This window comes from Mesorhizobium sp. LNHC209A00 (assembly GCF_000502915.1).
Classification (GTDB): domain Bacteria; phylum Pseudomonadota; class Alphaproteobacteria; order Rhizobiales; family Rhizobiaceae; genus Mesorhizobium.
On the sequence record NZ_AYWT01000003.1, the window covers coordinates 854,121 to 901,401 of the forward strand.

Genomic DNA, 47,281 nt, shown 5'->3' on the forward strand with positions numbered 1-47,281 from the left:
TCGGACCGAAGAGTCCAAATTCAGAGGATTCCGACAAGTTGCTGTCCTGGCTGTTATATCGATGTTGCACAAATGGTTGACCCTGGGTTAGCATCCTCTTGTTGACGCCGATCGGAGGAATTTAGGCGGCTGTCAGCTGGAGCGGCATGCGTTCTTGGCGCAAGGAGGATGCTCCAACACTTTAACCGGCGCATGATCCTTCCTGAAACCGGTCCCGGTTTTTAGGGGCCGTGCGCTTCTGTGGAGGAGGAACCCATGAACAGACGCGAATTCCTGATGACGTCCGTGGCCGCGGGCGCCATGATGCTCGCCGCACGCTCGGCTTTCGCCGAGGACAAACTCACCATTCTCGGCTCGGTGCCAAGTCTCGGCTTTCCGTTCTTCGTGCACATGCTGAACGAGATCAAGGCCGAAGCGCAGGCGCAAGGCGTCAACCTGACCGAGAGCGACGGCCAGAACTCGGCCACGAAGCAGACCGCCGACATCGAGGCGGCGCTGGTGCAGAAGGTCAACGCCATCGTCATCTCGCCGCTCGACGTCAACGCGCTGGCGCCAGCCATCGAGGAAGCGGTCAAGGCCGGCGTTCCCGTGGTGACGATCGACCGCCGCGTCGACGGTGTCCAGGGCATTCTGGCCCATGTCGGCGCCGACAATGTCAAGGGCGGCGAGGCGGAAGCCCAGGCCATGGTGGCCGCATTCCCCAAGGGCGCCAAGCTGTTCCACCTGCAGGGCCAGCCGGGCGCGGGTCCCGCGATCGACCGCAACAAGGGCGTGCACAATGTGCTCGATCCGCTGAAGGACAAGTACCAGATCGTCTACGAGCAGACAGCCAACTTCGCCCGCGCCGAGGCGCTGACGGTGACGGAAGCCGGCCTTGCCGCCAACGGCAAGCCGGACGCCATCATCTGCGCCAATGACGACATGGCGCTGGGCGCGCTCGAAGCGTGTGCCGCGCGCAATTTCAGCGACGTCAAGATCTACGGCTTCGATGCATTGCCGGAAGCGCTGGTCGCGGTGCGCGACGGCAAGCTCGCCGGCACGGTCGAACAGTTCCCCGGCAAGCAGTCGCGCACCGCCGTGCAGATCGCGGTCGCCTACGCCAAGGACAAGACCGAGCCGAAGGAGAAGCTGGTGCTGCTGACGCCGATCGTCATCGGTAAGGACAATCTCGACAAGGCGGAGAGATTGAACGAGACGAAGTAGGCTGATTGAATGAGGCCGGCGGGACAGCATCCCCCTCTGTCCCGCCAACTGTCCGGCAGGACAGAGGGGGTGTTCAAGCGCGGCTTGGCGCACAGCATCCGAACAGCATCGAGGAGGACTGCTTGCCGCCAGCTGAAGCCGCACCCGCCCTGCTTTCCGTCGAAGGCCTGACCAAGCATTTTGCCGGGGTGACCGCGCTGAGCGATGTCTCGCTCGATGTCCGCGCCGGCGAAATCCTTGGCCTGCTTGGCGAAAACGGCGCGGGAAAATCGACGCTTCTGAAAATCCTGTCGGGCGTCATGCCGCCTTCCGGCGGCCGCATCACCTTCGACGGCGCCGACTACCAGCCGGCGAGCCCGCAGGAGGCCAAGCGGCTGGGCATCGTCACCATCTACCAGGAGCTCAGCCTGATCCCGACGCTGATGGTGGCGGAGAACATCTTTATTGGCCGCGCGCCGATCGGCCGGCTTGGGCTGGTGAGCTGGCGCAAGATGGAACAGGATTCCCGCGCCATCATTGCCCGCGTCGGCCTTACCATCGACCCGATGACGCCGGTTTCGGCGCTGTCGGTGGCCGAGCAGCAGCTGGTCGAGATCGCCCGTGCGTTGTCCTTGAAAAGCCGGCTGATCATCATGGACGAGCCGACCTCGGCGCTGACCGAGACCGAGGTGCGGAGGCTGCTGTCAATCATGGACCGGCTGCGCAAGGATCATGTCGCGATCATGTTCGTCACCCACCGGCTGGAAGAGGCATCCGCCATCTGCGACCGCATGACGGTGCTGCGCGACGGCAGGCTGGCGGGGCATCTCGAGCGTCAGGGGGGACCGATCAAATTGCCCGCTATCATCGAAAAGATGGTCGGCCGCGCCGCTTCCGAACTTTACGCCCGTCCGGCGCAACGCGCGGCGGCCGGCGATGTGGTGCTGTCGGTTCGGGGCTTGCGCACCGTGCGCGATCCCGAAGCGCCGCACGCCATCGTGCTCGACGGGGTCGATATCGACCTCAAGGCGGGCGAGATCCTCGGCGTCGCCGGTCTCGTCGGCTCCGGCCGCACGGAGTTGGCGCGCGCCGTTTTCGGCGCCGACCGCATCGCGGCGGGAACGATCACGCTCGACGGCAAACAGATCGCGCCCGCATCGCCGGCCGACGCCATTGCGCTCGGCATTGGGTTGGTGCCGGAAGACCGCAAGCACCAGGCGATCTTTGCAGCACTTGGTATCCTGCCGAATTTTTCCGTCGCCTCGCTTGGGCGTTTCAGCAACGGCTTCGGCTTCATGGCCGAGCGGCGCGAGCGCGACGCGCTGTCGGGGTTCAGGAAGATGCTGTCGATCCGTATGGCTTCGGCCGAGCAGGCGATCGAGGGGCTGTCGGGCGGCAACCAGCAGAAGGTTATCCTGGCGCGCTGGCTGGCGCGCGACCCGAAAGTGCTGATCGTCGACGAGCCGACGCGCGGCGTCGATGTCGGCGCCAAGGCAGAGGTGCATCAGATCCTGGTGCAACTCGCGGCGCGCGGCATCGCGGTGATGATGATCTCGTCCGAACTGCCCGAGGTGCTGGCGGTGTCGGACCGCATCGTCACCATGCGCAAGGGACGCATCACCGGTGAAATGCCGGGCGTCGAGGCAAACGAGGAAAGATTGATGGAACTGATGGCGCTCGACAGGCAGGATATGCCGGCACAGGATGCGGAGGGGCAGGCACGATGAGCATCGCCGAGGAACAGAGCCAGCGCGGCGGCGTGACGATCGCGCGGCTTTTGATGAGCTTTGGGCCGCTGCTCTTCCTGGCGGCGCTGGTCGTCGTCTTCACCGTGCTGAAGCCGAGCTTCATCGATCCGATCAACCTGTTCAACATCACCAGGCAGATCTCGATCACCGGGCTGATCGCGCTCGGCATGACCTTCGTCATCCTCACCGCCGGCATCGACCTTTCGGTCGGCTCACTGCTCGCCTTCTGTGGCATGGTCGCGGCCGTGGTCGCCAAGGGCGGCACCGCCAACACGCTGTCGCTGTCGACGTCAGGCACGCAGGGTTTTGGCTGGTTCGCGGCGTTGCTCGCCGCTGTCGTGGTCGGTGCGCTCGCCGGCGGCGTGCAGGGGTTCGCCATCACAAGGCTGAAAGTGCCGCCCTTCGTCGTCACGCTGGGTGGGCTGACGGTGTTCCGCGGGCTGACGCTGACCATTTCCAATGGCGGCCCGATCTCCGGTTTCGACGCCTCGATGCGCTGGTTCGGCACGGGGCTGATCGGTCCGGTGCCGGTGCCGGCGATCATCTTCGCCATCGCCGCCATCCTGTGCCACATCGTGCTGCGCTACACCCGCTATGGCCGCGCCGTCTATGCCGTCGGCGGCAATGCCGAGGCCGCGCGGCTGTCGGGCCTGCGCGTCGACCGCATACTGGTCTCGGTCTATGTCATCGTCGGCTTCTTCGCCGGGCTCGCCGCCTTCGTGCTGTCGGCCAGGCTGAATTCTTCCGAAGCGGTCGCCGGCATCGGCTACGAATTGACGGTGATCTCCGCCGTCGTCATCGGCGGCACCTCGCTGTTCGGCGGCATCGGCTCGGTCGGCGGCACGGTGGTGGGCGCGGCCCTGATCGGCGTGCTGCAGAACGGCCTGCAGTTCAACAACGTCTCGTCCTATACGCAAAGCATCGTCATTGGGCTGATCCTGATCCTGGCGGTGGCGTTCGACCGCTGGCTGAAGTCGCGGGTGAGGCGATAGGAACGAGGGCTCTGCGCTCACCCGCCTCTGTCGGGCTGGACAGAGGGGGCATCTCACCCGGCCATTTGCCAGGAAAGCTGTCCCATTTCTTGCAAGAAACGCGATATCGTGCGCCAATATTCGCGCGCCTCGCTCGGCCAAGCCGGTTTCGGCCTGAGCGGCAATGTGCGCGTGACCAGCCGCGTCGAGCGGTTCGGCCGGCGCTGCCGTCTGGCGGCAATTGTGGTGGACCATGGGCGGGCAGGGCGCCGAATGCCCCCATCAGGCCAGCGACGGACAAGGCGGCAATGGTTCCCGCCCCCCGCCGTTATCCAGGTCTGGACTCTTGAGCGGGCAGTCTTGAACATTCCAAATTAAGCGCGTCGAACGAACAGCCATCCCAGGCGCAATCTAGAAACCAAAATCGGGGATTGGAACCCGCGAATGGCTCGGTCCAGCCGTACTCGGGCCTCAGGCTGCCTCAAGTGCCCAAAGACGATGGCCGAAACGGCGGAAGAAGCGCGCCACAAGCCGCTGCTGCTTCGCCCTGGCGAGATCGGCCAGCCGTCGTTCCTGGCGCCAGCGCGGCATGTTGCGCCAGCCGGCGATGAAACGGGCTGCATCCTCGACGGCTTCGTGCGCCGACAGCGCCGGGCCGATCATGGCCAGGAACAGCGGCTCCGCCTGCTTCAACTCGTCGATGACGGCCTTGCGCCTGAAATGATGCAGGCGGGCCTGCGCGATGCCGGTGCGTCGGATCGCCTCGAAGGCTAAGAGCAAGGCGGGGCTGTCGCCGGTGTAACCGCAGGCGCGGGCGAAATTGGCGGCATCCATCCTTGCTCCCGGATCTGGCGCGAGGTGATCCGGCGCCGACTCATGTTTGCAAGTGATATGTAAGCATAACTCTTACAGACATAGAAGGGAAACTTTTGGAAGAGTTTGGAAACCGCGACTCGACTCCTGCTTCGAAACACGGGAAGATATGAACAAATCAGGAACAAAAGGACGGAAAAGTGATGGCGTTGCCAGGCAGGGAAGCAGTGATCGCGCAGGTTGCCTCGCTGTCGGTCGAGTGCGCCGATTGCGGCCGCAACAGGTGGTGGCGGCCCGATCAGTTGAAGCGCTTCGGGGTGAACGGGAGCACGCCGCTGGCCGCGCTGTCGGGCCGCATCGTCTGCTCGGCCTGCCGGGCCGACGGGTTGCCTGGCACGGCGATCTCGATCCAGGCCGCTTTCATCGACGAGCGCCAGCGCGTGCGCTCGGAAGCCCGCATGCTGAGCGGCCGCGACGTGCCGCTGGAGGGGTCGAGGCGAGCTTGAGGGGCGGCGGCTGGCGAAGTCGTCAGCAGACGTTGTCTTCGTCGGAGAGGGCAACGTCTCGCCCTCCGCGAAAGACTTGCAAGATCGGCACGGTGTTGTCCCTGAGGCTGAATGTATCGTGGCTCGCCGGCGATAGCCCACGGCACGCAGGCCCGGTCTAGTATCCCAGCAGTTCCTTCAGCGGAATCACCCGCCAGACGTGCTTGATGGCGTAGCGGTTGAAGGTCAGCGTCTTGGGCGGATTGTACTGCTCGACCACCAGCTCGCCCGCGGTGCGCCGGACCAGCTTCTTGATGAAGGCCTTGCCGTTCTTCTCGTTCTCGTCCGGAAAGGTCTCGATCACCACATGGTCGCCCGGCACCGCGTCGCGGCCGCCGCAATAGATCATGTCGCCGGGTTCGTAGCGCGGCACCATGGAATCCGAGAGGACATGGAGCGCGAATACTCTCGGCAGGTTGCGGACCCCTGGCGGACGCTGCACGTATCCTGCCGGCTCGCCGTTCAAGGTGAAGTCGCCGTCGTCGCCGCCGACGGCGGCGCCCAGCACCGGAATGTCCATCGCTCCGGCCGACAGCGGGCCGGCGTCGGTGACGATCTCGGCGTCCGCCACCGGGCCGACATCGTCGAGGAAGACGACCTGTCCTTGGCCCAGCGCCACGGGGTCGACGCGCAGGAAGGCGGCGGTCTTCAGCAAGTTCTCGGTCTTAGGCAGGTTGCGCCCGGTTTCCCAGTTGCCTACGGCGGCCACATCGGTCTCGTTGTGTTCGGCGATGTGGCGCATGACCAGGCCACGCTGCTTGCGTGCCTGGCGGATCGCGGCCCCGACCCTGATCGACAGTTGCGTTTTCACCATGGCCTCATGTGACCGGCAAGTCCTGCTTTCGTCCATGAAAGAATGGCTTGCATCAATTTTTGAGTTATGCTTATATCAACTCATGCGAAAGCTCAACCCTCTCAGAGTCGACAGCGCCTCCAGGCCGGCATGCCGGACTGCCCTTTCCATTCCGCCCCGGCCGCCTCCTCCCCGGCCGGGGCGAAGCGCGAAGCCGATTGCCTTGGTGCATCGGCCTTGCGTCCGGTCCGCCCGTTCCCGGCGGCCGGAACGGCCGGAGCCGCTCCCTGCGGCTCCGGCTCCCCTTTCGACCCGGCCGAGGGTGTTGCCTGTCGCACGCAGGACGGCACCGTATATCCTGTACGAGCCGATGACCGGCAGGGCGGGTTCGGCCCCCCGATAGGGACGTGGCGGGCGCGGCTTTGCGCGCTTCGCCGCCGCGTCGGTCGGCCGGCGGGGCTGAGCGGCCGGTTCCGAAGCAATCCCAGCGGCCGACAGGCCAGACCAGCCCGACAGCGCCCATGGGGCCGCGGGGCAAACCAGACGCTTGCCTGACGGCGCCGTCCACGGCGGCCGCTGGCCGCGCAATGGAGACGGACATGGCAAGCTACAGTGACAGCGAATTGCAGGCGATTGCCGCCTGGCTCGGGGATGGGCTTTCGGCCTCCAGGATCGCGGCGGCGTTCAGCGCACAGCGCGGCAGCCCAGTATCGCGCAACGCCATTATCGGCGTCGTCCATCGCAACGCCATGCTGGGCGCGATCGGCTTCTCCAATGGCAGGGGCTCGTCGGCAGCCGGCACGGCGATGGCCAAGGCNGCCATGCTGGGCGCGATCGGCTTCTCCAATGGCAGGGGCTCGTCGGCAGCCGGCACGGCGATGGCCAAGGCGGCGAGCCGAGCCGCCAAGGCGGAACCCCCAACGGGCCGTGCCGGCGCCATCCCGCAGCCGGGGAGCACACCGGCCGTGCGGCCGAAGCGGGCTCCTTCGCCCGTGCGGCCACGGCTTTTCCAGCGCGAGGCTGGCGTGCTCACTGCTGATGGGCAAACCTACCGCTTCAAGGTGCCGGCGTCGCCGCGCGGTCCTATCGGCCGGCAGCCGCATGGCGTGGCCATGCGCTTCATCGACTGCCTGTTCACCCGCTGCCGCGCGCCGCTCGACCTGGCGCTGGAGGAAGATGCCAAAAATGTTGCGCCCGCGGGACGGCCCGGCCAGGACATGCTGTGCTGCGGCATGCGCACCACGACGATGAAAAGCTACTGCAGCTACCATCAGGCACGCTTTCACCGGCCTGTTTGCGAAGCCGGGTGAAGCTCGGTCCCTTCTCCCCGTTGAATGGAGAGAAAGGCGCTTCTAACGCCGCCGTCACCAGTTTCGATCGCCGCCAATTCGGGAGAATCACTGTGAACGCCCATCGCGCCGCACCGCTATTTCGGCATCTGGCGCCCTTGTTTAGGCTGCTGCGCCGCCCGTTGCTCCAGCATCGTCGCCGGGCCGCCGCCCGCAACCAGAATGCCGGCAACGCGGGCAAAGCCGGTGAACACTTTCATCGCATCGGATTGCGAGATCTGCGCCGCGATGGCGGCGCTGCAGGCGTTGAGGGCGCTGCGATAGACGTGGCCCCGCCGCTCGATCGGCCAGCGCTGCAGGAAATCGGCGGCCTCGCTGACAGTCTCGATCTCCTCGACATGGCCGTCCAGGGAGACTTTGAGCGGCACTCCGGTCTTCATCGTACCCACGGCATTCACCTTCGGTCCAAGCCCGGCTTTCAAGCCGACGCTCATAAACGCAAAAGGCCTGCCGCCGGTTGCATCGCGGCCGTCTCAGGGGCTCGCCGCCGCGTCGAGCCACTCATGCGCGCGGCTTCTTGGCTTGGCCACCAATATGCCTTGTTGCCTGGCCGCCTCGCGGAAGGCCTCGAAGGCGGGGCGCGGACAGCAAGTACCCTCGACCGCGAGCCGGACGAGCCGTGCCGCCTCGAGGTAGCCCGGCGCGGTTTTGTCGGGCCATTGGTGACGAAGCGCCGTCGCCGCCTCGGCCACCGAGCCGACCAGCATGGTCTTGTTGTCGCAGAAACGCAGGGTCACCGGCATGAAAGCCGTCATGGGCAATCCTCCCTTGGGCATGGACGCGTCACAACGTCCGGACCGGCGGCGGGTTCCATTAGCGCGGCTGTAGGAACAAGGTGGTGCGCGGCATGAGCGAACGGCCCTTCATGCAGCTCTACGTCTCCGATTTCGTCGGCGACACGCTGCAACTCTCGACCGAGCAGATCGGCGCCTACATGCTGCTGCTGATGGCGATGTGGAACGCCGGGGGAAGCCTGCCCGAGGACGACGCCAGGCTGGCGCGCGTGGCCCGCCTGCCATTGAAGCGATGGCGGGCGATCAGCGCCGAGCTGCTCGCCTTCTTCGAGCGCGAGGGCGACGAGATCGGACACAAGAGACTGACGAAGGAGCTGTGCAAGGCGCGGCTCAAGTGCGAGGCGAGAGCGGCCGCCGGCGCGCGCGGCGGAGCCGCCACCGCCTTGAAAACAAAGGCGCGTGTCCAAGCAAATGCCGATGTTTTGACGCGGCATTCTCCAGAGTCCAGAAACCAGATGGAAAAAGCTTCCGCTTTTTCAGCGCGCGAGGGGCGCGAAAGACCGGGGATTTCGATTGGGGGCCGCGAGGCGGCTTCGAGATCGCAGGGCCAGGGCCGGCCCAAAATGCCGCTGGGCTGGACCAGGCCGAAAACCCACGGAGACGCCGCCAACGCCATCATCGAGGAGATCCGCGGATATGACCACGGCCGAACTGCAGCAGGCAACGAAGGCGCTGGCGGCAATGTTCTCCTGCTTCCCGCAATCCGCCCTGACTGACGTCGAGATGCAACTGCGCGGCTACCTCGGCGCGATCAGGGATGCAGAGCTGGGCGACCTGCAGGCCGCCATCCAGCGCTTCGTGCGCGGCGAGGTGAGGAGCGGCAACGCGCAGTTCTGCCCTTCGAGCGCGCAGCTCTGCATAGAAGTGCGCGAGCGGCGGGTGATGCGGGAGTTGCTGGCGCGGAGGGGCGCCGGCCTGGTTTCCTCGCCTCCGCGAAGCGGGGGAGAGGTGGCCCGGCGAAGCCGGGACGGAGAGGAGGCCACGCCAGAGCCGACTGAGAATGAGCATCGCAATGCGCACCCCTGAAGAGGCAACTTTCGACTGTCGGCGCTGCCCCGCTCGGTCCGCTTCGCGGCCACCTCTCCCACGCTTTGCCAGGCGAGGAATCCAGGTTCTGCAAGGCCACCACTCGAACACAACCAAGGAGCCACCCATGCCCAAGAAAACCAAGGCCGCCAGGCCGCAAGCGCCGAAACTGCCGAGAGGCGAGGCCGAGCAGGTGCGCATCCGCCGCGAGGTCGGCCATGATTTCGCGCTGAAGGACGATGCCTTCGGCCGCAAGCGGCTGACATCGGGAACGGCCGAGGCACGGCGCGTCTACGAGGTGTCGAATGACGGCCACACTTCCACCGGCGGCATCGTGCGGGTGCGCAATGTCGACCCGCTGCTGGGCATCACCTCGCTGACCCGCCAGCAGCGCGAGGCCGGCATGCGCTACCGCGAGCACTTCCGGTGCAGCCAGCAGGCCGATATCAAGCCGATGCGCTGGACGGAGCGCGTCGACGGTGGGCGCCTCGGCGGCGGCATCGCCGACAGCGTGCTCAACGCCGGCCGCGCGCACGCCGCCGCGACACGGGCGCTCGGGCATTGGGACGTGGCGGCAATCGTGCGGAATGTCGTGTGCCTGGAACAGCCGGTGAAGACCGTGGCCGAACAGGATGGCGAAGGGCGCGACGTGGTGACGAAGCTGTTGAAGGTAGGGCTCGATCTGCTGGCCGTGCATTATGGGATGATGATGGGGCGCTAGGGCAGCTCCATTCTAAACGGCAAATCACCGGGGAAGAGCTACGGTACAGCCCGTCGTCTCGGTCTTCCGCCGAGCGGGTCGATAGCACTGATCTACGCTTCGTCCGCGCTCTCCTCGGTTTCTTTCGTTTCTTCGTCCTGCTGGTCGGCGATCACCTTTGGCAATCTAGCCAGTGGGCGGCCCGCTAGGTAGTCCGCTACGCGTTGCTCCAGGAATTCTGTTGTCATTCCGCCATCACCTAATTTGTCGGCGAAGCGTCGCCCGGGATGAAGCACATCCCAAGGAGACTTGTATTGGTTGGCTCGTCTACGGCCCGGGTCCTTGTTCCCGAAACCATCGATTGCACGATTCCAGGTCGGCTGAAACGTCTCAATGAGCATGTTTTCGCCTAAAGGAATCCAAATGTCGTCCACCACAAGATGACGGAGGGAAAAATCAGCGAGGTTGAGATTGATCGCTTCGTCGATCGACGCTGCATGCTGACGGAGACGACTTGCGAGTGCGTTGCCAGTTGGCGAGAAGTCTCTCCGAAGGCCACCTTTTCTTCCGCCTTTGGGAATAGCCTTGCCTACATAGATCGGCCGGCTAAAGGTGCCGCCTTTATTGCCTTCGGCAATCGGGGCATAAATAGGCAAGCTGCCGGAATAATAGATGACGTACACACCCGCACCAGGAATATGATCGACCGAAGACAGCGGTCCAGGCTCGCGCGTTAGCAGTTCAAATTCGATGCTACGGGCAAGGTTCAGTTTATCCAGCGGATTATAAACATCTTCAGTCACGCTGCCCCCAACACATAAGCCTTCATTTCAGGAAGTCCGATCCCCCCAACGTAAGATGGCGTTTCACGCTGCGCGCGATGATGTTCGCCAGTTCCACCGGGACGGCATTGCCGAGCTGACGCATGGTTTCGGACCATGCGCCGTGGAAGCGGAAATTATCCGGGAATGTCTGCAAGCGAGCGCTTTCGCGCACGGTAAAGTATCGCACGCTACCATCCGGCCGCAGCAGCATGTTCTCGCCGCCCGGAACGCCATGGACACCTGCTTTCAAGGTCTTGGCCGGTTCGTCGAGCGGGCTCCCAGTATGTCCGGGGTAGGATCGCGCCCCAGGTTGGAACCGGTGATTGTTATGGTTCGCGGCTTTTCGCGACTCGTGCTCGGGATCGGGCAGATCGCCAATCGCATCTCGCGTTGTCCGCCATGGTGCGGTTTTTGGTTTGACGTCGAGCCGCGCCGCGCGCTCGGAATGCCTGTCCCCAACCTTGCGATCAGCATTGCGGACTTTATGTCGGTCCCAGTAGTCCCCGTTTTCCTGATCCCACAGCAAGGCCTCCAGAGAGTGCGTTTCCAATGGAAAAGCCCATTTGATGTCGAGGTCGGCTCGAAAGCCCACGAAAATGACGCGCTCCCGACGCTGCGGAATCCCGTAATTCGCCGCGTTCAACGAACGTGGAACGACCCGATATTCGAGGCCTCTTGGTCCGCGACGGCCAGTATGATGCTTCTCGAGCCGCCGCAGGTGGCTTTCCCAACCCTCGTCGGATTCGGCGACCAACTCGGGGTACGTCATTTGCAGTACGATGTGCGAAAAATACGTCGCGAAGGTTTCGCGGGTCAGCCCTTTTACATTCTCGAAGATGAAGGCGCGTGGCTTGGTTTCGCGGACCGCGCGGACTGCTTCCGGCCACATATCACGCGAATCCAGATGGGCGCGATGCTTGCCGCCCAGCGAGAATGGCTGGCAGGGCGGGCCGCCTGTCACCAGATCGATCTTGCCCTCGTGCGCCCGAAAATCGACGCTGCGGACATCGCCCTCGATGGGCTCCGGCCAGTCGCCGACCAGGCCGAGGCCATCAGTCCGGTTTTCTCGAATGGTATCGCAGCACCATCGGTCCCACTCAATTACGGCTTCCGGCGTGAAGCCGGCACGGCTCACACCCATGCCAAGCCCGCCGGCGCCTGCGAACAGCTCGATCGACTTCATGCTATTCCCCCACGAATTGACGCAGCTTGTTCTCTAATTGTTCACCCTGCCGCAATTCGCATTCCCAGACAACCAGTACGTTCCAGCCGAGCCGCTTCAGTGCATCCTGTTTGAGAGCGTCGCGCTTCGCGTTTGCCGACAATTTTGGTCCCCAGAAGTCCAACCGGGACTTTGGAAGACGGGCGAGCGTGCACGCCGGATCGTCGTGACGATGCCAAAAGCAGCCATGAATGAAAATCGCTTTTTTGCGTTTTCCAAAAACAATGTCCGGTTTTCCAGGCAGGTCGCCACGGTGGAGCCGGTAACGATAGCCCATCCCGTGGAGTAGCCGGCGCACGACCATCTCCGGCTTCGTATCCCTGCCATGGATACGCGCCATCCGTTCGCTTCGTTCGGTGGTAGAGAGGGTGTCCACTTTTCATCGTCTCATGATTCGGGAAGATGGTGTTGCGTTTTGCCGCGAAAGTGAAGGGCCAGAGGCGCAAGCATTGATGGAGGGAGTCATCTCGCCCGAAGCTTGAAAGCTCGCTAAGCCCAATACCAAGCAGTGCCTGGGAATCGTGAAAGCCGTTTCGACGTTGAGCCTGGCAAGCGGCCCGAAACGTTGTCGGCGATTGGGTGCTCTTTACGTGAGCCGCAGCGCAATGGCGGCCGAGCCTATATTGCCTAAGCGCGTGTGACCATGTCGTACCGGATCCTGAACGGTCTGACACCATTATGCCTACGCGGCCGACTATCTCGAATTTCCGGCGCCGGGCCTTTCATCACCAATGGCCGCTACGCGGAGGCGTTGTTGCGCGGCGATTGATGCCACATCCGGCGTTCTATGCTCACCACGGAAAGCGGTTCGCGGCGTGCACTGATCTTGAAGCACGCTCTTTTATCCGTCCGTTAGCAAGCCACCGGCCGGCTTACGCCGGCCGGGATATATCCCAAGGTCAATAGCCGCAGACGCGCACTGTCTCGATGACACGGTGGTGGTGACGCCAATGCTTCACCAACTCGGTGTGGCAGCGGCGATGGTACATGCCGTAGTAGCGCGGCCGGTAACCGTCGTCGTAGACGCCATAACGATAGTGGTGACGGCGGTAATAGGCGCCATCGTCGGAGTAGCCACCGTAATAGGCGCCATCGTCGGAGTAGTGACGGTAATAGTCGCGATGTCTGGGAACGTAGTAGTCGTCATCATAGCCGTTCCCGATGCCGAGCGTAATACTGGCGGCACTTGCCGGAGCGATCACCGCCACCGCCGAAGCGATCGCGATCACGGATGCAATCAAGAGCTTTTTCATGACAACCTCCTTCTTAAGGTGTGTCTAATAAACGCTGCAGCCACGGCCCTGTTCCCATAAATCGATGAATCGATCGTTCGAGCTGGTTGCCGTGGCGCCAAAGGACCTGCCGGGCGATGCCGCCCTGGCCATACCTGTCAGCATGGCGAGGGGCGTTTTGAACCTTGGTCGCCGCCGTCCATTTCCCCTGGATGCAACCAGCAAGGGAGATTGGACCATGCACATCATTCTTGGCGGCACCGGGCATGTCGGCTCGGCAGCGACGGTAGCGCTCCTGCGGCAAGGCGAGCCGGTCACGGTGGTGACGCGCGACAAGGCCAAGGCGGCGCCTCTGGCCGCGCAGGGCGCGGAGGTGGCGGTGGCTGATGTGCTCGATGTCGAGGCGCTGCGCGGGGTGTTCAGGCGTGGCACACGGGCGTTCGTGCTCAATCCGCCGGCCGATCCTTCGACCGACACGGATGCCGAGGAGCGCAGGACTGTGGACGCCATCATTGCGGCGCTGGACAGTTCGGGACTGGAGAAGGTCGTGGCGGAATCGGCCTATGGCGCGCATGCGGGCGAACGGGCCGGCGACCTCACCGTACTGCATGGGCTGGAAGAAAAACTGCATAGCCAGGCCATTCCGGCCAGCATCATCCGCGCGGCCTATTACATGAGCAATTGGGATGCCTCCCTGGAGACCGCCAGGCGTGAGGGCATCGTCAACACGCTGTTCCCGGCGGATTTCGAACTGCCGATGGTGGCGCCACGCGACCTCGGCGAAGCGGCGGCGCGCTTGCTTACGGAGCCGCCGGAAAAGAACGGCCTGCATCACGTCGAAGGGCCGTCGCGCTACACGGCCAGGGATGTCGCCGCCGCTTTTGGCGGGGCGCTCGGCAAGGAGGTGCGCGTGGTCTCGGTGCCTCGCGAACATTGGGCTGAGACGTTCGAGAGCATGGGGTTTTCGCCGAAAGCGGCACAATCCTACGCGCGCATGACGGAGGTGACGGTTGATGACACCTATGATCCGCCGACCAGGCCGGAGCGTGGGAAGGTCACGTTGGAGCGGTATATGGCGGAACTGGCGGGGGCAGGGTAAGCGAGCGTTTCTTCCTTCTCCCACAAGGGCAAGGAAAGTCTAACTCCCTCTAAACAGCGCCTTTTCCAGCGGTCCTGCCAGTGTCTCGGCAAAGGCCGTCGCCAGATGATGCCTGTCGCGGAAGGCGAGTTTGCCGTCGATGAAGACGTGGCATTCGGTCGGGCCGCAGAAGCGGTCGGTGAGGTCGATATAGAGCGTGTCTGGGATGCTTTTCACCACCGCGCGCTCGGCGGCGGCCACGTCGTCATTGGCGGCCTCGGCCCTCGGTGTGTCGCACAGCGACGGCGCCTCGCGCCACCACAGCGCGCGGGCGACGCAGGCGTCCGCGAAGCTGTCGCCGATCGGCGTGTCGCGGATCACGGCGGTCTCGACGCCGGCCTGGCTGAAGGCCTCCAAGGTAGAGCGCAGGCCGGCCTGCCAGCGAGCTATCTCGGCGTCGCGGCTGGCGGCGGACATGTCGCGCGTCAGATTGCCGATCGAGAATTCCGAGATCACCACCAGGCGCGGCTTGCCGCGGATAATGTCTGAAATCGCCTGTTCGCGCCAGGCGTCGCATTCGGTGTAGTCGCGTTTGAGCACGGCATTGAAGGTCGACAGCCGCGAAGCGCGGCACGAGGATTTGAGGTAGGTGACCACTTTGGTGTCGTTGCGTTTTGCCGCCTCGACCAGCGGCGTCGACCAGTGGTCGGCATGCGAATCGCCGAACAGCACGATGGTGTGGGCGGCGTCGGCCGGCCCGAAGGTGCAAGGTTTCGGCTCCACAGTGTGAAAATCGAGCAGGCAGTCCTTGTCGACGGCGCGCGCGATGGACGGCTGTTCGGCGGCCTCTTCGATGCCGCGCTGGGTCGGGTCGATGTTGCGGGTGGCCAGATGCGCGTTGGCGTAGGCCGCAGCCACGCCGGCGGCGGTCAGCACGAGGGCCGGGGCGAGGGCAAGCCCCGGTAATAGCCGAAGCGGTCTTGCGGCCGGGCTGGCGTCGAAGCGAAAGGCCCTGGCTGTCGCCGCCAGCCAGTCGCCGCGCCGCGCGGGGTTTTCGATCAGCCGGTAGGTGGCCGCCGACAGCGCCAACGCCAGCACGGCGCAGCCGATACGCTGCGCCACGCCGAGGTCGGGGTGCAGCATGGCGGCATAGACGATGACGGGCCAATGCCAGAGATAGAGCGAATAGGAGAGCGTGCCGACCCACTGCAAGGGCGCCAGCGAGAGCATGGCGGCGGGCGCCAAGGCCTGCCAGCGAGTCTTGGCCGGGGCATCGCCCTGCTCGCCGGCGCCGCTCAACAGCACCAGCACGGAGCCGGCAACCGGCAGCAGCGCGTACCAGCCGGGGAAAGGCAGGTTTTCGCTCAAACAGAGATAGGCGACGGCGATCAGCGCCAGGCCCAGCCACCCCTGTGCCGCCCGCAGCCAGAACTGATGCCGCCACAAGATTGGCGTGGCAAAGGTCGCCAGGCCGCCGGCGGCGAATTCCCAGGCCCGCAGCGGCGAGAAGTAGAAGGCCCAGGCCGGCGAGAGGCTGGTGAACCACAGACAAGCCGCGAAGGAGGCGAGGCCGACGGCGCCGATCACGACCACCGTCATGCGCCGGCCCCGATGCAGCCAGGCGGCGAAGACAAGCAGTGCCGGCCAGACGAGATAGAACTGCTCCTCCACCGACAGCGACCAGAAGTGGATGAAGGGATTGCTCAAGGAATCGGCGGCGAAATAGTCGAACGACCAGCGCAGCAGCCACAGATTGATGGTGTAGGCCGCGGCATACATGGCGCCGCGCGAATAGAGCGCCTGTTCCCGCGGCGCCATGATGAAGGTGCCGACGGCGAGCGTGGCCAGGATGACGAAGATGGCGGCCGGCAGAAGGCGCCGTGCTCGCCTGGCATAGAAGCGCCAGAGGTCGAGCCGGCCGGTCTCGGTGATCTCCTGCATCAGATGCGTGGTGATCAGCCAGCCGGAGATGACAAAGAAGATGTCGACCCCGGCAAAGCCGCCGGGCAGTGCCGTGACGCCAAAATGGTAGGCGACGACGCCGCCAACCGCCAGCGCGCGCAAGCCCTGTATGTCAGGCCGAAACGATGCCGCCACGACACCTCCTTCGTTTGCGCCCAGCCGTCATCGTCCGCCGGGTAGCCGATATTGCAATGCAGCATATATTCCGCAGTGCAACATGGCCAGAGCAAGGACGCTGTTTTTTCCTCTTCATGAAGCCGCGGGAAATGTGTCGGTCGACGATAAGGACTGGCGGCAGGCGCCTGGAGTCGAGGCAGAATGAGCAGTTGTGTCGGGGCCAAAGCGGCGGTGACGGCAAGGCAAAGCACGGCAGTCACGAAAACAGCCCCGCGAACGGGGCTGTTCCATGCCTACGGCGCCAACGCCTTATCAACTGCCGCCGTTCAATTTCACGCTACTGCAGAATTCCGGATGCGTGTTGGTTGGGTTGGCGTTCTTGGACTCGTCGGCGCAAGCGGTCTTCATGGCGGTCTGGTCTTCAGGCGTGAGGGCCTTCCAGGCTTTCACGAACTCATCATTGCCGACCATCGTCTTCATGCCGGAGTCCGTGTAGAACGGCTTCATCTTGGCAGGATCGTCGAGAGCGGATGTTCCCGTGTTGGATCCCGCGAGAGCCGAACCGGTGGCCATCGAAAGCGCCATGGCGCCAAGGCAAATCATCTTGATGTTCATGACTGGGTCCTTCCCTGTTGCTTTGTGACCGTCGAAGCAACGATCAAGATTTAAACGAAACGGTTTGCCCGAAAGTTCCGGTTTATCAGACCAAAATTCCAAACTTCGCCCAAATATGTTCCGGAGAACCTTGAAACCTTTGCGGTATTGAGCGGTAGCCACGGCGTACAGGCGGTTGCTTGGTTTTTGGCAGCCTTCTCCGTCGCGGCGCATCGCCGGTACCGCTGGACGGCCAGGCGCCTGGCCCTCTGGATAACTTCGCGGTTCGCGGATGGTGCCGGTTCCCGCAGGACGGGTCTCGTCGCCGCACAAAAGGCCTCGCGGGCGCAGCCAGCGAGGCATTGATTGGAGGGTCTTGTCATCGCCTCGGGAGGCGATTGCGCAGCAACGAGGCCCGCTTGCGGAAAGTTTCAGTGCCCGAGCGAGGAAGCCTCGTTATCCCCCTGGATCAGCGTGCGTGCCGCGCTTGCCCCTGCCGCCAGGATGCGTCCCGAGAGGTCCGTTCCGTCCACGGCGCGGGCCATCTGAAGGGTGCCGATAAGGGTCGCAAAGATGCCCAGCGCAACGCTTTCCGGGTTCCGGGTCCGCGGCGGCAGTTCCGCCGCTACCTGGCGCACCAGGGTCAGCAAGCGCTCGGTATAGAGTTGGCGTGTTTCGGAAGGCTCGCGTGCGATCTCCGGCAACAATGCGGCAGACGCGCAGCCCTGTCCCGGATTGTCCCGGTGTGCCGTCGACAGATAGGCGTCGATGGCCATATCCAGGCCGCCGGCAGCCAAAGCTTCGCGGATCTGGTCCGACTGATCCTCCAGGGCCGCTGCCACGGTTTCACGGACAAGCGCCGCCTTGGATTGAAAGTGCGGGTAGAAGGCCCCGTTGGTCAAGCCGGCGTCTTTCATGATGGTTGCCAGCCCCGACGCAGCGATACCGTCACCGCGAAAACGGTTGGCGGCCACCTCAATGATCCGGCCGCGCGAGGCGTCCTTCCGGCCTTTTTCATAGCGCATGGCTGCGGTTCCTTTCTTCTATTGCATTATGGATGTAATATGATAGTACGATCATAATTCTAATGGAGCGAAAAAGATAGCCCCTCATGATTTTGGAGCCCCAAATGAACAGGAATTCGGGAAAGACGGCGCTCGTCACGGGAGCCTCCTCGGGTATCGGCCGCGCCAGCGCGGAAGCGTTGGCGCGAGCGGGATTTACCGTGTTCGGCACAAGCCGCCGCAAGCTCGGCGACAGCCCGAAAGGAGTGACCATGCTGGTTTGCGATGTGACCGACGATATGGCCATCGATGCACTCGTTTCAACCATCCACGCGCAGACCGGCCGCATCGATCTGCTGGTCAACAATGCCGGCGTCGGCATGCTTGGAGGAGCCGAAGAATCCTCGGTTTCCCAGGTGCAGGCGCTGTTCGACGTCAATCTGTTCGGCGTCATGCGCGTGACCAATGCGGTGTTGCCGTCGATGCGGCGGCAGGGCGTAGGACGCATCATAAATATCGGCTCGATCCTGGGAGTGGTACCCGCGCCATATTCGGCGCATTACTCCGCGGTCAAGCACGCGCTCGAAGGTTATTCGGAATCGCTCGATCATGAGATCCGTGCCTTCAATATTCGCGTCTCGGTCATCGCGCCGGCATTCGTGCGCACCGTTTTCGACCAGAATGGGTTCGAGCCCGATTCGGTCATGAAGGAATATGATCAGGCGCGAGCCGGGGTAGACGCATTGCTTCGCGACGTGATGCGCAAGGCGGACCCGCCGGAAGTGGTGGCAAATGTGGTTCTCAAGGCGGCGACCAACAAACATCAGCGCCGGCGCTACACCGCCGGCAAGACGGCGCGGCTGGTCAACCTGTTGCGTCGCTTCGCGCCCGCCGGGATGTTCGACAAGACGTTGCGCAAGCAGTTCCGCTTGCCTGCCTAAACAAACGATTTTCAGAAAGCGAACATGATGAAAGCCTTCGTCGTCGACAAATATCAAAAGAAGGGAGCGTTGCGGCTCGCCGAGATGCCGCAGCCTGATGTGGGGGACAACGATGTCCTGATCGAGGTCCACGCCTCCGGAGTGAACCTTTTTGATTCCAAGCTACGGGACGGGGAGTTCAAGCTGATATTGCCCTATCGCCCGCCCTTCATCCTGGGCCATGACGTGGCAGGGGTCGTCATGCGGGTCGGATCCAAGGTCCGCAAATTCAAGGCTGGTGACGAGGTCTTTTCGCGGCCGCGCGACGGCCGCATCGGGACATTCGCCGAGTTCATCGCCGTGGACGAAGCCGACGTGGCGTTGAAGCCGGACAATCTCAGCATGGAGGAGGCCGCTTCCATTCCGCTGGTCGCTCTTACCGCCTGGCAGGTGCTTGTCGAAAGGGCAGGGCTGACGAAGGGCCAGAAGGTGTTCATCCAGGCCGGTTCCGGCGGCGTCGGGACCGCCGCCATCCAATTGGCAAAGCATCTCGGCGCCACCGTCGCAACGACGGCCGGCGCCGCGAGCGCCGATCTGTTGAGAGGCCTCGGCGCCGATATCGTCATCGACTACAAGAAGGACGATTTCGAAAAGATCCTGCACGGCTACGACCTCGTCCTGAACAGCCAGGACGCCAAGACGCTGGAAAAATCCCTGCATGTGCTGAAGCCGGGCGGTAAACTCATCTCCATCTCCGGTCCGCCGGATCCCGAATTTGCCAGGGACAAAGGTCTCAACATCGTCCTGAAGCTGGTGCTGCGCCTGCTGAGCCGCGGCATACGCCGCAAGGCCAGACGCGCCGGTGTCGAATATTCGTTCCTGTTCATGTGGGCGCAGGGCGAGCAACTGAGCAGGATCGCATCGCTCATCCAATCCGGTGTCATACGCCCCGTCGTGGATCAGGTTTTCCCGTTCGAGAAAACCAACGAGGCGCTGGCTTATGTCGAGACGGGGCGCGCCAAGGGCAAGGTGGTCGTGAAGGTCAGATAGTATCGCCGGGCCGAGCCCGAATCTCTTCGCCGCTTCAGGGGAGCGGCGGGTTGCGCGTCTCAGCCGGCGTCGCGGCCCACCGGGCCCACCTCGACCTCCCTGAGATAAAACGCCTTGCTTGGCTGCAGGTGATCGACGCAGAGCTGCGCCAGCACCCAATTGTCGCTGCGCTTCAGCGCCTCGATCATCATCAGATGATGCTGGCGCGAGATTTCGAGCTTGTCGCGGTCGGCCAGCGAATTCGCCCGTACCGGCAGGCTGAGGCGCATGTAGTGCTCGATGGAGGACACCAGATAGGCGTTGCCGCAGGCCGAGAACATGGTGAGGTGGAAGCGGTCGTTGGCCTCATGGATGCCTCTGAGGTAGCCGGCGTCGACATGGGCGCTGTAGACGCGGTGGATCTCAGCCAACTCGGCGATCAGCGCCTCGCTCGCCGGCAGCCGGATCATCAGCGCGGCCTGGCGCTGCAGCATCTCGCGCACCTCGTAGATCTGGCGGACTTCCTCGGGGGCGAGCCGGCGCACCGTGGCACCCTTGTTGCGCTCGCGCGTGGCGATGCCAAGCCTTTCGAGTTGATAGAGGGCCTGGCGGATGGTGTGGCGCGAGACCGGGAAGCGGGCCAGCAGCACGTCCTCGACCAGGCGCGTGCCGGGCGCCAGCCGGCCAAAGATGATGTCTTCCTCCAGCGCATGGACAATATCGGCTTCCTTGCCGCCATAGTCGACCGTGTTGAGCATCGCGATCCTCTTGCTGGCCCGGCCAAATCGTCATTGGCCTCGACCACTCTAGCGTTCGCGCGCTAGGCTGGCCACAAGCTGGTCGAGGCGCGTATCGTCGAGGCTGACGACGCCGCACATCCGCATCGCCTGCCGCAGGCTGATCCTCCTTGCCTCGCAGGTAACGCTCGAACTGCGAGCGGTTCATGCCCAGTCCGCGGCAAACGGCGCTCACCGACGCGTGGCCGCTGACCAGCCGTCTCAGATTGGCGACAAGATTCCTGCGAATTGGCACGATGCCGTCCCCCAAAGACGTCCGGACCATTAATCAAGCTATGGCTGATATGGCGCCAATCTCGCACAACATTGCCCACGCGCGAATGAGACCTTCGGCCAATATCGCTGCTGGACATGGAAAGGCCCGCCACCGACGCGACTCGTGACGGGCCTTCTGAGTACGCCGGGCTTCCCACCGCCCGACCATTTGCAAAACCAGCCGGCGGCACGATCGTTCCATCAGGAAGCGCGGGCATCCCTGGGGGACGGGCTCACGGGCCTTGGCGGATCACTATTTGTGAATGAGCCATTCTATCAAGCCGGTCTCGACCAGCTCGCAGCCGGTAAACTCGTGAACCAGGCTTTTGGCCAAGTCGCGCCATTGACACTCGGGCACGTTCGCTTCCGAGACCAGATCTCGAAACACAGCGCGCAGAATATCGGCATCGAACGCTGAGATGGGAACCGGGTCTGTATCTTCCCAGGCCGGACCGTTATCATCGCGCTGGCGTTGGCGAAGCCGTTTCAGAAGCTCGCGCGATTGCGCGATCACGTGCCTGGAATGGTCGATTTCGCGGCGAAAGGCGACGTTTCCAGCAATGGAACGATGTCGTAGCAGGAGGCTGGCTTCGATAGCTGCCCGCGCCATGTCTATATGGCTTCCAACCATCGCTACCTCCCAGAGGTTGTTTTTTACTCCTCCGAAGGTGCATCTCAAAGGGGATTCAACGTACGGTTTGGTACAAAACCTTGCCGATGGGGTTGAGCAATGCTCACACCGGCGCGGTTGCTTAATTCCTGTCCGACGGCTTCGAGCGCATCCTCGACACCGTCTCGCGCTCGGCGCGTTTGGAGCGCAGTGGCGGCAGGCCGCGATCGATCAGGTCCATGTCCTCCAGCACCATGTCGCCCATGCGTTTGAAGGCGATGTCGAGGGCGCCGGCCCGGTGGGCGGAGCGCAGGAAGCCGGGCAGCGCGCGCACGGGATGGTCGCCCGCCAGCGGCTCCTCGGGAAAGACGTCGCTGGCGGCAAGGATGTGACCGCTCCTTACCGCCGCCATCAAGGCGGGGAAATCGACCACGCCGGCACGGCTGAGCAGGATGAAGGCGGCTCCCTTGCGCATCCTGCCAAAAGCGTCGGCGCCGAGAAACCCCTGGTTCTCGGAGGTTACCGAAGCGACGACGAAGACGAAGTCGCTTGATGACAGCACCTCGTCCAGCGAGGCCGGCTCGACGCCGTTTTCCCTCAGGATCGACGGCGGCAGCCAGGGGTCGAACACCTTCGTGTGGGTGCGGAAGCCCGACAGCAGGCGGTTGAGGGCGCGGCCGAGATCGCCGAAGCCGATGATGCCGACATCGGCTCCCGAAAGCAGCCGCGCCGTCTGGTTGCCGTCGCCGCCCCACAATTCCTCGCCTTTGCGGAAAGCAAGGTCGGCATCGACGATGCCACGGGCAAGGTTGAGCGCCATGGCCAGGCCGAGCTCGGCTACCGGCTCGGCGAAGACCAGGCCCGTCGTGACGACATGGATACCCCGTGCGAACAGTGTTTCGTAGGGCATGTTGTCGAGGAGGTTGCTCTCGACATTGAAGACGCAGCGCAGCGTTTTCATCGCCTCAAGCGTCCGCGGCGAGATCGGCGGCTGGCCGACGATGTAGCGGGCCTCGGCCAGCAGCTCAGGCGGCAGCCGCGCCACGCCGTCGGGCGTCGTCTCGACGATGCGATAATGTGCTTTGAGGCGCGCCAGCTTCGGCGGCGTGAAGATCAGTTCGAGCGTACGCGGCTCGGGCGCGCTGATCACCAGCGGCAAGGCGGTGTCTGACATTGGCAAGGTCCTCCCAGGCGGCTTGTGGCGCTTTCTCGATCCTAAATCTATCCCGTACCGGCGGATTTGAAAGCACGGTAGACCGATTCACCCGGCGCAGGCGTTTGGACCACCATACCCGTCCTGGTACGATTGACATTGGCGCCGAAGCCGGTCTTCTCTGCGGTAATCCACCAAGGGGAGATAGCTGGTGAAGAAATACGAGAAGCCAACCTGGCACAAGCGCGAACGGCTTTCGGCCGTCACTGCTCTCGCTGGACCTTCAGGGTTACCGGCCAAGCTCTGAATGGGAAAGTGCATTCGCCTGCTGAAACAAAGGCGCGATCGACCGATCGCGCCTTTTGCTTTTGCGGAACAGCAGGCCGTCATCCACGTCGCTTCGGCGCGGCGGGCTTCTGTCGCTCGCCGCTTGGCTCGGCGGACAGCCGCTGCTTGCGAAGCCGCGCCGTCTTCGCGTCGCGGGCCTGCCGTTCGGCGTCAAGGATGAGCCGCGACTCGCGATCGGCTCTCTCAAGCTTATGCTTGTCGACCAATCGGGCCACTTTGTCCTCCGGCGGCGTATAGCATTCCATGAAACCAATGCCGTTCGGCAAGGTTCCCTCATGTGCGATCCTTGAGATCGCGTCAGGGTTCTGCGTGGTCCGATAGCTCGGCGCGATGACCGGTCTGCCAACTGGTGAGTTGGCGCTCGGCCTCTGATATGGTCACGCTCATCAAGCCGTCAAATTCGGCCATGGCTTCCATATGCCCATGATCAATGATGGATTTGCGAAGAATGCGCATTGCCAGAATAGCATCCTCCAACGCGCGGTCGATATTCTTGACCATGACAGGATCTCCTGCGGGAATAACCTGTCGGCAAGCCGCTTGTTCCAACCGAACGGCACTCGATCTGCTTTTTGAGCGCCGTTTCCCGATGAAGCGCTCCGGCGGTTTCCTTCTCCGGTAGGCGGGTAGAGGTGCTGCCTCGAGGGCAGAACCACGGAAGGGCCTTTATGACGATAAGGGGTGGGAAACCCCTCACGCCATGCCCGGCTGCCGCCGCATTCCCAAATGGCGCACCTTGCGGCCGATGATCATCAGCCTGCGTGCCGTGTTGTTGCGCAGGCGCCGCGCGCGCCATTCCAGCCCGGTTTCGGTGGTGATCCGCCTGGCGTAGATGCTCACACGCATGCCGGCCTCATCGGAGGCCCGCTTGACCGGATCGTCATAGAAGGCGGCGATCTTGTCCGCCGCCATGCCTGGCGTCTCCAGCCAGCGTGGAATGTGCACGGAATGGAGCTGATCGACGTCGATCATAACCCGCCCTATGCCGACGCCCGGCGTCGGGCATGTCGTCCAGAACGCGTCACCGATGAAGACGACCCCGTCGCGGCGATGGCCTTGCGTCGTGGTAAGGTTGATCTGCCGGACCTCGACGGGACTTGAGACAGCGAAGTTGCCGCATTGGGCCGATATTTCAGGCATCAATTCGCAAAGCATCTTCCGCGGATCGGCCCGAAAATCCCTCGTCCATTGTTCGGCCACGGTGCGATAGACGAACATGTTGGCCCGCATCTTGTCGCCGAGGGGAAAGACGGTGATGTAGGCGACGCGGTCGCTGGCCCGCCTGCCGTAGCAGGTGACGGCCTGGTAGACGCATTCGCGCGGCGGAATGGCGAGGTCGAAACCCATCGACAGCGAATGAGCTTTCGATTGCTCGACCCGCTCGACGCCGATGGCGCGCCGCACCGCTTCGCTGTGACCGGTGGCGACCACCAGCAGGCGAGCCGTGATGACCCTGCCGTCGTTCAGCACAAGGCGCTGCCGGTCCGGCCCGGTCGAGACCTCGGCGACCTTGCCGACAGTTATCGGCACTTGCGGAGGAAGGGCATCGCGCAGCCCGTTAATCAACGCGGCATAGGAAAATGCGTATTCGGGCCTGCGCTCACGCGCGAACAATTGGCCAAGGCGGAAAACATGAATGTCGTCAAACGGCGTGACGAGCCGCATGATCGTTTCGTCGAGGCCGAGCTTCTCGAACAGCCGTATCTGATCGCTACCGATTTTCTCGGCCCGGAACTCTTCGTGATGAACGCGGTGCGGATCGATCAGTGCCACCTTGCGGCCGGCTTTTGCCAACACGGTTGCCAGCGTGGTGCCGGCCATTCCAGCGCCAACGATCGCCACGTCGACTTCGGCCGGGACAGCGTCGACGGTTGTCATCTCGCTGCCCTTCATGCTGGTCATCTTCTGTCTCCACAATCCGTGGTGGAAAATATCTTCCGGACCATAATCAACCTCAAGCAACCAGCGCGGGTGGCCGGTAGTAACAAACGTTTAGGTTAACCACGGCCACCTCTTTTCCAGCGCGGCGCGATCGCCGAGCCGTCGATGAACTCCAGGCCGCCCGCCTCGTTGAGCGTGTGCAGCTTACGCCCACTCCATAGCGCGCCGGGGGTTAAGATCGTCTCGACATGCTGCTCCATGCCGTTCAAATCAAGGTGAGTGACGCGTGCGATGCCAAGGGCGCCGCCGTAGCTCCCGCGGCAGTCCTGTACCGGACGCAGCAGCTGGCCGTCGCGTTCGACCATGCGTCCGGCCGGCCGCGCCGAGGCGATGTCGATCAGCACCGGGTTCCTTGGATGCGACGTCCAGGGGCCGCGAAAGTCCGGCGCCGACCACAGATGCAGCGCGTCGGAGAAGGCGCCGCCGCCGTGCCGGGCGCTGCCTTCACCGTCCCGAACGGTGGCGAACAGCCACCACGAGCCGCCATGCTCGACCAAGGTGGCGTCGCTGGCGACGATGTCGGACAGCAGCGTCGCTTCCTTGACCCATCCGCCCGGGAAGGCGGTGGCGCGGTAGAGATCCACCGTCCGGTTGGCGCAGCTTTCGGGCACCATCCAGACCTCGTCGTCACGCTCGAAGACGAAGGGGTAGGAGAGGTGGTAGGGCAGATCGAGCACCGGCTCCGGACGGCCGATCGGCCCCGACGGACCAAACGGCACGGCGGAAATGATGGCTCGGCCCAGGCGGTGGATATAGTCCTCGACGAACAGGGTTACCTGTCCTTGATGAAGGATAGGGAACGGATCGGCGTAGAAGCGGCTGCCGTCGTCGGGCAGCTCATGCCAGCCCGAGGCCGGATGCGCGCGCAGGTCGAACAGATCCCGCCCGCCGGTTTCGCGCCAGCCGACCTTCCAGTGCGGGGCGTTGTAGCAGAGATGGTAGATCTTCTGGACGATGCGCCGCGCCAATACCTTGCCCGCCCTGACGCCGAGCTTGCCGGCCGAGGGCAGCGAAGGCGGCCCCCTGCCGTTCACCGGCTCGGGCAGGACGGGTAGGGCGCCCCGCGCCGCGCCTGTCACCGCCGCCAGGATCAGGCTTGCCGTGCGCGCCAGCATGTCCTGGAACGAGGCGAGCGCGATGCCGCCATATTCGGTGCCCAGGCGTCCTTCGGCGACGACGCCTCCGTTCTCCTCTATGCGGGCCCGCGGGGTCCGGCCATCGAGGATCGACGCCAGCAGGGCCGCTTCGCCGCCGGCGCCGTCATAGGTCACATGCCATACGCGTGTTCCCTCTATTGGCACATCGCCGCAGAGGTCGACCACGAGGTCGGGCGCGGCGGCGGGGTGCGTGCGGTAGGATGCGAACGCCGACAAGGGCAGGCGCTTGGCCAGTCCGTCCGCGGGCAAGCCATGGATGACCCTTTCAAGCTGGAACAGTGCCGCGACGCTGCCCGGAATGCAGCTCCCGGCTGGGCGTGCGTCGACGCTGACCGCGACCTCGGCGAGCGCGGCAAGGCGCTGCAGCAGCAGCAGGTGAAAAGCACGGAGGCAGTCGCTGTCCAGGCGCAGGCTCACCCGCATGTCGCACCCCAGGAATTCTGATGTTCGGTATTGGCCGGTGTTCGGTTCTTAGGCCCGATCTGGTGGGGCGACGGTCGGACTGGCATTCGTTTCCCGCTCGCTTGCGCCCTGTCAACATGGCCCATGCCTCTGCTACGCAAACTCCGTGCCAAAAACCAAAAGAGCTCCCAACATAATTAACAGTGTTTTAACAGTTGGAGTAATAGCTAGGCTGAAGCCGCAATTTAAGCTTTTGGGGCACATGGAGTGTTGTCGGAGCGACCTTTGCAATCATCCCTGCTCTCGTTGCCGCAACAACACGCTCCCGAGGTGATGCAATATGCGCCGGAGCCACCGCCGGCCGCGTCCTATCCGTCCTCGACCGTCGAACTGGGTGATCTGAAGCGCATATTGGTGCGCCGCCGTTTCCTGATCCTCGCCACCGCCGCGCTGCTGACCCTCGCGGCGCTGCTCTATGGACTGTTCACCCCGGCGCTTTACAGCTCGGCGGCGGAGATCATCGTCGATCCGCAGGACCTGCAGGTGGTCACCAACGACGTCAATCCGAGCCGCGTTCCACCCGATGGCGGCATCACCATGGTGGAAAGCCAGGTTGCCGTCGTCCAGTCGAGCGGCGTGCTGCTCAGGGCAATCGCGGCGACCAACCTGACCGACGACCCGGAATTCAACGGGCAGGGCGGATTGTTGAACCGCTTGCTCGGCGGCGTGCTAGGCTCGGGGTCGGCCGAAACCGACAAGACGGGAAAGACGCTCGATGCGTTGCGCCGGCGGCTTGCGGTCAAGCGGGCCGACAAGGTGCTGGTCCTCGACGTGATCGTAACCGCCAAGAGCGCCGACAAGGCGGCGAAGCTCGCCAATGCCATCGCGCAGGCCTACCTGGCCGATCAGGCGAGCGCGCGCGCGAAGATGGCCACGGATGCTTCCGACTCGATCACGGCGCGGCTGGACGAACAGCGCAAGCGCGTCCAGCGGGCCGAGAATGCGGTCGAGGCCTACAAGTCGGCCAACAACATGGTGATGGCCGCCGGCAATCTGGTCAGCGACCAGGAACTGACCGAGATCAACACGCAGCTCGCCGCCGCACAGAGCCGCACCGCGACGCTGAAGGCGCAGGTCGACCAGTTGCGCCGGTCCGGCGGCGCGCCCGACGCGACCTCGGAAGCGATGCGCTCGGCGGTGATTTCGAGCCTGCGGGCGCAGGAGGCGACACTTGTCGACCAGGTTTCGCAGCTCGGCACGGAGCTCGGGCCGCGCCATCCTTCGATGATGGCGGCCCAGCAGCAATTGCGCGACACGCGCGCGCTCATCGCGCGGGAACTCGGTCGTATCGGCGCCGCCGCCGAAACCGACTACGAGCGGGCGCTGGCTAACCAGCAGGCGCTGGAAGCGAAGGTCGCGGGCATGAAGAGCAAGTCGCTCGACACCGACCAGGCCTCGGTCAAGCTGCGCGAACTGCAACGCGATCTCGAGGCGGTGCGCTCCGTCTATGCCACCTATCTGCAACGGGCGCAGGAAACGCGCGAGCAGGTCAATGTCGACAGCACCAATGCGCGCATCATCTCCGACGCCATGCCGGCCCTGAAGAAGAGCTGGCCGCCGCTGTTGCTGTTGGTATTCGGCGCGTTCTTCGGCGGGCTGGGGCTCGGCACCGGCATGGCGCTGATCGCGGAATACTCGTCGCCGACGGTGCTTTCCAGCGCGCAGATGCAATCCGCCATCGACGCGCCCGTGGTGGGCGTGCTGCCGGCAAAATCAGCGCGCCGTCGCTGGTGGCCTTTCGGCGGCGCCGCCGCGCCGGCCGGACAGAAGATGGACGCGGTTGCCGGCCTGGCGTTGAGACGCCTGTTCTCGTCCAGCCGGCGTCCGCCGAACTGGCCGCTGGTACCGTCCATCCTGGTGACGTCGGCGCCAGAAGACTCCGCGCAGCGGGGCCGGGTGGCGCGCCTGCTGGCCAATGCGGCGGCTGCCAGGGGCAGCCGTGTCCTGTTCATCGACACCAACAATGCCGGCGGCAGCCAGAAAGAGCCGCAGCCAGGTCTCCTCGACGTGCTGCGCGGCGAATACGCGTTCGAAGCGCTCAGCCAATACACGCCCGGCAGCAACGTCGCGCTTCTGGGGAAGGGTCGGCCGAAGGCTGCCTTTTCCGAGGCGCAGGGCGTCTATTTCACACAGCATATGCTGGCCCAGGCGAGCCGCAATTTCGAACTCGTCGTCGTCGACGGCGGCGCGCTGGCCGACAATCTCAACGCCTCACCGCTGGTCGCCATGGTCGACGAGATCGTGCTCGTCGCCACGCTGAACGCGACGCCGATGCGCGATGTCACGGCGGCCTCGCAAGCCATTTCCGTCATGGGGCGGTTGCCGACCGGCGCCTTGCTGGTCGACGAGGCGGCCTGACATGGCTGCCATCCGGGGTGCCGCCCGGTCCGCCACCCCGGCGGCGGGCTGGGCCGGCCAGGGTCAAGCCCCGACCGCGCCCCGCACCGGCAATTCCGTTGACTGGGTGACCGGCTACGGCCTGGTCGCGGTGGTGGCGCTGCTGTTCAGTATTTCGGGTGGCATGCTGTGGCTGGTGGGCTACAATTACGACGGCCTGACCGGCAATCCGGCGACCAAGATCCATCCTTCCACCTATCTGCTCGTGCTGATGTTCGCCTGGCGCGCCTGCACGTTCGGCAACCCGGTCGGCTACATGCTAACCATCGCCGACAGGCGGCCGGCCAGCGCGCTGCTGGCCGTCATGTCGATCATGCTGCTGGTCGTCGTCATCATCAGGCAACGCCCCGGCATGGCCGGCATGATCGACACGTTCGTGGCGGCGGCGCTGCTGGTGATGATGCTGGCCGAGGCCGACGAAAAGACGTTCGCCCGCATGCAAACCGTGGTGCACGCGGTGATGACGGTGAACGCGCTGCTGGCGCTGTTCGAGTTCGCCACCAAGACGCTGGTCTTTCCCTACCGGCTCGACGGCGAGGTGTTCATGAACGACCTGCGCTCGACGGCGCTCCAGGGCCATCCTCTGTCCAATGCCACGATCACCTCGATCTATGTGCTGGCGCTGCTCTCCGGTTCGAAATCCCTGTCCATGCCGCTGCGGCTCGGGCTGATCGGCCTGCAATGCGCGGCGCTGGTCGTATTTGGCGGGCGCTCGGCGATGGTGACGACGATCGCGCTCGGCGGCATCTATCTGCTTTTCAGCGGCGTGGCTTATCTGCGGCGAGGGCGCATCAGCCTGCCGGGTGCCGCCCTTGCCGTCATGCTCGCCTCGCTGTTGCCGGTCGTGGTCGTCATGCTGTTCTCCTACGGCTTCTTCGACGCGCTGCTGGAGCGCTTCGTGTCGGACAGCGGCAGCGCCAATGCCCGCGTCGAAATGTTCGAGTTGTTCAAGCATTTCGAACCGCGCGACCTGATCGTGGGGCCCGACATCGATCTCATCGAAAGCCTGCGCCGCATCAACGGCCTCGAACAGGGCATCGAGAACCCGATCATCCGCCTGCTCCTCTATCAGGGCGCCTTCTTCACCCTGCTGTTGTTTTTCGGCTTCGTGCTGTTCATGCACGAAGTGGCGCGCCGCTGCCATCCCGGCATCTGGCTGACTATGCTGGGCTGGCTGATCCTGCTCAACACCTCCGAAAGCCTGGCGTCCAAGACGACGCTGATGACCAAGTTCGTGGTGATAGCGCTGGCGCTTTACAGGCCGGTGAAGGTGGCGGGGCGTCCGGGCGCGCAAGGTGTGCCGAGGTAGCGCTCTACGGCGCGCTCCCCCTGTCCTGGCGGACGGGGGACAAGGAACTCGGCCGCATCTGGAAGGCGCTTATTCCGGCATACTCAACCCCAATGCATCCACCATCGCCGGGTCGAGCGAGCGGGTTTTGTCGTCCATCATGCCCATGCCGTCGAACAGGTCCCAGAAGGCCCACGGGAAGCCGGATGCCTCGGCGCTCTGCCTTACATCGGCGATGTAGCGGGCGCGGTCCGGGTTGGGGGCGGCGACGTAGCGGGCGTCGGTGCGGAGCGCGCCGAATTCGCCCATGATGACGCGCGTCGGCGCGATGCCATGGCTGTCGGCCCAGCCGCGCGCCTGGCCGATATATTTGTCGACGAACCAGCGATCGGGCCTGGCGTCGAAATAGACCGTCAGCACGCGTTCGGTTTCGGCATAGGCGGCCTGCTTGTCGGCTTCCGAGGTTTCGGTGTCCCCGGCCATGCGGGCCCTGACCGAGGCCAGCGTCCGTTCGAGCGAACCGGCGGAGGCCGGCCACGGCACGTTGTTGAGCGCGCGGTAGACGGGCTCGCGCATCCAGGGTGCGCCCTGATGGCTGAACAGATAGGGTTCGTAGAAATGAAAGGTGAACAGGATCGGCTCGAAGGCCGCCAGCGGTTCCGGATCGAGCGCGGCAAGCCCGCTCACCATCGAGCCGCAACCGCCGGTGACGACAAGCGGCAAGGTCGACGACGATGCCCTGGCTGCCGTCAAAAGCGCCGCCTGGACCAGAGACCAGACGTTTGACGAGCAGGATTGCGGCGGCTCGTTGACCGGTTCCAGCGCCACCATGCCCGACGGGAACCGCTGCAGCCTGCCGGCAAGCGTGCCCACCAGCGCGCGATAGGCTTCGAATTCGGGCGCGGCGGTGCTGGAAACCATGCGGTCGGGATTCCAGTAATGGGTGGCGCCGTTGGCCTGCACGTTGACGATGATGCCGAGATCCGCATCGATGACTGCCGCGACGGCATCGTCCAGCATCGCCAGCAATTTTGTGCGCGTGGCGGCATCGGCGGCCAGGAAAGGGCCGGGATCGACCGGCAGGCGGACGAAGTCGAGCCCGGTCCGGCGCAGCCGGCGAAGGTCGTCCGGTGTCGGCACCGGCCGCTGCGATTGGAAGGGCGGCCAGTCATAGTCGGTGCGCGGCGCGGGAAACTCGCGTGTGAGCGCGAACCAGGGCCAGGCGTTGACGCCGTGGCGAAAACGCCATTCGCCGGCGGCGGCCGGCGCGGGCGATGCGGCCGAGAGTGCTGCCGTTGCGGGCACCAGCGCCGTCGACAGCGCGGTCCTCAGCAGCCGCCGTCGCGACCAGCCCGTCATACGGCTCCGGGCGAGGGACGGTCGACTGGCTGGGCAGCGGCGGCGCTCACCCCCAGAAGGCGGTAGGCTTCGGTTTCATAGGCAAGCAGGACATCGTCCCAGCGGAAAGCTTCGTTGGCGCGGGCCCTCGCGGCCGCGCCGCAGGTCCTGACCAGCGCTTCATCTTCCATCGCCTGCCGCATCCGCTCGGCGCAACTCTGCCGGTCGGTGAAGAAGATGGCGGCCGCGCCGGCGGTCCATCTGTTGTAGGGATTGTCATGGGCGATGACCATGTTGCCGGCGGCCAGCGCCTCGACCAGCGACGGGTTGGTGCCGCCGACGGTATGGCCATGCAGATAGGCGCGCGCGTGAAAACGCAGCGCCTTCACCGCCGCCTGGTCGTAGATCGCGCCGGGCAGCACCACCGAGGCGTTCGCCGCCTTGCGGACGGCGACATGGTAAGGGATATCGGGGGAAAGCGTGCCCAGCACCACCAGCTTCATGTCGCGCTTCCGGCTGCAGAAGGCCTCGACCATCGGCAGGATGTTGTTGTCGGGCTCGATACGCGCGATCGAGATCAGGTACTCGCCAGGCTCCAGGCCGAGCGCGCGCACCGACGTCTCCGGTGCCGATGTAACCGGGTCGGCGCCGTAGGTGATGGTGGCGATGGCGCTGCGCGGCCGGCGGGTCGCCAGGTGATCCGCGATCACCGGATGGTCGGCGACCAGGCGGTGCGAGGCCCAGGCGCCTATCCATTCGTTTAGCCAGAACCACGCGCGCGCAGCCACACCCCATTTGGGCCGGCGCCACTCGATGCCGTCCATGTTGGTGATGATCTTGCGCCGCATCAGCCTCAGCCAGGTCAGGAAGATCGCGCCATTATAGCCGAGCACCAGGCAGATGCCTGGCCGCCGGGCGGCGTCGAGCACGCATTGCCAGTCGAATTCCAGTGTCGCGCGAGGGCCTTTCGAGGCGACCTGGATATGGATGAGATCGATGCCGTTCCAGGTGTCGACACGTACCCTTTGGTCGACCCGCTCGACCTCCTCCTGGCAATAGACGCCGACCTTCCAGCCGCGCCCGGCCAGAAACAGCGCGAGCTTCTCGGCGAAGGTTTCAAATCCACCATGGGCCGCTGGAATGCCGCGCGTCCCGAGAATCAGGATGGTGGGCATTTCAGGTCTCATGGCTGCTGGCGCTTTCAAATCCGCTCGATTCCGCAATGCGCGGGCCGTCCCCTCTGAAAACCCAGCCCAGCGATATCCGTGCCAGACTCAGTTCCAGCTATCATGGCACTGGGGTGTAAAATATTTCTTCCAGCGGCCGGAGTTGTTTCACTATCGGTCAACTATCCCAGCGTATGTGTATCGAAACAAGGCAATGCCGCGACCGTGCGACCCGCGGACAGAGAAATCAGGGCCGGCATGATCCTTGCTCATGGACTTCTGTGCGCCACATCGGCGGAGGACGTGCGGCATTTGGTATGGTGATCCGGGTTCTCCATCCACTCGTCACCATGACGGCAACAAGTGAAGTCCAAAGGGGTGTTGGGCTTGAAGTCTCCACTCGCCTGTTCCGTCAGGCGGCGGGATCGTCAAACTACCCCTGGCAGAAAGATGCATGGGAATATGCGGATTGCATGCGTCCATCAGGGCTATGAACTCTATGGTTCCGATCGCAGCTTCGCGGAGAGCGTCGCTGCGTTGCGCGCCGCGTTTCCGTCAGCCGACATTGAGGTCGTCCTGCCGCGCAGCGGACCGATCGTGCGGATCCTCGAACCGCATGCGACCCGGATCGTCTTCGAGCCGCTCTGGGTGCTGAGGCGACAGGCGATTGCGCGCCTTGCCACCGTCGAGATGGCGCGGCTGCCGGTCGCGGTGCTGAGGGCCTGGCGGCGGCTTCGGAATTGCGATCTGACCTATGTCAACACCTCGATCGTGGCCGATTATGCGCTGGCCGCGCGCCTGCTACCGCACAAGGCCGTGCTGCACATCCACGAAATTCCCGAAGGCACCATGCGCAGGATCCTTGTCGGCCTGATGCACTGGAGCCATGCCGATCTCATCTTCAACTCGCGCGCCACCCGCGCCGCGTTCGGGGAGCCTAGATCCGCGCGCTCCTATGTTGTCTATAACGGCGTTGCGGGCCCGGCCGCGGCCGAAGCGACGACCTATGACGGCAAGCGCCCGCTCAAGGTGCTGCTGCTTGGCCGCATCAACAGGATCAAGGGCCAGGAAGTGCTTTTGGAGGCGATCGCCTCGTTACCGGCGGAACTGAAGTCGAGGATCGAGGTGCGGCTGGTCGGCGGCGCCTTCGAAAGTACCGAGCGCGAACGCGCGCTCGCCGAACTGGTCAGCAGCATGGGGCTCGGCGGACGCGTCAGCGTGCTGCCCTTCATCCCCGATCCCTCCGAGCATTATCGCTGGGCCGATATCGTCACGGTTCCCTCGCGGCGTCCCGAATCCCTCGGCCGCGTCGCCATCGAGGCGATGGCCTATGGCCGGCCGCCGCTGGTGTCGGCGATCGGCGGGTTGGTCGAGGTGGTCAGCGACGGTGAGACCGGTTGGCATGTTTCGCCCGGCGATGCCGCCGCCCTTGCAGCCAAATTGGAGGAAATCATCCTGCGGCCCGAGGCCTGGCGCTCCTTTGTCGCCGCCGGGCGGGCGCGCTACGAGGCGGTCTTCAGCGAGCCGATCGCGGCGGCGGCGATCGCGGCGATAGCCGGGGACAAGCTGAAGGCAGCTATCGCCAGGCCGGGGCGGACGGCAACCGCCCGCCAGGCGGAGACACGGCCGTGAAACTTCCTGGCCATCTGGTGCGGCGTCTCGTGCTGATGATCGGCGGCGAGGCGATGCAGAGCGGCTTCCACTTCGCCCTCAACATCGCGCTGCTGCACATGCTTTCGGCGCAAGGCTACGGCCTCTTTGCCATCGGCATGGTGATGGGCGGCGTCGGCCTGTCCTACATCAGGTCGCTCACCGCCGTTCCGGCCTCGATATGGATGGGCAAGAGCACCAACAGCGCCGGCGTCGATGCCTATGACGTCGCCTTCGGGACGGCGGCGCTGGTCGTTGCCTTGCTGATGGCCGTCGGCACGGCGATCGTGATGCGTCTCTTGGGCGACCCTAGCGGAATTGCCGCGGGCTGTTTCGTTGGCGCATGGTCGCTGCGCAGCCACATGCGCACGGCCTTCTTCGCGCGCCGCCAGCAGGTGATCGTCTCCCTCAGCGATGCCGCCTTCACCTTCGCCGGCACGGTCATGGCCGGCCTGGCGATCTGGCTGGCCAAGGATGCGCTGCAGACCGTGTTCTATGCGCTTGCGGCGGCCAATGTGTTTGGCATCTTCGTCCTGGTCAGGCTGGCGCGCCGCACGATGCGCATCAGCTTCCGCATGCCGACGCGGCGGCGCTATGCAAGGCTGTGGTCCCAGCTCTGCTGGTCGGCATTCAGCGCCACCACCACCAACATCCAGGGACAATGCCTGGCGCTGCTGGTCGCGGGCATTGCCGGGCCGGCCGCCTATGCGCCGCTGGCGGCGGTGCTGGTGTTGTTCGCGCCGCTGCGGATCAGCAGTCTTGCCTTCGTGAACATGACGCAGCCCGAACTCGCCAAGCTGATGCGCAACAACGAGACGCGCCGGGTCTGGGCGCAGGCAAAGCTGTGGGCCGTTGTCATGGGGCTTGGCGCGGTCGTCTATGGATGCGCCATCCTGGTCGTACTGCCGATGATAAAGTCCCAGGCTCTCCAGGACGCGTCGGTGGGATTCATCGGGCTTTTCGTGATCGCGAATTTCGTCCCGATCATGCTCTACATCATGCCCCGCATCGTGCTCGAGATAATGGGTGACTTCCGCATCGTCGCGTTCATCACCCTGGGCGGCGCCATCGTCGGGCTGGCGTTGATCGCCATCGTGCTGTCGATCGCCTCCCCGCCATGGGCGCTGCTGGGTTCGGCGGTGTCCGAGATCTTCGTGCTCGTGGCATCATGGTATTTCGTGCATCACCGCATGTGGAACATCGAACACCCGGACCAGCAGCGCGACAGCCGCCTGGGCTCCTGGCGGCGGGCGGTTTCGTTCGCCGCGGTAAAGCGATAGGAGAAGGATGTGACAGGCCACGCAGTGCAAATTGCCGCGATGACCGACTTGCCTGGCGGGCAGGTCTCGCATCCCACCTCCATCGCGGCGAACGACGCCTATACGGCAAAACTGCACACCAGCCTCGAGGCGGTCAGGCCACTCTGGCTGCGCTTTCAGGAAAGCGGTGTGTGCACCGGCCACCAGAATTACGCCTGGGCGGAAGGGATCGCCACGCGGCTGCTGCCGGAAAGCGCCGAACTCCTCATCGTCGAGGTGGGCGACGCCACGACTGGCGAACCCAGGATGCTGGTGCCGCTGATGCGGCGCAGGGCTTTCCATCATTGGGTGGTCGAATGGTTGAGCTGCGGTGTCTGCGACTATTCGGCACCGCTGCTGGCCGATGCCAGCCCGTGGACGCGACAATCCGCGCAGGCTGCGTGGGCGGCGGTGCGCTCAGCGCTGCCGCCGGCGGACCGCGTCCACATCGTGGGGATTCCGCGACAGATCCAGGGCGTCGCCAATCCGCTGGCCTTGCTGTCGGCCACACGCGATTCCATCCAGACCACTTTCGGCCTCGCCATCGATGGCGACCCTGAAACAGTGCTCAAGCGTCTCTGCAGGCCATCCTTCGCCAAGGAATTCGGCAAGGACTGGCGCCGCCTCGAACGGGTTGGCGGCGTGGAACTGGTCGAGGCCGGGGCGCCGGCCGAGGTTGACCGTATCTTCGGCGAACTGGTGCGGATGCGGCTCGACCGCTTCCGCGAGCTTGGTCGCTTCGATCTGCTGACCCAGGAGAACATCGTCGAGTTCTACCGGAACGCGGCTATTCAGGGCCTGTTGGACGGTTCGGTGCGGCTTTTCGGGCTGCTCGTCGGCGAGGCTCTGATCGCGGTTCAATATCTGCTCGTGCATCAAGGGACTGTTCATGCTCTGCTGATAGCAATGGACCAGGGCGTCGTGCCCAATGTCTCGCCGGGGCTTGCAATCATGGGCAGGTTGATCGGCTGGGCGCGCGAACGAGGCTTTGGATATTTCGACCTGTCGGTCGGCAACCAGAGCTACAAGGAACATATGGGCGCCAAGGGTTCGGTATTGGTCGAACTCTGCCATGGGTACACGATGCGGGGCAGTGTGGCCTCCACCGCCATCGAGTTCCGCAGGCGGGCCGAGGCTTTCGTACGCTCCAGCCCAAGGCTGCTCAACGCGGTCAAGGGAACGATGCGGGGTTTTCGGCGCCTGCGTGGATGATGCCCATGCGCCCCAGAACGAATGGGAGAGGCATGTGGCAAGCCAGGCAGTGCGGTTGGTCGCGACGGCGGATGCACCGGTTCAACCAATTTCTCCGGCTAGAGCAGGCATGGGCGCCACCGCGCGCTATACGGCGCGGCTGCACACCAGCTTCGACACCGTCAGGCAGCTCTGGCACCGTCTTGAGGAGACCGGTTTGTGCACCGGCCACCAGGGCCTTGCCTGGGTGGAAGGCATTGCCGGGAGGCTGATGCCCAAAGGCGCCGAGCTGCTCGTCGTCGAGGTCAATGATGCCGCCACGGGCGCGCATGTCATGCTGCTGCCGCTGACGCGGCGCCGGGCGCTCGGCCACTCCGTGATCGAATGGCTGAGCCACGGCGTGTGCGATTATTCGGCGCCGCTGCTGGCCGATGCCAGGCCTTGGACCAGGCAAAGCGCCGACGCCGCCTGGGCCGCGGTCCGCGCCGTGCTGCCGCCGGCCGACCGCATCCATATTGCAGGGATTCCGCGAGAAATCCACGGCGTGCCCAATCCGCTGGCGCTGCTTTCGGCGGCGCGCGACTCCATCCAGATCGCCTCCGGCCTGGTCATGGACGGCGAGCCGGAGACGCTGGTCAAACGTATCTGCAAATCGTCCTTCACCAAGAATTTCAACAAGCACTGCCGCCGCTTCGAACAGCTCGGCGGCCTCGCATTGGTCGAAGCCGAGACGCCTGAGATGATCGATGAGCAGTTCGGCAGGCTGCTGGATCTCAGGCTCAACCGCTTTCGCGAACTCGGGCGCTTCGACCTGCTGACGCAGGCGCCTATCGTGGAGTTCTACCGCAACGCCGCCTTGCAGGGGCTTTCCGACGGCTCGGTGCGGCTGTTCGGGCTGCGCGTCGGCCAGGCCTATCTCGCTGTCATGTATGTGCTCGTCATGAAGGGCACCTTGCACGCCCTGCTGCTAGGGATCGACCAGGAGGCGGTGCCCAACGTCGCGCCGGGCCTGACGATGATCGGCAAGCTGATGGTGTGGGGACGGGCGCAAGGGCTCGGCTATTTCGACCTCTCGGTCGGCGGACAGGGATACAAGCAGCAGATCGGCGCCTCGAACTCGGTGCTGGCCGAACTGTGCGAGGCGATGTCGCTGAAGGGCAGGGGCTCGACCGCCTATATCAGGCTGCGCAGCAAGACCGAGCTGTTCGTGCGCTCCAAGCCGCGGCTTTACAAGGCCGTGCAGGGGGTGATGCACCGTTTGCGGCGGTTGAAGAACTGAAGGATGCCGCCCGCGAAATTGACAGGCGCGCGCGTCTCCGCCATCCTTGGGGCCAGTCGCCGGGCCGCCAAGAGCGGCCGAGTTCCGTGTCAGGCGACCGAGGGTGAAGCGCATGTCGACTGCCGTGAACGGCCAGAACTCCAAGCGCGCCGCGGTGCGCAAGGCACTTGACCGCCACAAGGTCTACGTCACCGCGCAGCGCTTCTCAGGCGGCACCTACAGTGCGCGCGTGCTGGTCGACGGCGAGGCCTACTGGGTGGATGAGTTCCGGCTGAGCCAGTTGCAGCAGGGTTTGTCGCCGGCCGAGCTGGAGCTGACGCCGGCGACCGACGACTGAGACCACGTGAAAAATCGCGAGCGGTGCCAACGTAGCGCCCTACGGCGCGAAGGAACGAGGCGGTTGTTGGTTTCCGCCAGACTCGGCTTTTGACATGCCGCCCGCCAAGCTCACATCCTATCGCGCCAAACGCGAATTCTCGAAGACGCCGGAGCCGGCCGGCGGGCTGATGACCGGGAGCGGCAACCGCTTCGTCATCCATAAGCATCACGCCACCGCGGACCACTATGATCTGCGCCTGCAGGTCGGCGATGTCTTGAAAAGCTGGGCGGTGCCGCGGGGGCCCTCGCTCAACCCAGCCGACAAAAGGCTGGCGGTGGAGACCGAGGACCATCCGCTCGAATACATCGATTTCGAGGGCGTCATTCCCGAAGGCGAATATGGCGGCGGGCCGATGATCGTCTGGGACAGCGGCAGCTGGGCGCCGATGGACGATGTCGACAAAAGCCTGCGCACCGGCGCCTTCAAGTTCCGGCTGGCCGGCGAAAAGCTCAATGGCGGCTGGATGTTGACCCGGCTGAAGCCAAAGCCCGGCGAAGACGAGGACAAGAAGAACTGGCTGCTGTTCAAGGAGCGCGACCTCGCCGCCGACACGGGGCTGAATATCCTCGAAGCGCGACCGGAAAGCGTGAAATCCGGCCTGCGCATCGAGGAGCTGGTGGCGCCGCCTAGCCCGGCCGCGAAGTCCGCGCCAAAGCCCGGTTCGCTGAAGCCGGGCGACCTGCCGGGTGCGGCCAAGGCGCCGGCGCTGAGCCGCATCGAGCCGCAACTGGCGAGCCAGGTGCCGAAGCCGCCGGGCGGCGAAAGCCTTGCCGAGAATACGAACGAGCTCTGGCTGCATGAGATCAAATTCGACGGCTACCGCACGATGGCGCATGTTTCCGATGGGGAGGTGCGGCTGATCACGCGCGGTGGCATCGACTGGACGAGACGCTATGGCGACTTGCCACATGCGTTCGCCAAGCTGCCGTGCCGCGAGGCGACCGTCGACGGCGAGATCGTCGTGCTCGACGCCAAGGGCATTTCCCGCTTTGCGCTGTTGCAGGACGCGCTGGCAGCGGGCGCCGGCAGCAAGCTGCATTTTTACGCCTTCGACCTGTTGCATCTCGACGGCTGGGACCTGATGAAGGTGCCGCTCATCCGGCGCAAGGCACTGTTGGCCGAACTGCTTGGCGGGCTTGGCGCCAACTCCGCGATCCAGTTCTCCGACCATGTCGAAGGTTCGGGGCAAGCGCTTTACGACCAGGTGACGGAACTCGGCCTGGAGGGCGTGGTCTCCAAGCGCGCCACCTCGATTTATCAGAGCGGCCGCACCAAGAACTGGACCAAGACCAAGGCGCTCGAAAAGGACGATTTCGTCATCGCCGGCTACACCACTTCGGATGCGGCCGAGGGACTGGCCGCGCTCGGCATGGCCGAGTGGGTGGACGGCGAACTGCACTATCGCGGCAAGGTCGGCACCGGCTTCGATGCCGGGACCGCGGCCGACCTGCTGGCCCGGCTTGAGCCGCTCACATCAGGCGCTACGCCGCCGGAAGGCGTGCCGCGCGAAATCATGCGCGAGATGCACTGGGTCAAGCCGCTGTTTTCGGCGCGCATCCATTTTGCCAACCGAACCGCGGACAATTCGTTGCGCCACGGTGTGTTCCGGGGCCTCAGGGATGTCGGCCTGTCGACGCCGGTCTCCTCGACCCGCAAGCGCCTGATCGCCGAAGCCGATCTCGCCACCATCTGGGTGACAAACCCGACGCGGAGGCTGTTCGGCAAGACCGGCCCGACCAAGCTAGACATCGCCGTTTATTACGCGCTGGTCGGCGATTTCATGCTGCCGCACATCCTTGGCCGCCCGGTGTCGCTGGTGCGCTGCCCGACCGGCCTGCCCAAGGACTGCTTCTTCCAGCGTCACGCGTTCACAGGCATGCCGCCTTCGGTGGTGACATTCCAGGCGACCAATTCAGAGGGCGAGACCAAGTCCTATCTCTCGGTCGAGGGCGCGAAGGGCTATCTGGCGCTGGCGCAGTTCGGCGTCGTCGAGTTCCACACCTGGGGCACGCATCGCTCGAGCCTCGACAAGCCCGACCAGATCGTCCTCGACCTCGACCCAGGCGAGGGGATCTCCTGGCGCGAGGTGGTGGAGGCCGCCATCCACATCAAGGGCGAGCTGGAGGGGCTTGGCCTGGTGCCGTTCGCAAAGACCTCCGGCGGCAGCGGTATCCACATCACCGTGCCCGTGAGGCAAAAGCAGAACTGGAAGAAGCTGCATCAGGCAACCAGCGCCATATCAACGCATCTAGCGGCCACCGCGCCGGACACCTTCACCACCACAATGGGCAAGGAAAACCGCAAGCGGCGCATCTTCATCGACTATCACCGCAACGCGCGCGGCCACACCTCGGCGGCGCCCTATTCCTTGCGCGCCCGCACCAACCTGCCGGCTTCGACACCGGTGAGCTGGGCCGATCTGGAGGCGATCGATGCACCGCAGGATTTGAATTATTCGTCGCTGCCGGGGTTGCTGGAGACGTCGGGCGATCCGTGGGCCGAGATTGACGGGTTTGCCAGGGATTTGCCTGTGGTCTCGTAGAGGTAAACGGCTTCGAGGCGCCCTTCGACGACCAGGGCTCCTGAAACTCTAGGGTCCGTGCGCGTCGCTTCGCTCCTTGCTTCGCTTTGGGATGACGAAGCATGGGAGCGTTCGCTGTGGTCGCCAGCGTGTCGGCTCAAACTCCATCGACGCTTCCGACAATTTGAATTATTCTCCTCCCGTGGCCTCCAAAGCCGGCGGGAAGACTTCGTCAGGGATTTGCCGGTATTGTGCGGGTCGGTGTAGGAGTCGCGCAGCCTTGTTCGTCCTTCGGACGAAGCGCTGCGAAGTAACAGTCAGTGCATGGCCGCGTAGGAGTTCATCATGGCGCCCAGGGCAAGTTGGAAGGGTTACCTCAAACTCAGTCTCGTCAGCTGTCCGGTGCGGCTATACCCCGCCACCAGCGCCAGCGAGCGCATCTCGTTCAACCAGCTGCACAAGAAGACCCACAACCGCATCAACATGAAGCCGGTCGACCCTGAACTCGGGCTCGTCGAGCGGGCGGATCTGGTCAAGGGCTACGAGTACGAGGACAAGCAGTACATAATCATCGACGATGCCGACCTCGACACGGTGCGCATCGAATCCAACCACACAATGAACATCGAGGCCTTCGTCGATGAGGACGAGGTCGACGTCATCTACCAGGACGCGCCCTATTACATGGCGCCGGACGGGGCGATGGCGGAAGAGACTTTCGCCGTGCTGCGCGAAGCGATGCGCAAATCCGGCAAGCTCGCCATCGCCCGGCTGGTGCTGTCCAGCCGCGAGCGCGTGGTGACGATCGGCGCGCGCGAGAACGGGATGTTCGTGTGCACGTTGAGGAACCCGAACGAAGTGCGCGGCACTGCTGAATATTTCGGCAACATTCCGGCCGGCAAGCCTGATCCGGAAATGCTGCAGCTTGCCGAAGCGCTGATCAAGCAGAAGGAAACCACCTTCGATCCGAAGAATTACGAGGACCGCTACGAGGTCGCGCTGATGACGATGATCCGCGAGAAGCTGAAGGGCCATAAGCCGATCATCGCGGCGGCACCGGAGCGCGGCAACGTCATCAACCTGATGGATGCGCTGAAGGCCAGCCTGTCTCAGTCGAAGCCGCCGGCCAAGTCGAAGAGCAAGGCCGACGAAGCCGACAAGCCGGCCACGAAGAAGGCGGCTGCGGGTGGCGCGCCTGAAAATCCGCTCAAGGCCAACCTGCTCAAGGCGGTCGGCAAGAGCAAGAAATGACGGCACCGGCCGTTCTGGGCGCTGTCTTCGGCACGATCGGCGCTCTGGCGGCGTTTCCACTCAGGCTCGCCGCCCGCGAGGTGGAGCGCCAGCACGGCCAGCTCAGGCGCGGCGTCACCCGGCGCACCACGCATGTCGTGTTCGGACACGCGTTGTTGGTCAAGGCCGGGCTGACCAAGGCCGGACTTACCAAAAATAACGATAGCGAGATCGAACGCCGCCTCGGCACCGAGCGCGCGGCCGGGCGCATTCTGATGAGCGAGAACGGTTTCCTGCGGCTGCTCGGGCTGATGAAGGCGCCCGAGGCGTCTTCACTGTCGCGCCAATCGCTGATCGATCAGTCAAGGCTGTCCGGCCCCGATCTCGACCGGCTCAGCCTGTTCGATGCCTTCGAGCATGATGGCGAGCCCTACTCCTTCCGCGACCTGATCCTGGCGCGCAAATATGCCGGGCTGATCGCCGGGGGCGCGACATGGGGCGCGATCGCGCGCTCCGTCCACCGCTCCGGCCCGGTGGCCTCGCTCACCGCCAAGTCGCTCAATGTCGGCTCGCAGCACGGCCGCCCCGACGCGATCTACCTCGAAGGCGGCCAGAGCGAGCTCGACGGGCAGCTGCTGTTCGATCTCGGTGCCGCGGCACAAGGCGACGAGACGCTGGAAGATTTGTTCGCCGAGGCCGAGGCCGCGGAGGAGGGCGGCGACCATGACGGGGCCACCGCACTCTACCAGCGCTGCCTCGCCATCGATCCCACCGACGCCATCGCCGCCTTCAACCGCGCCAACTGTTTGCGCGGGTCTGGTCGCGTGGCGGAAGCCGCGCACGATTATGCCAGGGCGATAAAGCTCGATCCGGCCTTCGTCGAAGCCTGGTTCAACCTCGCCGGGCTGATGAGCGAGCAAGGCCGCGACGCTTCGGCGCGAAGGCATTTGCAGAAGGCGATCGCGCTCGACAAGACTTATGCCGATCCGGTGTTCAATCTGGCGCGGCTGGAGTTTGACGCGGGCAATCTGCTCGAGGCGCGGCGGCTGTGGATGCGGTACCTGGAGCTCGACGCGGAGTCGGAATGGGCAGGGGTGGCGGCCAGGGGTGTGCAGTTCGTGGACATGCAGCTGGCGAAGGCGGCGGGGTGACGATGGTTTGCGGAGGCCGCGATAACAGCCGATCTCCACCCTCGTGGGGTGAGGTTGGCAGTTTCGCCGTCGCGCGGGGTGTCACAACATGACCAGCTTCCTCTTCGATGGCCACGACACCGCTCCCGTCACCATCCTGCTGGCCCATGGCGCCGGCGCTTCAATGGACTCTCCCTCCATGACAGCCACCGCGAAGGCGCTCGCCGCCGCGGGCTTCCAGGTCGCGCGCTTCGAGTTCCACTATATGGCGGCGCGCCGCTACGGTCAGCGCAAGCCGCCGCCGCGCGCCGAGACAGTGAACCCGGAATACATCAAGGCGATCGCCGACCTCCGGGCGAAGGGTGTAGCGGGCAAGCTCATCATCGGCGGCAAGTCGATGGGCGGGCGGGTCGCCTCAATGATCGCCGACGAGATGTTTTCCAAGGGCGAGATCCTAGGACTGGTCTGCCTCGGCTATCCCTTCCATCCGCCTGGTAAGCCCGAGCAATTGCGGACAAAACATCTCACGGGGCTGAAGACGCCGACGCTGATTTTCCAAGGCACGCGCGACGAGTTCGGCACGAAGGACGAGGTCGCGACCTACAACCTTTCCGACGCCATCGAAGTGATCTGGCTGGAGGACGGCGATCATGATTTGAAGCCGCGCAAGAGCATTTCGGGTTTCTCGACCGCGGATCATCTGACGACGCTAGCGGAGACGGCGAAGGCTTGGATGGGTAGGATCGCGCCCTAATCCCCAATGAAGATCGCCAGCTTCAACATCAACAACGTCAACAGCCGGCTGGACAACCTGCTGGCGTGGCTCGGCGCCGCGAAACCCGATGTGGTCTGCCTGCAGGAACTGAAGGCGCGCGACACGCAGTTTCCGCGCACCGCGCTTGCCGATGCCGGCTATGGCGCGGTGTGGAAAGGCGAGCCGACCTGGAACGGCGTCGCCATACTCGCGCGCGGTTCCGAGCCGGTGCTGACCCGCGATGTGTTGCCCGGCGACGATGCCGACCGGCAGAGCCGCTACATCGAGGCCGCGGTGAACGGCATCGTCATCGCCTGCCTTTATGCACCGAACGGCAACCCGCGGCCGGGACCGAAATTCACCTACAAGCTCGCCTGGCACGCGCGGCTGGAGGCGCATGCCCAACAGCTCATCGACACCGGCCTGCCGGTGGTTCTGGCCGGCGACTACAATATCGTGCCCGAGCCGCGCGACATCTACGCCACACGCTCCTATGACGACAACGCGCTGGTGCAGCCGGAAAGCCGCGCCGCCTTCGCCGCGCTGCTCGAACAAGGCTGGACCGATGCGTTGCGCAAGAAACACCCGAAGGAGACGCTCTACACCTTTTGGGATTACCGCCGGAACCGCTGGCCACGCGACGCGGGCCTGCGGCTCGACCACGTCCTGCTGTCGAAGACGCTCACCCGCCGGCTGAAAGGCGCCGGCATCGATCGTGACGTGCGCGGTCAAGATGGCGCTAGCGACCATGCCCCGGTCTGGGTGGAATTGGGGTGAGGGATTTCACGTCCGTCAGCCGCGCACGCACCCTTTTCCGCGGGTTGTCTCTCGCGCTAAGCTGGACAGGATCGGCAAGGGATGGTTGATGCATTGCATTTGTGACAATGGCGAGCGGCTATCACCGAAGCCGGTCTGCCATGAGTGACCTCGCTCTTGTCGGCCTGCTTGTGGCGGTGCTTGCGATCATTTCCGCCGCGGTTGCCGCCATTCGGCTGTTGCGCAAGGCGCGCCTGCGCCGCCGCGCGCTGCGCCGGGCCGACCCGGCCAAGGACTACGCCGTGCGCACAGACTGGAGCCGCAGCACCGGCACCGTCAACTACTCGTCCTTCGTCTATTTCGACGTCGACCGCGACGGGAGCTACGGCGTGGCCGACCGGCCGATGGCCGGCATCATGGTGCGGCTGTTCGACGGGCAGGGTGGCTTTGTCGCGTCCTCAAGGACGAACAATGGCGGTTATGCCAATTTCGCCATGTCGACATCGGCGCTGACAGCTGCGATCCGCGTGCCGGCTGCCTACCGGTTCTCAGTCTCGGTGCCGCCGGGCTGGCGCTCGCCAAGCGCCAACGACACGCAGTCGACGGAGTTCCGGCTGGCGCCCGGCTCGCCCACCGGGCTGGTGTCGCCGGACCTGCCGCGGCCGGTCGGGCTGGCGCCGGTGCGCAGCCTGGCTGGCAGGCTGGCGGCAGGTGGCACCGCGACCCTGTCGGTGATGGCTCAGGGGCAGGTGATGGAGAGCCTGACGCTGGCGCCGGCTTGCGCCTTCCGGTTCGAGCTTGCCGACGACGCCGACACTGTGGTGATCACCGGCGGCGGGCTCGACCGCCGGCTGGTGCTGTCCCCTTACCCCACCGATCTCGGGTTGCTTTCGCCCCGGGCGCCGGCGGATGAGGCGGCGGCGCGCACGATCGGCTTCGACGACGTCACCGGGCGCGGCTTCCGCAAGATCCCATGCGGCCATGCGGGGCTCGACTGGCGCAACCTGAACGCCATGGCGAATGACCACACCAAGGACAGCGAGGGCTATGTCAACGGTAATGTTTCAGGCGACCACGTGGCATACACCAGCAGCGGCTATCCGGCCGAGTTCAGCCGCGAGACGCCATTTGCCTTCCACTCGGTGCTGCTCAGCGCTGCCTGGCTGAAGGCGGAAGGCGAAACGGCGCTGATCGAAAGCTGGTCGGGCGACCGGTTGGTCGCCAGCGATGAAATGGTGCTGTCGGCGCTCACGCCGCTCCACTACGCCCCGATGCTCGGGGAGATCACCCGTGTCCGCCTTTCGACGAAACACCATTGGCAAATGGTCTTGGACGACCTGATGCTGGCGGGCTGATTACGTCGGCAATGAGGTCACCGAAGTGCCGTTGGTCGCGGCAGTGATCAATTTCAGATTGCCCTTCCTGATCAAAACGGGCCGCCTATAGATCTTCTTCATGACGCAAGCTCTCCACTATATCCCGGGCGGAGTGTGTCATAGTGCCGCCCACTGTCAATATTTCGCCGGGGACGGCTCAATTCATATCGGCATCGACCGTGATAAATTGGACACTAGCCTTTATCGGCGTCGTCTGGTCGAACCGGAGATCGTGGCCACGATGGAGGCGGCGCAATCGACCTTGAGCTGGATTTTCTTGAGCAGGGTGGTCGCACATCTTCTTATACCGCGGCTGTCCGCGTTCCGTCTCACGCGAGGCTGGCGGCATTTTGCGATACGCTCATGACGCTGATAGTCTGACCCGAAGGCCCGGCGAGGGGATGCGCGATGAACAGGTTGGCTGACAGGGTGCTGGCGCTTGTCCTGGCCGTGCTCGCGGCTGCCTGTCTGGCCCAGGTCTATCCGCTGATCGAAATCCTAGCCGGGCGTGGCCTTGCCGGGCTCGATGCTGTCACGCCGCGGCCGGCGGCATATTCGGCGGCGGCACTTGCCTGTTTGATCGGCGCATTGCTGTTCCTGGCGGGCCAATTGCCCGGCCGGCCCGAGCACGCGGCCGGGGTGCCGCTGTTCGGCAGGGACGCCGAATTGGAGCCGGCGGGCCGCCCACGCCTGCGCCGGACTTTCCTGGTGCTGCCAGTGGTTGTCTTGCTGGCGTTGCTTGGCGACGGGTTCGGCTCGTGGCGGCCGCATGAGGGTGGCGAGCAAGTCGCCAGCGCGCCGCCCATGGAATCCGCGCCAAAGCCGGAACCGCCGGAGCCGTCGCCAGTTGCTCCGACACCGCCTTTGCCGCCGGCCCCGCCGCCCGAGCAGGCGGGCACGCC

Annotated in this window: 45 protein-coding genes and 2 pseudogenes; 25 read left to right on the top strand and 22 right to left on the bottom strand. The window is 64.5% G+C overall.

The features are described 5' to 3' along the window. The first annotated feature begins 255 nt into the window (after positions 1–255). The 3 genes from X739_RS154350 to X739_RS154340 all read left to right on the top strand — a co-directional run bounded on the left by X739_RS154350 (position 256) and on the right by X739_RS154340 (position 3,922). A complete protein-coding gene (locus tag X739_RS154350) occupies positions 256–1,203 on the top strand; it encodes a substrate-binding domain-containing protein (protein WP_023774608.1) in 948 nt (315 codons plus the stop codon). A 122-nt stretch (positions 1,204–1,325) separates the two neighbouring features. Beyond that, entirely contained in the window at positions 1,326–2,909 is a 1,584-nt protein-coding gene (locus X739_RS154345) for a sugar ABC transporter ATP-binding protein (protein WP_023794522.1), read from the top strand. Then, positions 2,906–3,922, top strand: coding sequence for an ABC transporter permease (locus tag X739_RS154340; RefSeq protein WP_023774610.1), 1,017 nt, complete (start codon positions 2,906–2,908; stop codon positions 3,920–3,922). The genes X739_RS154345 and X739_RS154340 overlap by 4 nt, the downstream gene beginning before the upstream one ends. Before the next feature lie 450 nt (positions 3,923–4,372). On the opposite strand, the gene X739_RS154335 is transcribed toward X739_RS154340, so the two are convergent. Continuing rightward, entirely contained in the window at positions 4,373–4,735 is a 363-nt protein-coding gene (locus X739_RS154335) for a hypothetical protein (RefSeq protein ID WP_023794524.1), read from the bottom strand. Positions 4,736–4,917: 182 nt separating this feature from the next. Here X739_RS154335 and X739_RS154330 point away from each other — a divergent pair, with 182 nt between their 5' ends. Next, complete coding sequence (locus X739_RS154330; protein WP_015316815.1) at positions 4,918–5,220, top strand: hypothetical protein; 303 nt, start codon at positions 4,918–4,920, stop codon at positions 5,218–5,220. 157 nt (positions 5,221–5,377) lie between these two features. Here the strand turns inward: X739_RS154330 and X739_RS154325 are convergent, their stop codons facing one another. Next, a complete protein-coding gene (locus X739_RS154325; RefSeq protein ID WP_023774613.1) occupies positions 5,378–6,073 on the bottom strand; it encodes a helix-turn-helix transcriptional regulator in 696 nt (231 codons plus the stop codon). A 578-nt stretch (positions 6,074–6,651) separates the two neighbouring features. Between X739_RS154325 and X739_RS154320 the strand changes: the two genes are divergently transcribed. Continuing rightward, entirely contained in the window at positions 6,652–7,362 is a 711-nt protein-coding gene (locus tag X739_RS154320) for a GcrA cell cycle regulator (RefSeq protein WP_023794527.1), read from the top strand. A gap of 116 nt (positions 7,363–7,478) precedes the next feature. Here the strand turns inward: X739_RS154320 and X739_RS154315 are convergent, their stop codons facing one another. Both X739_RS154315 and X739_RS154310 read right to left on the bottom strand, forming a co-directional pair. Next, positions 7,479–7,835, bottom strand: a complete 357-nt coding sequence (locus X739_RS154315) for a DUF982 domain-containing protein (RefSeq protein WP_023774615.1) — start codon at positions 7,833–7,835, stop codon at positions 7,479–7,481. Between the two features lie 39 nt (positions 7,836–7,874). Next, entirely contained in the window at positions 7,875–8,156 is a 282-nt protein-coding gene (locus X739_RS154310) for a DUF982 domain-containing protein (RefSeq protein ID WP_023774616.1), read from the bottom strand. A gap of 92 nt (positions 8,157–8,248) precedes the next feature. Between X739_RS154310 and X739_RS154305 the strand changes: the two genes are divergently transcribed. The 3 genes from X739_RS154305 to X739_RS154295 all read left to right on the top strand — a co-directional run bounded on the left by X739_RS154305 (position 8,249) and on the right by X739_RS154295 (position 9,942). Next, positions 8,249–8,911, top strand: coding sequence for a DUF1376 domain-containing protein (locus tag X739_RS154305; RefSeq protein WP_031252015.1), 663 nt, complete (start codon positions 8,249–8,251; stop codon positions 8,909–8,911). After that, on the top strand, positions 8,832–9,221 hold the full coding sequence (locus X739_RS154300; protein WP_156939443.1) for a hypothetical protein: 390 nt from the start codon (positions 8,832–8,834) through the stop codon (positions 9,219–9,221). The genes X739_RS154305 and X739_RS154300 overlap by 80 nt, the downstream gene beginning before the upstream one ends. 127 nt (positions 9,222–9,348) lie before the next feature. Next, positions 9,349–9,942, top strand: a complete 594-nt coding sequence (locus X739_RS154295) for a DUF6456 domain-containing protein (RefSeq protein ID WP_023794533.1) — start codon at positions 9,349–9,351, stop codon at positions 9,940–9,942. Between the two features lie 92 nt (positions 9,943–10,034). Here X739_RS154295 and X739_RS154290 read toward each other — a convergent pair whose 3' ends face one another. The 4 genes from X739_RS154290 to X739_RS154275 form a co-directional block, all read right to left on the bottom strand. Continuing rightward, complete coding sequence (locus X739_RS154290; protein ID WP_023794535.1) at positions 10,035–10,724, bottom strand: Eco29kI family restriction endonuclease; 690 nt, start codon at positions 10,722–10,724, stop codon at positions 10,035–10,037. Between the two features lie 22 nt (positions 10,725–10,746). Then, positions 10,747–11,928 carry a DNA cytosine methyltransferase gene (locus tag X739_RS154285; protein ID WP_023774622.1) on the bottom strand — a complete coding sequence of 394 codons (1,182 nt, stop codon included), beginning with the start codon at positions 11,926–11,928 and terminating at the stop codon, positions 10,747–10,749. A gap of 1 nt (position 11,929) precedes the next feature. Further along, complete coding sequence (gene vsr / locus X739_RS154280) at positions 11,930–12,343, bottom strand: DNA mismatch endonuclease Vsr (protein WP_023794537.1); 414 nt, start codon at positions 12,341–12,343, stop codon at positions 11,930–11,932. 523 nt (positions 12,344–12,866) lie between these two features. After that, entirely contained in the window at positions 12,867–13,220 is a 354-nt protein-coding gene (locus tag X739_RS154275) for a hypothetical protein (RefSeq protein ID WP_023774624.1), read from the bottom strand. Between the two features lie 217 nt (positions 13,221–13,437). Here X739_RS154275 and X739_RS154270 point away from each other — a divergent pair, with 217 nt between their 5' ends. Further along, complete coding sequence (locus tag X739_RS154270) at positions 13,438–14,298, top strand: NmrA family NAD(P)-binding protein (protein ID WP_023794539.1); 861 nt, start codon at positions 13,438–13,440, stop codon at positions 14,296–14,298. Positions 14,299–14,337: 39 nt separating this feature from the next. Here X739_RS154270 and X739_RS154265 read toward each other — a convergent pair whose 3' ends face one another. From X739_RS154265 to X739_RS154255, 3 genes are all read right to left on the bottom strand, one after another. Further along, on the bottom strand, positions 14,338–16,374 hold the full coding sequence (locus tag X739_RS154265; RefSeq protein ID WP_023794541.1) for an acyltransferase family protein: 2,037 nt from the start codon (positions 16,372–16,374) through the stop codon (positions 14,338–14,340). Positions 16,375–16,668: 294 nt separating this feature from the next. Further along, positions 16,669–16,971, bottom strand: coding sequence for a hypothetical protein (locus X739_RS154260; RefSeq protein ID WP_023794543.1), 303 nt, complete (start codon positions 16,969–16,971; stop codon positions 16,669–16,671). A gap of 410 nt (positions 16,972–17,381) precedes the next feature. After that, positions 17,382–17,975 (bottom strand): TetR/AcrR family transcriptional regulator, encoded by a 594-nt coding sequence (locus X739_RS154255; protein ID WP_023794545.1) that lies wholly within the window; start codon positions 17,973–17,975, stop codon positions 17,382–17,384. 104 nt (positions 17,976–18,079) lie between these two features. Between X739_RS154255 and X739_RS154250 the strand changes: the two genes are divergently transcribed. Both X739_RS154250 and X739_RS154245 read left to right on the top strand, forming a co-directional pair. Then, positions 18,080–18,895 carry an oxidoreductase gene (locus X739_RS154250; RefSeq protein WP_023794546.1) on the top strand — a complete coding sequence of 272 codons (816 nt, stop codon included), beginning with the start codon at positions 18,080–18,082 and terminating at the stop codon, positions 18,893–18,895. Positions 18,896–18,922: 27 nt separating this feature from the next. Beyond that, positions 18,923–19,924, top strand: a complete 1,002-nt coding sequence (locus X739_RS154245; RefSeq protein ID WP_023794547.1) for an NADP-dependent oxidoreductase — start codon at positions 18,923–18,925, stop codon at positions 19,922–19,924. 59 nt (positions 19,925–19,983) lie between these two features. On the opposite strand, the gene X739_RS154240 is transcribed toward X739_RS154245, so the two are convergent. From X739_RS154240 to X739_RS154215, 8 genes and pseudogenes are all read right to left on the bottom strand, one after another. Beyond that, positions 19,984–20,661, bottom strand: coding sequence for a GntR family transcriptional regulator (locus tag X739_RS154240; protein WP_023794548.1), 678 nt, complete (start codon positions 20,659–20,661; stop codon positions 19,984–19,986). 148 nt (positions 20,662–20,809) lie between these two features. Beyond that, positions 20,810–20,935: pseudogene (locus X739_RS1000000170435) on the bottom strand (XRE family transcriptional regulator); the annotation flags it as partial. 273 nt (positions 20,936–21,208) lie between these two features. Beyond that, positions 21,209–21,565: a hypothetical protein gene (locus tag X739_RS154235; RefSeq protein WP_023774632.1), complete on the bottom strand. Its 357-nt coding sequence runs from the start codon at positions 21,563–21,565 to the stop codon at positions 21,209–21,211. A gap of 142 nt (positions 21,566–21,707) precedes the next feature. After that, positions 21,708–22,739 carry a hydroxyacid dehydrogenase gene (locus tag X739_RS154230; RefSeq protein WP_023774633.1) on the bottom strand — a complete coding sequence of 344 codons (1,032 nt, stop codon included), beginning with the start codon at positions 22,737–22,739 and terminating at the stop codon, positions 21,708–21,710. A 365-nt stretch (positions 22,740–23,104) separates the two neighbouring features. After that, positions 23,105–23,332, bottom strand: coding sequence for a hypothetical protein (locus X739_RS17865; protein ID WP_023774635.1), 228 nt, complete (start codon positions 23,330–23,332; stop codon positions 23,105–23,107). A gap of 31 nt (positions 23,333–23,363) precedes the next feature. Beyond that, positions 23,364–23,567 carry a hypothetical protein gene (locus X739_RS154225; RefSeq protein WP_023794551.1) on the bottom strand — a complete coding sequence of 68 codons (204 nt, stop codon included), beginning with the start codon at positions 23,565–23,567 and terminating at the stop codon, positions 23,364–23,366. A gap of 192 nt (positions 23,568–23,759) precedes the next feature. Beyond that, on the bottom strand, positions 23,760–24,968 hold the full coding sequence (locus X739_RS154220) for an NAD(P)/FAD-dependent oxidoreductase (protein ID WP_023774637.1): 1,209 nt from the start codon (positions 24,966–24,968) through the stop codon (positions 23,760–23,762). A gap of 95 nt (positions 24,969–25,063) precedes the next feature. Beyond that, complete coding sequence (locus X739_RS154215; RefSeq protein WP_023794552.1) at positions 25,064–26,587, bottom strand: hypothetical protein; 1,524 nt, start codon at positions 26,585–26,587, stop codon at positions 25,064–25,066. Between the two features lie 264 nt (positions 26,588–26,851). On the opposite strand from X739_RS154215, the gene X739_RS154210 reads away from it, so the two are divergent. Together X739_RS154210 and X739_RS154205 are read left to right on the top strand one after the other, a co-directional pair. After that, a complete protein-coding gene (locus X739_RS154210) occupies positions 26,852–28,984 on the top strand; it encodes a Wzz/FepE/Etk N-terminal domain-containing protein (protein ID WP_023794553.1) in 2,133 nt (710 codons plus the stop codon). Position 28,985: 1 nt separating this feature from the next. Further along, entirely contained in the window at positions 28,986–30,332 is a 1,347-nt protein-coding gene (locus tag X739_RS154205) for a VpsF family polysaccharide biosynthesis protein (RefSeq protein WP_023774640.1), read from the top strand. Positions 30,333–30,401: 69 nt separating this feature from the next. Here the strand turns inward: X739_RS154205 and X739_RS154200 are convergent, their stop codons facing one another. Then, a complete protein-coding gene (locus X739_RS154200) occupies positions 30,402–31,670 on the bottom strand; it encodes a cellulase family glycosylhydrolase (RefSeq protein WP_023774641.1) in 1,269 nt (422 codons plus the stop codon). Further along, a complete protein-coding gene (locus tag X739_RS154195; RefSeq protein WP_023794554.1) occupies positions 31,667–32,836 on the bottom strand; it encodes a DUF1972 domain-containing protein in 1,170 nt (389 codons plus the stop codon). The genes X739_RS154200 and X739_RS154195 overlap by 4 nt, the downstream gene beginning before the upstream one ends. A 441-nt stretch (positions 32,837–33,277) precedes the next feature. Between X739_RS154195 and X739_RS154190 the strand changes: the two genes are divergently transcribed. The 11 genes from X739_RS154190 (at position 33,278) to X739_RS154145 (ending at position 46,358) form a co-directional block, all read left to right on the top strand. Continuing rightward, entirely contained in the window at positions 33,278–34,447 is a 1,170-nt protein-coding gene (locus X739_RS154190; protein ID WP_023774643.1) for a glycosyltransferase, read from the top strand. Next, a complete protein-coding gene (locus tag X739_RS154185; protein WP_023794555.1) occupies positions 34,444–35,745 on the top strand; it encodes a hypothetical protein in 1,302 nt (433 codons plus the stop codon). Before X739_RS154190 ends, X739_RS154185 begins: the two co-directional genes overlap by 4 nt. 9 nt (positions 35,746–35,754) lie before the next feature. Then, complete coding sequence (locus X739_RS154180; RefSeq protein WP_023794556.1) at positions 35,755–36,975, top strand: GNAT family N-acetyltransferase; 1,221 nt, start codon at positions 35,755–35,757, stop codon at positions 36,973–36,975. A gap of 109 nt (positions 36,976–37,084) precedes the next feature. After that, positions 37,085–38,233 (top strand): GNAT family N-acetyltransferase, encoded by a 1,149-nt coding sequence (locus X739_RS154175; protein WP_023774646.1) that lies wholly within the window; start codon positions 37,085–37,087, stop codon positions 38,231–38,233. 112 nt (positions 38,234–38,345) lie between these two features. Continuing rightward, entirely contained in the window at positions 38,346–38,570 is a 225-nt protein-coding gene (locus X739_RS154170) for a hypothetical protein (protein ID WP_015316844.1), read from the top strand. Between the two features lie 94 nt (positions 38,571–38,664). Then, a complete protein-coding gene (gene ligD / locus X739_RS0134195; RefSeq protein WP_031252016.1) occupies positions 38,665–41,154 on the top strand; it encodes a DNA ligase D in 2,490 nt (829 codons plus the stop codon). A 324-nt stretch (positions 41,155–41,478) separates the two neighbouring features. Beyond that, positions 41,479–42,384: a Ku protein gene (locus X739_RS154165; protein ID WP_023774648.1), complete on the top strand. Its 906-nt coding sequence runs from the start codon at positions 41,479–41,481 to the stop codon at positions 42,382–42,384. Beyond that, entirely contained in the window at positions 42,381–43,514 is a 1,134-nt protein-coding gene (locus X739_RS154160) for a tetratricopeptide repeat protein (RefSeq protein ID WP_023774649.1), read from the top strand. Before X739_RS154165 ends, X739_RS154160 begins: the two co-directional genes overlap by 4 nt. A gap of 88 nt (positions 43,515–43,602) precedes the next feature. Further along, on the top strand, positions 43,603–44,247 hold the full coding sequence (locus tag X739_RS154155; protein ID WP_023774650.1) for an alpha/beta family hydrolase: 645 nt from the start codon (positions 43,603–43,605) through the stop codon (positions 44,245–44,247). Between the two features lie 6 nt (positions 44,248–44,253). Further along, positions 44,254–45,024: an exodeoxyribonuclease III gene (locus X739_RS154150; RefSeq protein ID WP_023794558.1), complete on the top strand. Its 771-nt coding sequence runs from the start codon at positions 44,254–44,256 to the stop codon at positions 45,022–45,024. Between the two features lie 140 nt (positions 45,025–45,164). Next, positions 45,165–46,358 (top strand): hypothetical protein, encoded by a 1,194-nt coding sequence (locus X739_RS154145; RefSeq protein ID WP_023794559.1) that lies wholly within the window; start codon positions 45,165–45,167, stop codon positions 46,356–46,358. On the opposite strand, the gene X739_RS1000000169940 is transcribed toward X739_RS154145, so the two are convergent. Beyond that, positions 46,359–46,460: a hypothetical protein gene (locus tag X739_RS1000000169940; protein ID WP_023774653.1), complete on the bottom strand. Its 102-nt coding sequence runs from the start codon at positions 46,458–46,460 to the stop codon at positions 46,359–46,361. A 327-nt stretch (positions 46,461–46,787) separates the two neighbouring features. Between X739_RS1000000169940 and X739_RS17775 the strand changes: the two are divergent. Further along, a pseudogene (locus X739_RS17775) lies at positions 46,788–47,281 on the top strand (WD40 repeat domain-containing protein); the annotation flags it as partial.

What these genes read in the sequence shown, in the direction of transcription:
- X739_RS154350 (WP_023774608.1), top strand. Translation starts at nt 256, where the DNA reads ATGAACAGACGCGAATTCCTGATGACGTCCGTGGCCGCGGGCGCCATG.
- X739_RS154340 (WP_023774610.1), top strand. Translation starts at nt 2,906, where the DNA reads ATGAGCATCGCCGAGGAACAGAGCCAGCGCGGCGGCGTGACGATCGCG.
- X739_RS154335 (WP_023794524.1), bottom strand. Translation starts at nt 4,735, where the DNA reads ATGGATGCCGCCAATTTCGCCCGCGCCTGCGGTTACACCGGCGACAGC.
- X739_RS154330 (WP_015316815.1), top strand. Translation starts at nt 4,918, where the DNA reads ATGGCGTTGCCAGGCAGGGAAGCAGTGATCGCGCAGGTTGCCTCGCTG.
- X739_RS154325 (WP_023774613.1), bottom strand. Translation starts at nt 6,073, where the DNA reads ATGGTGAAAACGCAACTGTCGATCAGGGTCGGGGCCGCGATCCGCCAG.
- X739_RS154315 (WP_023774615.1), bottom strand. Translation starts at nt 7,835, where the DNA reads ATGAGCGTCGGCTTGAAAGCCGGGCTTGGACCGAAGGTGAATGCCGTG.
- X739_RS154310 (WP_023774616.1), bottom strand. Translation starts at nt 8,156, where the DNA reads ATGACGGCTTTCATGCCGGTGACCCTGCGTTTCTGCGACAACAAGACC.
- X739_RS154305 (WP_031252015.1), top strand. Translation starts at nt 8,249, where the DNA reads ATGAGCGAACGGCCCTTCATGCAGCTCTACGTCTCCGATTTCGTCGGC.
- X739_RS154300 (WP_156939443.1), top strand. Translation starts at nt 8,832, where the DNA reads ATGACCACGGCCGAACTGCAGCAGGCAACGAAGGCGCTGGCGGCAATG.
- X739_RS154295 (WP_023794533.1), top strand. Translation starts at nt 9,349, where the DNA reads ATGCCCAAGAAAACCAAGGCCGCCAGGCCGCAAGCGCCGAAACTGCCG.
- X739_RS154285 (WP_023774622.1), bottom strand. Translation starts at nt 11,928, where the DNA reads ATGAAGTCGATCGAGCTGTTCGCAGGCGCCGGCGGGCTTGGCATGGGT.
- X739_RS154275 (WP_023774624.1), bottom strand. Translation starts at nt 13,220, where the DNA reads ATGAAAAAGCTCTTGATTGCATCCGTGATCGCGATCGCTTCGGCGGTG.
- X739_RS154270 (WP_023794539.1), top strand. Translation starts at nt 13,438, where the DNA reads ATGCACATCATTCTTGGCGGCACCGGGCATGTCGGCTCGGCAGCGACG.
- X739_RS154260 (WP_023794543.1), bottom strand. Translation starts at nt 16,971, where the DNA reads ATGAACATCAAGATGATTTGCCTTGGCGCCATGGCGCTTTCGATGGCC.
- X739_RS154255 (WP_023794545.1), bottom strand. Translation starts at nt 17,975, where the DNA reads ATGCGCTATGAAAAAGGCCGGAAGGACGCCTCGCGCGGCCGGATCATT.
- X739_RS154250 (WP_023794546.1), top strand. Translation starts at nt 18,080, where the DNA reads ATGAACAGGAATTCGGGAAAGACGGCGCTCGTCACGGGAGCCTCCTCG.
- X739_RS154245 (WP_023794547.1), top strand. Translation starts at nt 18,923, where the DNA reads ATGAAAGCCTTCGTCGTCGACAAATATCAAAAGAAGGGAGCGTTGCGG.
- X739_RS154240 (WP_023794548.1), bottom strand. Translation starts at nt 20,661, where the DNA reads ATGCTCAACACGGTCGACTATGGCGGCAAGGAAGCCGATATTGTCCAT.
- X739_RS154235 (WP_023774632.1), bottom strand. Translation starts at nt 21,565, where the DNA reads ATGGCGCGGGCAGCTATCGAAGCCAGCCTCCTGCTACGACATCGTTCC.
- X739_RS154230 (WP_023774633.1), bottom strand. Translation starts at nt 22,739, where the DNA reads ATGTCAGACACCGCCTTGCCGCTGGTGATCAGCGCGCCCGAGCCGCGT.
- X739_RS154225 (WP_023794551.1), bottom strand. Translation starts at nt 23,567, where the DNA reads ATGGTCAAGAATATCGACCGCGCGTTGGAGGATGCTATTCTGGCAATG.
- X739_RS154220 (WP_023774637.1), bottom strand. Translation starts at nt 24,968, where the DNA reads ATGACCAGCATGAAGGGCAGCGAGATGACAACCGTCGACGCTGTCCCG.
- X739_RS154215 (WP_023794552.1), bottom strand. Translation starts at nt 26,587, where the DNA reads ATGCGGGTGAGCCTGCGCCTGGACAGCGACTGCCTCCGTGCTTTTCAC.
- X739_RS154205 (WP_023774640.1), top strand. Translation starts at nt 28,986, where the DNA reads ATGGCTGCCATCCGGGGTGCCGCCCGGTCCGCCACCCCGGCGGCGGGC.
- X739_RS154200 (WP_023774641.1), bottom strand. Translation starts at nt 31,670, where the DNA reads ATGACGGGCTGGTCGCGACGGCGGCTGCTGAGGACCGCGCTGTCGACG.
- X739_RS154195 (WP_023794554.1), bottom strand. Translation starts at nt 32,836, where the DNA reads ATGAGACCTGAAATGCCCACCATCCTGATTCTCGGGACGCGCGGCATT.
- X739_RS154190 (WP_023774643.1), top strand. Translation starts at nt 33,278, where the DNA reads ATGCGGATTGCATGCGTCCATCAGGGCTATGAACTCTATGGTTCCGAT.
- X739_RS154175 (WP_023774646.1), top strand. Translation starts at nt 37,085, where the DNA reads ATGGGCGCCACCGCGCGCTATACGGCGCGGCTGCACACCAGCTTCGAC.
- X739_RS154170 (WP_015316844.1), top strand. Translation starts at nt 38,346, where the DNA reads ATGTCGACTGCCGTGAACGGCCAGAACTCCAAGCGCGCCGCGGTGCGC.
- ligD (WP_031252016.1), top strand. Translation starts at nt 38,665, where the DNA reads ATGCCGCCCGCCAAGCTCACATCCTATCGCGCCAAACGCGAATTCTCG.
- X739_RS154165 (WP_023774648.1), top strand. Translation starts at nt 41,479, where the DNA reads ATGGCGCCCAGGGCAAGTTGGAAGGGTTACCTCAAACTCAGTCTCGTC.
- X739_RS154160 (WP_023774649.1), top strand. Translation starts at nt 42,381, where the DNA reads ATGACGGCACCGGCCGTTCTGGGCGCTGTCTTCGGCACGATCGGCGCT.
- X739_RS154155 (WP_023774650.1), top strand. Translation starts at nt 43,603, where the DNA reads ATGACCAGCTTCCTCTTCGATGGCCACGACACCGCTCCCGTCACCATC.
- X739_RS154150 (WP_023794558.1), top strand. Translation starts at nt 44,254, where the DNA reads ATGAAGATCGCCAGCTTCAACATCAACAACGTCAACAGCCGGCTGGAC.
- X739_RS154145 (WP_023794559.1), top strand. Translation starts at nt 45,165, where the DNA reads ATGAGTGACCTCGCTCTTGTCGGCCTGCTTGTGGCGGTGCTTGCGATC.
- X739_RS1000000169940 (WP_023774653.1), bottom strand. Translation starts at nt 46,460, where the DNA reads ATGAAGAAGATCTATAGGCGGCCCGTTTTGATCAGGAAGGGCAATCTG.